This window comes from Egibacteraceae bacterium, assembly GCA_035540635.1.
Lineage (GTDB): Bacteria > Actinomycetota > Nitriliruptoria > Euzebyales > Egibacteraceae > DATLGH01.
This window is the reverse complement of record DATLGH010000037.1, coordinates 1-48,433: the sequence shown is the minus strand read 5'-3', so window position 1 is coordinate 48,433 and position 48,433 is coordinate 1. Positions and strand designations below refer to the sequence as shown.

Genomic DNA, 48,433 nt, shown 5'->3' with positions numbered 1-48,433 from the left:
GCTGCACGATCAAGCCCAAGCTCGGCCTGTCGGCCAAGAACTACGGGCGTGCCGTCTACGAGTGCCTCCGAGGCGGGCTCGACTTCACCAAGGACGACGAGAACATCAACAGCCAGCCGTTCATGCGCTGGAACCACCGCTTCGAATTCGTGATGGAAGCGGTACACAAGGCCACGGCCGAGACCGGCGAGCGCAAGGGCCACTACCTCAACGTCACCGCGTCCACCCCGGAGGAGATGTACAAGCGGGCCGAGTTCGCCAAGTCGCTGGGCGCCCCGATCATCATGCACGACTTCCTCACCGCCGGCTTCACCGCCAACACGGGTTTGGCGAACTGGTGTCGCGAGAACGGCATGCTGCTCCACATCCACCGTGCCATGCACGCGGTGATCGACCGCAACCCCATGCACGGCATCCACTTCCGGGTGATCGCCAAGTGCCTGCGCCTGTCCGGGGGCGACCATCTCCACGCCGGCACCGTGGTCGGCAAGCTCGAGGGCGATCGCCAGGCCACCATGGGCTGGATTGATCTCCTGCGGGAGTCCTTCGTGCCCGAGAACCGCAGGCGCGGCATCTTCTTCGACCAGGACTGGGGATCGATGCCCGGCGTGATTCCCGTTGCCTCCGGAGGCATCCATGTCTGGCACATGCCCGCACTGGTGGCGATCTTCGGCGATGACGCCTGCCTGCAGTTCGGCGGCGGGACGCTCGGCCACCCGTGGGGCAACGCAGCCGGCGCCCACGCCAACCGGGTGGCGCTCGAGGCCTGCGTGGAGGCACGGAACCAGGGCCGGGAAGTCGAACTCGAGGGTCGCGAGATCTTGACCGAGGCGGCCCGCCACAGCCCCGAGCTCGCGGTGGCGATGGAGACCTGGAAGGAGATCAAGTTCGAGTTCGAGACCGTGGACAAGCTCGAGGGAGCAGCCACCTCATGATCGCAAAGGACTGGTCGCGGGTTCCACCCCCTCGGCGCCTCACCCTCCCCTCAAGGAGAGATTGAATGCACGTTGAGCCCTACCCGCCCACCCCGCGCCATGTGGAGACCTTCTCCTACCTGCCACCGATGACGCCCGAGCGGCTCCGCTACCAGATCGCGTACATCATCGAGTCCGGCTGGATACCGGCCATCGAACACACGGAGCCCGAGAAGTCCTTCTCGAACTTCTGGTACCTGTGGAAGCTCCCGCTCTTCGGTGAGCGGTCGGTCGACAAGGTCCTGGCCGAGCTCGACGAGTGCCACCGCGCCAATCCCGGTCACCACGTGCGCCTCCTCGGCTACGACAACTACATGCAGAGTCAGGGCACGGCCTTCATCGTCCACCGGGCTGATGCCGGCCTGGGGCAGTGGGCGTCCAATGGAGCCCGCTCCAATGGAGCCCGCTCCAATGGAGCCCGCTGAGAATGCGAATGCGCGTGGTCCAGACCGCCGACAGCGGTTACGCCGCCGCGCTCCGAGGTGCTGCCCGTCAGGGCCGCGCTGCGGCGATGTCGCGGCGCCGAGCGCTCGCCGCCGGCCGGCCGGCTTTGGCGCCCGCGCACGAGCGGGTGCGCATCGGGTTCCGGGAGGCCGAGCTCCGTGCTCCCGCCAAGCAGGCGCTGAACGGCGGCGGTGACCGGACGGCCGCTGCAGCCGGCGCCGTCGCGCCGGCTCTCATCGTCCACCGCGGCGGAGGTGGCTGAGCATGGGAATGTACGCGGTCCAAGCCGACGACAGCGGTGAGCTGGCCGAGCTGCAACATGCTGCCCGTGACGGCCGCACCGCGGCGATGTCGCGCCGCCGCCAGCTGTCCCAGGGCAAGCAGGCGCTGAGCGGCAACGGCGCGCCTCCCGCCGCGGAGAACCTGCAGGTCAACGGCGCGGGGGCTCCGCCCGCCGCTGCCACCGGTCAAGGCGCGTCGAACGGCACGCAAGGGGCTCCGAGGGGGACGGCGGTCGCGACCGACGGCGTGGGCGACGTCCACCTCGGCCGCGCCCTCTCCATGCAACGCCGCCGCCAGATGTCCCAGGGCAAGCGGGCGCTGGACGGCGACGGCGCGTCGCCCGCCGCCGCCGACGGTCAAGGCGCGTCGAACGGCACGCAAGGGGCTCCGGGGGGGCCGGCGGTCGCGACCGCCGGCGTGGGCGACGCCCACCTCGGCCGCGTCCTCTCCATGCAACGCCGCCGTCAGCTGTCTCAGGGCAAGCAGGCGCTGGACGGCGAGGCCGGCGCGGGCGCCGGCGCGCCGCCCGCCGCCGCCGGCGGTCAGGGCGCTCCGAGCGGCGCGCACGGGGCTCCGGGGGGGCCGGCGGTCGCGACCGCCGGCGTGGCCGACGCCCACCTCGGCCGCGCGCTTTCCATGCAGCGCCGCCGTCAGCTGTCCCAGGGCAAGCAGGCGCTGGACGGCGGCGGTGACGGGGTGGCGGCTGCACCCCGTGCCGGCGCGCCGCCCGCCGCGGAGAAGCCGCAGGTGGACGGCGTTGGCTCGGGTCGTGAGCAGGCCCGGGCTCGGCGCGCCGAGGCGAGCCGCCTCGGCAGCGCAGGGATCAGCAGGCCCCAGCGGGAGGGCGGGGTCCGGTACCCGCCCAAGGTGATCGTGTCGCCCACCCACGGCGGCCAGGGCGTGACCGGGCTGCGGATCGGTCCGGGCGTGCGGGTCACGGGCGACGAGCCCGGCGCCGCGCTCCCGGTGTCGGGCACGCAGTACGTCGCGGCCGACGGGTCGGCCCCCGCGTTGGGCGCTGGGCCGAAGGTCGGGCTGGTACGCACGCCCCAGGGCCTCGTCGTCTCCGGCACCACGGTTCGCGGCAAGGTGCCCATCACCGGTGACGAGGCCGGCGAGCACCTCCGCATCACCGGCGAAGCCGAACAGAAGTTGGACGACGACCTGACCCCACGCAGCGACGGCGCCTACCGTTCCACGCAGTTCCCGCGCCGGGCCGACCCGCACGGAGCGACCGCGGTCATCCAGCCTGGAATAGCCGCCTCGCACGGGGACGGGCCCGGGCTGGCGACCACCGACGGCGGGCTGGCCGTCACCGGCACGGCCGTCGGCCGCAGCGCGCGCGTCACCGGGAACGAGGCCGGCGTCTGCCGCCCGATCACCGGCGACCAGTACCAGGACCTTTCCTCGTACTCCAGCGAGTGCGGCGGCACCGGTGGCGGTACCGCGCCGGCCGCGCACCTCAACCGGGCGCGTCTGGACCCGGTGACCGCCGGCAAGGTGACGGTGGCGCAGACTTGGGGGGGCCAGCGCGTCACCGGTCCCAGCGTGGAGCACCGCCCCAACGTCACCGGCGACGAGCCGGGTGCCTGCCGCCCGCTGACCGGCACGCCTTACCAGGGGCCATCCACCATCTTCGGCTGGTGCGAGCCCGACGAGGGCGAGTCCGCGGCCCAGCGTCTCGCGTCCAGGCCGGAAGGTGTGGCCGTGACCGGCGACCTTCCCGTGCCCGCCGAGGCGGTCACCGGCACCGAGCGCGGCCAGCGGCACACTGTCACCGGCACGTCCTACTACGGCGATCTGCGGGCCGCGGAGCCGGCGGCCGACGACTGGGCCCGCTGGCAGCCCTTCCCGGGGGCCCTGGCGCGGCGCCTGGCAGGCAGGGAGAGCGACGACGCCGAGACCGACAACGCGGCGCCGCCCGCTTCCACCGTGCCTGGCTCCATCACCGGGTCCTTCGCCGTCGGCGAAGGCAAGGTGACCGGCAACAACGAGTTCCTGTTCCGGCCCCGGCTGAACCGTAACGGCAAGCCACCGGCGGTCACGGGCGAGGGGCGCACCGACGGTCGTCCGATCACCGGTTCCCCCGCCGCCTGGACGGCCCACGACCGGGTCACCGGGACCGAGGGCTACATCGCAGCCGGGCGCAACCCCAGCGAGGGCGGCGGCGAGCCCAACGGCTGGGCGGGCGCGCTCAAGTTCCGGCACCTGGCCACGCCCGGAGCACCGCCCGAGGACCAGAAGGTCACCGGCCGCTCCGGCTGGAACCCGAAGGCGGCGGCAATGGTCACCGTCTCCGGGGGTGGCCAAGGATGAAGTCCCTGCTCCAGCCCGACGGGCGCTGCCGTGCTCCCTGGGACCAGGCTGCGGCCTGGCCACGCTCGAGCGCGGTGGCGACGGTGACGTCGTCGCCGGGCCAGCCAGTCCGGAACGGGGCGTACGGGCTCACCCTGCCAGCGGGTGAGCATCCGCTGGCCGAGCCGGCGCTCACCGCCGCCCTGAAGCAGCGGGCCGAGGAGATCGCGGCCGCGTTCGCGCTCATCGAGCCCGTCCTTCGCCGGCTGGCACCGCGCCAGTTTGACGACGGCTTCCCCGAACAGGCGCATCGCGAGCTGGCCGACTCGCTCAGGGTCGACATCCCGGCGGCTGAGCTCGAGTCGTCCTGGAGCACACCGCTGGACCTCGGTCGCATCCACGCCCGTTGCGTGCTCGGGACCTTCCGCAACCTGGTCGAGCGCGAGTTCGACCGGAACCTCGCACGGCTGCTCGACGAGGGCGAGAGCGCCGAGGTGTTGATCCGGCGTTTCGGCTTCCACGCGGTCGACATCACCGCCTGCGCTGACGGGCGCCTCGCCGGGGCGGTGGATTTCATCCTGCGGGTGCCGCCCGCGGTCGTCGTGTGGCGGGACGCGTATGTCGGCGCGATGTTCGACGTCGAGGACGCGCTGCACCGCTGGGAAGCGGTGGAGCTGCGACGCTGGCGCGAGGGCTGGCCGAACGACGCCAGCGAGCCCACGCGCTACCTGAAGATCGGGCTCTACCACTTCAGCAGCGTCGACCCACGCCACGAGGGCTGTGCCGCGTTCGACAGTGACGACGAGCGCGCCGCGACCGCACTGTTGGCGCGGCTCCAGGAGCTCGAGGGTGCGGTCGAGTCCACCCAGTGCTGCGCGGCGAGCGTGGCCACGCTGCTCGTCGGGGTGGACACGGACACCGACGCCATCCGCGTCCACGTTCCCGATGCCGCCGGTCGGACCGACGTGGACCGCTTCGTCTCCAGCGCCACGCTCTACGAGCAGACGGCGAGCCTCGAGCGCGAGGCCGCCAAGGAGTTCATCCGCCACGCGGTCGCCGACTGCGCCGGCGTGGACGCGGCCGACGCCGCGACCGAGGGCATGCGCTGGCTGTGCGGCTACCTGCTGAAGAACAACATCGGAGAGGTCGACGCGGTGCTCGGCTGGAGCGGCGGAAGGTACGCGGATTCCGGCCACGGCGAGAAGCTGATCGTTGCCGGCGACGCGATGGACGACGTTCAGCTGCGCAACCTCACTTTCCAGGCGCAGATGAGCACCCTCGAGGAAGGCGCCGCCGACCTCGACATCGGCATCCGGGTGCTCGCGAGTATGAACGCGCCGCACGGGGTTGGGGTGCCGGTGCTCGTGCACGTCGCCTACGACGAGCGCATCCCGGGCGCCAGCGCCAGGGCGCACGCACGTGCTCGCCGCCTTGCCGCGGCGATCGAGGCCCGGTATGCGGGTGCGGCCGGCCCCGCTGGCCTCGTCACCCAAGGGGTCGTGCGAACGCGAGACAGGTCGCGCCTGGAGGTGGTCGAGGCCGAGGGCGACGCCCCGCCGGGCTCGTGCCCACCCGGAGCGCGAACGAAGGAGGCACGGCGATGAAGATCTTCTGCGTCGAAGGCACGCTGGTCGCCACCGCCCGCATCAGCGGCCTCGAACTCCACCGGCTCCTGGTTGTCCAGGACCAGAAGGGAGGCAAGCAGGTGGCGGTCGACCCCGTCGGCTGCAAGCCCGGCGACTGGGTGATCGCCGTGGGCAGCTCGGCGGCACGCGAAGCCGCCGGCCACAAGGACTACCCGAGCGACCTCACCATCGTCGGCATCATCGACTACTGGGACGAGGAGAGTCCGGGAGACGAGGAGGCCGAGGAAACGCAGCTGCACGCCGTGGAGTCGGCTGCCTCGTCTGCGGCCGGTGGGCGGCGACGATGAACATCCACCGCGTCGTGCGCGACCTCGTCACCACCAGCCGAGTCCCCCCGCTCCAAAGCAAGTCGCTGCGGGTGGTCGAGGACGACGGCGGCGACCTGGAAGTGGCGCTCGACCCGGTCGGCGCAAAGCCGGGCGACTTCGTCATCACCATGCGCACCTCGGCGGCCCGCCATGCCACCGGCGATCCGACGATCACCACCGACCTGACCATCGGCGGAATCATCGACCACTGGAGCGAGGAGCGCTGGCGCGCCTGACTCGGTCCACCCCCACCCGGTACCACCCGAGCTAACTCACCTAAGGAGGAAGCAGATGGCCAGCAACAATGGAAGAAGCGAGACTATGGGCATTGCCCTTGGCATGATCGAGACCCGGGGACTCGTCCCGGCGATCGAGGCTGCCGACGCCATGACCAAGGCTTCAGAGGTGCGGCTGATCGGCCGCCAGTTCGTCGGCGGCGGCTACGTCACCGTATTGGTCCGTGGCGAGACGGGCGCGGTCAACGCCGCAGTCCGTGCCGGGGCTGATGCGTGCGAGCGCGTGGGCGACGGCATGGCCGCCGCGCACATCATCGCCCGGCCGCACGGCGAGGTGGAGCAGATCCTTCCCGAAGGCGCCCACGAAACCCAGGTGGCACCGGTGTAGGCGTCCTCCAGACGAGCTGTTCGCTCCCCCGCGGCACTCCGGGGCTGCGAGCTGAGCGCAGGCGCCCAGCTGGGCGGGGATCCGCAACGCCAGTCTGGCTGGCGTTGCGGGATCCCCCTTCACGGACGAGGAGAACCAGATTGACCACGGAATCCCGATGGCCGGAGGGCTGGACGGAGGTCGAGCGACCACCGTCGCTGTACCGCCGCTTCGAGTTCGCCGCCTACCCTGAGACACGAGCCTACCTCGACCGGCTCGCGGGCCTGTCGAAGGAGACCGGGCTCTATCCGGATCTGAGCTTCAACCGGACACACGTCAACGTCACGGTGTATGGCTCGGCTGGAGCGGGCATCGGCGCGGCAGCACGGGAGTTCGCCGCCCGCGCCGAGGCACTCGCCACCGTGAAGGCGGGTTGAGATGGCCCCCGCCAAAAAGGGGCGCCGCGCTGCCACCCCCGCGAGCGAGGAGTCGACGAAAGCGGCGACGGAGGACAGCACCGAACTCCTGGGCCCCGACGGCGAACCCGTCGCCGAAGAACCTCCGACGAGGGATGACGGTGGGGACTCGGCCCCTCCGACGGAGACCGGGCAAGTGGACCGTGATGACCGAGCGAAGAAGCAGTCGCCAGGGCGATCTCCTGGGCTGTACCCGCTACCCGTCTGGCCGGACTGATGCTGCCTTCCCGCCGTCTCCCCCTCGTGGGTCGTCCCGTGGTGGACGTGGCGGTCGGCGTGCTCCGCGCGTCCGACGGGCGCGTGTTGCTGGCAGAACGCAAGGCCGGCAAGGACGCGGCCGGCTTCTGGGAGCTCCCCGGGGGCCAGGTCGATCCGGGTGAGAGCGCGGCCCAAGCAGCGGCGCGCGAGCTGCTCGAGGAGGTCGGCGTACGCGCCCTCGAACTCGCGCCCTGGCGGGTCTACGAGCACGACTTCCCGGCCAAGCGGGTGCGGTTGCACTGGTTCCACGTGCGCCGGTGGTCGGGCGAGCCGAACGGCAGGGAAGGCCAGCAGCTGGCATGGGTGGACCCCGCCCGCCCGACGGTGGGGCCCTTGCTGCCGAGCAACGAGCTCGCCTTTGCGACGTTGGCGCTCCCCGAGCTGGTGGCGGTCGCTCGGGTGAACCGGGCGCCGGGCGCTCCTGACGAGCTGCTGGCGAGGATCCCGTCGTTGGTTGCCGCCGGCCTGCGGCTCCTGATCGTGCGAGCGTCGGAGCTCGCGCCGGCTCAGCGCGTCCAGCTCACCCGCCGGCTGCGCCAGCTCAGGCGGGGGACCGGGCTGCGCCTCCTCCTGTCCGGGACGGCGCTCGAGGCACGCCAGGCCGGTGCCTGCGGGCTGCACAGCAGCGCCGCCGCGCTGGCCGGCTTGATAGAGCGGCCGCCGACGCGCCTGTGGGCGGTGTCAGCTCACAACGCACGGGACCTCGAGCGGGCAAGAGCGGTGGGTGCCGACGTCGCCCTCGTGTCACCGGTTCTCCCCACGGCTTCGCACCCTGAAGACCAGCCGCTGGGTTGGGACGGCCTGCAGGAGCTGGTAGCGGCCAGCCCGTTGCCCGTCTACGCGCAAGGGGGGTTGGGGCCTGGTGACATTGGCGCAGCGCGCTCTGCAGGAGCGCTGGGTGTGGCGGTCGACATCTCCCGCCTCTCGACGTCGGGTGGCAACGGGGAGGTACCGCAGGGCCGGGCGAGGCAGCACCTGACGATCGAATGACAGTCCGGCGTTTGCTGCGAACGGTGCCGCGGTCGAGATGACGCCGCCTGCGATGCTCGTGCTCGTCGTCCCCGCGCTGCCCGCGATCGCCGCCGCGGCGATCGCCGTCGCGCGCCCCGTCGGAGAGCGGTCCGCCCGATGGGCGGTACGTGGGGCCTCTGCCGCGTTCGCCGCGACGGTCGTCGTGATGGTCGTCGTGGCTGTGGACGGACCGATCGCAGCCGTGGTCGAGGGGGGCGATGGCGGTGCGCTCGTGGGCCTGCATGCAACTCGCGTCACCGCAATGTTGGGCTTGCTCACCACCGGTGTCGGCTGGGTCGTGCAGTCCTTCGCCGGCCGCCAGCTGCAGATGGATCTGCGGGAGCGCCGCTTCTTCGCACTGGCCTCGCTGCTGACAGCGGCGACGACGTCAGTGGCCTTCGCCGCCACCCTCAGCCTGCTGACCGCCTCCTGGATCCTGGCCGGCCTCGCGTTGGCTGGGCTGGTCACCCACCGGGCCACCTGGACACCGGCGCGGCGCTCGGCCCAGCGGACCCTGCGCATGCTCTGGGTGGGGGACACCGCGCTCTTGGTGGCCACTCTGCTCGCCGTCGTCTCCGTCGGCGAGCTCGACCTCCGCTGGCCGGCCCGGGCCGCCGAGGAGCTCGCGAACGCGTCGATCCCGGTGCTCGGTAGGAACGTGTTGTGGGTGGTCGCCGTGCTCCTGACCATTGCCGGCATTTCCCGGTCCGCGCTCGTACCCCTGCACCAGTGGCTGCCGTCCACGATCGCAGCGCCCACGCCGGTGTCAGCGCTGCTCCACGCAGGCGTGGTCAACGGCGCCGGCATGCTGTTGGTGCGACTCGCTCCGGTGTTCGGGTCGTCGGCCGCGGCGACGCACATGGCCTACGCAGCGGGTGCCGTCACTGCCTGTTACGCGACGACCGTGATGCTGGTGCGCAGCGACGTGAAGGGGAACCTGGCGTGGTCCACGGCAGGGCAGATGGGGTTCATGACGGTGCAGGTGGCCATAGGAGCGTTCTCCGCGGCGTTGCTCCACATCGTCGGGCACGGGATGTACAAGGCAGCGCTGTTCCTCGGGGCCGGCAGCGCGGTAACGGACCATCTCCGCCACGAGCAACGGCCTGTCCCACATGGCGTCGCCCGGAGCGTTCGGCTGGGCGTCGCGCTGCTCGTGCCGGCCGCGGCACTTGTGGCCGCGCACCTGATCTTCCAGCCGCACCTGTCGACGGCGGCGTTTGTGCTCATGACGGTGTTCGCGTGGGCGACGGCAGCCCGGGCCGTCAGTGGGTGGCTGCACGCGGCGCCGTTCCGGCCCGTCCCGGCAGTCGCAAGCGCGGCACTCGGTGGCGCCGCCGGAGTGTTCGCCTACGTCGGTGGGCTGACCGCCGTGGAGACCTTCGTCGCTGGCGCGGCGCCCGCCGAGGTTCCCGAGCCGGTCAGCGCCACTCTCCTCGTTGCCACGCTCGCGGCGATCGCGCTCCTGGTCGCCGCCGTCTGGCTCACTCCAGGGGAGCGGATGCGCACGCTGCGCAGCCGGATGTACGCACTCGTGCTCACCTCGGCGCCCGTCTCCGCCCCGTTGACGACCCGAGGCAGTTCGACAGGGGTAGCGCCCGTGCCAGAATCCCGCCAGTTTCACCCGCGCACGGAGCCGGAGCCGGCCCGATCGACACGATCCACATGAGCAACCGAAGCAACGGCCGCCGCGGACGATCTGCCCGCCACACCGAACTCCTCGCCGATGTCTCCAAAGCGGCGCAGATCATCGCTCCGCTCTGGCCGCTGACCAGCTTCGTGGCGGTCAATCCCCTCCTCGGCCTGCAGCACCTGCCCTTCGACGACGCCACCGCCGTCGCCCGCCGGTGGTTGCGGGCACGCACCCACATGACGCTCGCCGCGTTCCGCGATGCCCACGAGCGCGGGGTCATCACCGATGCCGATCTCCGGCACGCCATCATCGAAGTCGCCCCGAAGCTCGCGCCGCAGGCCAACCTCGAGATCGGGGAGCGAACGGTCGATGCGGTGGAGATCGTCCTTTTGGACCTGCTCGTGGGACCGGACGACAAGCCCCGGGACACCGCCGGCGATCGGGTCGGCCGTACGAATGTAGAGACCGTCCGAGCGGTCAGCTGGCTCGTGGCCGCGTGGTGTGCAGTCTTCGTCGACGAGACCGGCGTCCCATGGCCCATGCCCCGCCGCGAGCACGGGTTCTTCCGTGCGTGGCGAGAGCTCGCGCGACACGACCGGCGGCTCCGGCGCCTCGCTGGCCCGACCGGCATGCAGTGGCTGGCCCAACTACCTGACGATCCGGTCGAGGCACTCGCCGCCTCCCTCGACGCGCTGGATGTCGACGACGGCGATCGCGTCGACGCCCTTCGCGAGCACCTCGGCCGGCTTCCGGGCTGGGCCGGGTACGCGCGCTGGTACGACGAGTGGGCTCCGCCCGACCACGATCGTCCCCCGTTGCGCCTCGTGGACCTGCTCGCCGCGCAGGTGGCCGCCACGGCAACGGCGGCCCATGGCGCAGCTGCGCTCCCCCGCCCGTCGCTGACCGGCGTCGACCCTCAGGGCGGCCCAGCGCTGGGCCCGGGCCGGCAGCCCCCGCAGCACGAGAACCAGATGGTCGAGAACCTCCTCGAGCACCGGGTGACGGCGGTGCTCGCCGCTCTCGGCACCACCTCCGACGATCCCTCCGCCACCTCCGCCGTGCGTGACGTCCTGCAGCAGGTGCCGCCGTCGATACGGAAGTCGCTGTGGCTCGAGGCGCAGGAGGGCAACTTCCGCGATCGTCTGCTGGGGCTGCTGAGCCGCCCGGACCCCGGCCCGGCGACCGAGCGGCCGGACGTGCAAGCGGCATTCTGCATCGACGTGCGCTCGGAGGGCCTGGAACGGCACCTGGAGACATGCGGCCCCTACGAGACCATGGGGTTCGCCGGGTTCTTCGGCGTTCCCGTGCGCTGGCGGCAGCTGGGGTCGACGGTGAGCCAGCCGCGCTGCCCTCCGCTGCTGACGGCTGACCACGAGGTCGCCGAGCAGCCGCTCGTCCCTGACAGCGCCCTCGGCTACCTCACCACCCGGCGAGCCGCCGGCGCAGCACGGGAGACCTTCCACGCCCCCAAAGAGAGCCTGGACGGTCCGTTCGTGCTCGCCGAGGCGGCGGGTTACCTCATGGGTCCCGTGGCCGCGGCCAGGACGCTGGCACCAGGCTTGGCGCGTCGCCTGACGCTGATGACGCGCCGACTAGCCTCCCCGCAGACACGCCCGGTTGTCGAGGCGGAACGCGACGGCAGCTCCGGCTTGGCGCTCGGGGAGCGGGTCTCCTTCGCCGACAGCATCGTCCGGACCATGGGCTTGACCCGCTTCGCCCGGCTCGTCGTGTTCTGCGGGCACGGCAGCCACAACGTCAACAACCCGCACGCATCCTCCTATGACTGCGGCGCGTGCGGCGGCGCCCCCGGTGGGCCCAGCGCCCGAGTGGCAGTGGCCATCCTCAACGACCCTGGGGTCCGTGCCGGGCTCAAAGAGCGAGGCATCACGGTGCCCGACGACACCCTCTTCGTTGCCGCCCAGCACGACACCGCCTCCGACGAAGTGACCGTTCTCGACCGCGAGGCCGTACCGGACAGCCACGAACGGCTGGTCGCAGCCTTCGAGCGGGACGTCGCGGTGGCCGGTGAACGGCTCGCACGCGAGCGCGCCAGGCGGCTCCCGGGAGATCCCCGGAAGGTCCGGGTCCGCGGGTACGACTGGGCGCAGGTGCGTCCTGAGTGGGGGCTCGCCGGCAATGCTGCGTTCGTCGTCGGACCCCGCTCGCTCACCGCCGGACTCGACCTGGCATGTCGCGTGTTCCTGCACTCCTACGATGCGGAGGGCGATGGCGACGGCAGCGCCCTGGAGACGATCCTCACCGCGCCGCTCGTCGTCGGCCAGTGGATCTCCGCTCAGTACTACTTCTCGTCGGTCGATCCCGACCAGTTCGGCGCGGGAGACAAGACGCTGCACAACCCGGTGGGCGGCATCGGCGTCGGCCTCGGCGAGGGGGGCGACCTCCAGGTCGGCCTCCCCGCGCAGGCGGTGGGCGTTGGAGAGCGTCGCATGCACGAACCGCTGCGCCTGCTCGCGATCATCCAGGCGCCCCTTGAGCGCACCGATGCGATCATCCAGCGCAACCAGGTGCTCCAGGAACTGATCGGCGGGAAGTGGATCACCGTGGCCGGCCGTTCGCACGGGCACGAGCCCTGGTCCATCCGCAGCCCGGGCGGCACGTGGACGACGTGGCGTCCCGCCGACGATGGCGTGGATCACACCAACGCATCGCTCGAGGTTCGATGAGCTGGGAATGCCTGCCTCCCACCGTGCCGGCCCGTCCATGCCCATCACCGTCGTGCCCGAAAACAGGGTCGCGCTCGTCACGGGCCTCCGGCGCCGGCTCGAGGACAGGCACGACGGCACGTTCCGCTCCATAGTGGCACGCGGGACAACTGTCTCCCCGGCCTGTCGTCGACGCGGCGATGTGGGCAAGCCGCTCGACCTCTCCCGGCAAGCCCCGCTGGCGGCCTCATCGAGCTGTTCATCGACGCCGTGGCGGGTGCGCCCTGAACGATTGACTTTTGAGCACCCATGGCTATGACGTTGAGGCAGCTCCGCACGTTCCTCGCGGTGGCGGACGCGGGGTCGGTCCAGATCGCAGCCGAATCCCTCTTCGTGTCGCAGCCAGCCGTCTCGGCCGCGGTGGCCAACCTCGAGCGGGAGCTGGGTGTGGCACTCGTCGCCCGCCACGGCCGCGGCCTCCGCCTCACCACGGCCGGAGCGGCCTTCGCCGACGACGTACGCACCAGCCTCGGCCTTCTTGAACAAGGCTCCCGTCGCGCCCGCAGCATCGAAGACCCGGCAAACGGCATCGTTCGCCTCGTCGCCGTGGCCACGGCGGCCGAGCGTGTGCTCCTGCCCGTCGTCGCCCGCTTTCGCGAGCAGCATCCCCAAACAGGTGTGACCATCAAGGTCGGGAACCGCACCACCGTGTGGGAGGCCTTGCGTCACCACCAAGCGGACCTCGTCGTCGCCGGGCGTCCGCCGGTAGCCGTCCCGGCGGATACCCTGGCCCGTGGCGAGAACCGACTCGTCGTCGTCGGCCCCGCCTTGGGGACGCCACGGGACGGCGATGCGGTGCACGACCTGGCGCGCGAGACCTGGTTGCTGCGCGAACCGGGATCTGGGACGCGCGCTGCGGTCGACTCCCTGCTCGACGAGCTGGGCATCGATCCGCCCAAGATGGTCCTCGGCTCCAACGCCGCCATCGAGCGAGGTGTGGCGATGGGGCTGGGGGTCGGGTTGATCGCACTCGACGCCGCTGCCGACCGCATCTCCCAGGGATCCATCTCTGTGTGGGACTGTCCCTTCACCCCCATCGAGCGGCCGTGGCACCTGGTTTCCTACTCGGGTAAACCGCTTGGCCCGACTGCCCTCGCACTGGCGAGATCGATGGTGGGGCCCGGCGGCAGCCTGAAGGCGACGGCCGAAGGGAGGCGGATCCTCCGGGGCTGAAGGTGGCACCCTCTGGCGATCGCCGCCGTGCTCTCGCCAGCGTCCCCGCCCGGTCGTCACCCCGCACCACCATGACCGGGCCGGACCCTCACCGGCTGACCTGATCCAGCCACCAGGACGCAACATGCGTCCGAAGCGTGGGCTACCGGCGGCCGGCATGTCGTTCACCGGCAGCCCCGGGACGGGCAAGACGACCGTGGCGATGCGCATGGCCGAACTGCTCCACGGCTTCGGTTACATCCGCAAGGGCCACCTTGTGAGGAGCTCATCCAGATCGGTGATCTCATGCTCGACCAGGAGAACTACGAGTTGACGCCCGAGGCGCGCGAGGTCTTCCTCGAGTACCTCGAGCGTCGCATGGAGCAGCCTGCGCTTCGCGAACGCGCGGAGCGTCCGCAACGCGCTCGAGCGGGCGCGGTTGCGTCAGGCCAGCCGGTTGCTCTCCGGGGGCGGGGAGAAGGTCGGCAAGCGCGACCTCATGCTCATCACGACGGAGGACATCACCCAAAGCCGCGTGTTCGACGACAACAGCTGAGTCGCGTCCCACGCGCGCTCGCGCTGCTGTCCGCCGCCGCACTGCTCGTCGCGTGCGGCACCGGCGAGCAGCCGCGGACACCCCAGCCCCGCGACGGACGGGCAGGACTGCAGCTGTCCGGCACGCTCGCGGGGGCCCAGGTGGCGGTCAGCGACGGCTCGCCGGATCTCGTCTTCGGCGACTGCGGTGGCCCTGTCGGCACGGGCCGCGACCTCTGCGTCGTGTCGCGTGACCTTCGGGGCGGTCCGGTCACCATCGCGATCCGCAACCCCGGAGCGCTCGTCGCGGGCCGCACGGTCCCCGTGGACGACCCGGGCTGCTCGGGGCGCGCGTGCGACGCCGTCCGTGATGTCGTTGTCGTGGAGGTGCTCGTCGGTGAAGACTTCCGCCAACGCGCGGTAGGCGGCGCCCTCGCGGTCACCGTCGTGGAGGAGGACCGTCGCTACGCCGGGCGCATGCGTCTCGAGCTCCCCGACGGCGCGCTGTCGGGGCACTTCGACCTCGTGCCGCGCCCGCGCTGATGGCAGGCAGCGGAGGACTCCGGCCGTGCCGGCAGGACGCCGCGCGGCCCTCAGCCCCCGAGCGTCCGGCGCACCCGGTCGAGCAGCGACGCCCTCGGCTCCCGCCCGCCTGCCCCCGGTGGCTCCGCCGGTCCTGCGGGGGGCGCCGGCACGTCGTCGGGCGGGCTGACGACGATCTGGAGGATGAGCGGGTCGGGGGCGTCGTTGCGCACCGCGTGCGGCACCCCCGCGGGGACCATGAGCGACTGCAGCGGCTCGAGCGTCACCTCCGCCTCGTCGGTGACCACCCAGGCCCGGCCGCCGAGCACCGTGTACACCGCGTCGGCGGTGCGAAACGCGCGGACCTCGGTCTCCTGCTTCGGCTCGAACCCGGTGAGGTCGACGGCGACGACGTCGGTGGCGAACACCCGTCGCGTCGCGGGGCCCGCCTCCTGGAAGTACACGTAGTCGCGGAGGTCCACGGCCGTAGGCGTGAACCCGCCTGCCGCATCGTTGGCCGGTCCCATGACGCGCGAGTGTAGTGCCCGGTCGGGGCTACCCGCGGTTGGCGGCTAGACTCGGCCCCCGCCGCCAGCCAGGTTCGACCGCCAGCCGAGAGGGCTCTTCGCATGCCGACGTTCGCGTTCTCGCCGCAGGCCCCCGGAGCCGTCGAGGCCGACGCCTTGGCGGTGTTCGCCACGCGCGGCGAGGACGGGCCGGTGCTCGGTGCCGACGCCATAGCGGTCGGGGAGACGCTCGAGATCGACCTCGCGGGCTGGCTCGCCGGCGTCGCGTTCGACGGCGAGCTCGGCGCCGTGGCACGGGTGCCCACGCGCAGCCGGGCGAGTGCGCCGGTCCTGCTCGTCGTCGGTCTTGGCGCCCCGGACGACGTCACGCTCGACACCCTGCGCAAGGCGGCGGGCGCGGCGGCGCGCAACGCGACGAAGAACTCGATCCTTGCGATCGTCGTCCCGGGCGACACCCCGGTCGGCGAGGACGCGGCCGCCGCCGCGCAGGCGGCCACCGAAGGCGCCGCCCTGGGCGCCTACGCCTACACCCGCTACCGGTCGAAGAAGGCCGACACGCCGTCGCTCGAGGCGATCCGCATCCTCACGGGGTCGGGGCTCGACGGCGGCGCGGTGGAGGCGGGGGTGACGGCTGGCGCGATCGTCGCGGGCGGGGTGATCCTCGCACGCGACCTCGTGAACACCCCGCCGTTCGCCAAGCGCCCGCCCGCGCTGGCCGACCGCATCGCCGAGATCGCCGCGGAGTGCGGCCTCGGGATCCGGGTGCTCGACGAGCGGGCTCTCGCGGAAGGAGGCTTCGGCGGCATCCTCGGGGTGGGGCAGGGGTCGAGCGAGCCGCCCCGCCTCGTCGAGCTGACCTACGAGCCGAGTGCGGCGAGCGGCCACGTCGCCCTCGTCGGCAAGGGCATCACGTTCGACTCCGGCGGGCTGTCGCTGAAGCCGACCTCGGGCATGACGACGATGAAGTCCGACATGAGCGGGGCCGCGGCGGTGGTTGGCGCCATGTCGGTGCTCGGCAGTCTGGGCGTGGCGACGAAGGTCACCGGACTCGTCGCGCTGGCGGAGAACATGCCGTCGGGGGCGGCCATCCGCGTCTCCGACGTCCTCACCCACTACAACGGGACGACCGTCGAGGTCATGAACACCGACGCCGAGGGCCGCCTCGTGCTCGCCGACGCGCTCGCCTACGCCGCGGAACGCGAGCCCGACGCGATCATCGACCTCGCGACGCTGACCGGCGCGCAGATCGTCGCCCTCGGGTCCAAGATCGCCGGGCTCATGGGCACCGACGACGACCTCCTGCGCGCGCTCCAGGAGGCCGCTGCCGCGACGGGGGAGAAGGTCTGGCACCTGCCGCTGCCCCAGGAGTACGCCGAGCACCTGAAGAGCGAGGTAGCCGACCTCAAGAACGTCGGGAAGGGGCGCGAGGCCGGGACGGTCGTCGCCGGGCTGTTCCTGAAGGAGTTCACCGGCGGGCGGCCGTGGGCACACCTCGACATCGCCGGGCCGGCGTTCAGCGAGGAGGGCGACGCGTTCACGACCGCGAAGGGAGCGACCGGCGCGGGCGTGCGCATGCTCGCGCGCTACCTGCAGCGTCGCGGCTGAACCGCCCGCCGCATCACCGCTGCCCCTTCAACGGCAGCTGGGGCGCGACCGAGCTGCGCTCCCCGACGGGCTGGGGCGCCTCGAAGCGGCTGCGGCTGACGAGCACCCGGCGGTGGCGGCAGTGGGCGACCTCCTCCTCCCCGGACCTCACCGAGATGGAGAACTCGAGGCGCCGACCGTGGACGCCGAGCAGGACCGCTTCGGCGGTGACCGTCTCCCCGACGTGGCTCGGCAGCAGGTGCTCGAGCTCCACCCACGCGCCGACGCTCGTCTTGCCCTCGGGCAGGCAGCTGCCGAGGGCCTGCACGGAGGCCTGCTCGGCCAGCGCGAGCACCCGTGGGGTCGCGAGCACCGGGACGTCCCCCGAGCCCATCGCCGCCGCGGTGTCGCCCTCGGTCACCTCGAGGCTGACCTTCGCGCGACGCCCCGGTCGGCACTCTGGGTAGTCGTTCATGTGCGCTCCTGCTCGGGGGTTCGCCGGTCCTGTCGGCCGCTGGCAGTATGGACCCCATCCGGTGTGGGCAACCGCCTGTGCCAACGGTCGTTGTGCGAGGAGTCCGATGTCCGGCCCGCTCGGGGTCATGTCCGTCATCCTGCTCGAAGCCGCCGTGGGCGGGGCGGTGGTGCTGTGGGCCAGCGGCGTGTGGGGTGCCGTGCGCAGGGGCTTCTTCGTGCTCACCGGGTCGACGCTCGCGCTGTGCGCCGCGGGGGCCTGGGCGATCACCCGCGGCCAGGTCGCCGGCCCGGAGGTCACCGCCCTCGGCGCCTTCGCGGCGCTGCTCGTCGTCTGGCAGGTCCTCCTGCTCGCCCGTCAGGAGGCGCTGTCGCGCGCCGTAGGTCTCGCCGGGGCCGCGGCCGGCGTCGCGTCGCTCGTGCTGTTCGGCGTCGTCCATGGCGCCCAGCCGGGCCTGGCCGTCGCCGAGCTCGCGCTCGGGTCGCTGTTCCTCGGCTCCACGGTCTTCGGGCTTCTGCTCGGCCACTGGTACCTCGTGGAGCGGCGCCTCAGCAACGCCTACATGATCCGCGGCGCCTGGTGGTACGTCGCCGGCGTCGTGGCGGCCGTCGGCGCCGCGGCCCTGTCGGCGCGCAACCCGGCGCCCGACATGGGCGGGGGCTTCTCGCCCGTGCTCGTCGTGCCCGGCTTCAGCGTCATGCTCGCCGTCGGGCTCGTCGCCATCTGCGCGCTCATCGCCGGCTTCGTCTGGAAGCTCGCGCAGGAGGGAGGGCGCTCCATCCAGGCCGCGACCGGCATGTTCTACCTCGCGGTCATCATGGCCTTCTCCGCCGAGCTCTCCACGAAGTTCCGCTTCTTCCCTGCCTGACCCCGCCGTGCCGGCCTCCCCGGACAGGAAACCCGGCGACCGACGACCACTGCGAGCCTCCCGCAGCCTCCGCCAGGGCTGCGCGCACGACCTCGTAGTCGGTCCTCGTAGCAGGCGCGGATGCGGCGGTCGCGGCGAGGTTGTCCGGCGACGTCGTGAGGCACCAGACGCTCATCGCCCGTCGCCGGGGTGGTAGGCGCCGGCGAGCACGCCGTCGCCGATCGCCACGATTGTGGCGGTGAACGCGGGGTCGTCGCGGACCGCGTCGTTGAAGGCCCGCATACCGGCGGTGTCGGGGTCGCTGACGGAGGGGTCGGGCACCGTGCCGTGCCACAGGACGTTGTCGGCGAGCAGGAGGCCGCCCGGGCGCAGGAGGCGGCGGGCGTGCTCGAGGTAGGCGGGGTACTCCGCCTTGACCGCGTCGAGGAAGACGATGTCGTAGTGGCTGTCGGCGAGCTTGGGCAGCACCTCGAGCGCCGCGCCCCGCATCGAGCGCACCCGGTCCGACACCCCCGCCTCCCCGAAGGCGCGCTGGGCGAGCGCCTGGTTGTCGGGGTCCACCTCGATGGTGGTGAGCGCCCCCCGCGGGTCCATGCCGCCGAGCAGCCAGATGCCGCTGTAGCCGCCGCCGGAGCCGACCTCCACGACGTGGCGGGCGCTAATGAGCCGGGCGAAGAAGCGCAGCAGCGCGCCGGTCTCGGGTGACACTGCGGGGATGTCGGCCTCCTCGCTGCGCGCCCTCGCGGCCCGCAGCGGCTCGTCCTCCGGCTCGTCGAAGCTGCGCACGTAGGCGGTGATGCGCTCGTCGGTGTGCACCGCTCGTCTCCTCTCGCCGCCTCCGGGGAACCTCGGGGGTCCCGCACGGCGTTCGACAGCCTAGCGGGCCGTCGGGCACCGACGCCGGTGACCGGGCGCCCGGCGGGGAAGGAGACGTGGTGCGCACTAGGATGGTCTTGCCGCTGCCGGTCAAGTGGCCGCCGGCAGCCCGAGGAGGTGCCGTGGCGCCCCCAGCCCACCACGACGACGTCCACCGCCCCGACCCGCGCCCGTCGTGGGACGAGGTGGCGGAGCGCTATGGCGACAAGATCTACAACGTCGCCTACCGCCTCACGGGCGATGTCGACGACGCGGCGGACCTCACCCAAGAGGTGTTCGTGCGCGTCTACGGCAACCTCGACCGCTACCAGCCGGGCACCTTCGACGGCTGGCTGTACCGCATCACGAAGAACCTCTTCCTCGACCAGGTCCGCCGCCGCAAGCGGGTGCGGCTCGAGACCCTCCCCGAGGAGGAGTGGCGTACCCCCGTCTCCGAGGAGCCCGGCCCGGCGGAGCTCGTGGACCGAAGGACCCTGGAGGCAAACCTCGAACGCGGCCTGGCCGAGCTGTCCCAGCCGTTCCGTCTCGCCGTGGTCCTCTGCGACGTTGAGGGGCTGTCCTACGACGAGATCACCGAGGCGACCGGCTGGCCGACAGGAACGGTGCGCTCGCGCATCCACCGCGGCCGCAGGCAGCTGCGTGACTTCCTCGAGCGCGAGGCCGCCGACCGTGCGCGCACGCGGGGGGCCAGCGGCGATGAGTGACGACTGTGCGGCGGCGGCGCCCCTGCACTCGGCGTGGCTCGACGGCATGCTCGACGACGACGGGCGTGCCTTCGTCGAGGCGCACCTCGCCGGCTGCGCGGCCTGCCGTGCCGAGGTCGAGAGCCTCGGGCGCACCCGGATGCTCGTCCGCAACCTGCCGGTTCGCCGCCTGCCCGACGGCGTCGACCTCCTGCCCGACCTGACCCGCTCGGGCGCCGGTCCCCGCCGGCAGGGCCCGGCACTCGCCGTCACCGGCGGCCGGGTGGTTGCGGCGGCGCTGGCCGTCGTCGCGGGCATGCTCGGGGGCGCGGCGTTCGCGCTGGGCGGCGGCTCCTCGCCCGAGGACCGCCTCGTCAACGTGCCGATGGACCTCTACGTCGCCGACCACATCGTCCACACGGTCGGAGGGCCGCTGTCCACGCCGGTGGTCGTCGACGGCCGCCGGTGATCGGCGGCGGGCGGCGTCGCGGCAGGTGGAGCCTCGCGCTCGCCGTGGGTGCCACGGGAGCGGCCCTGCTCCTCGCCTCGGCCGCCGGGGCGTCCGCACCGGGCCCCGCGCGCGCCCAACCGCGGCCGGCGCCTGACGCCGACGGGTGGCGCCCGGTGCTCCAGCGGGCCTGGGAGGCGTCGCAGGAACGCCGCTACACCGGGGAGGCGCTGTGGATCGTCTGGGCCGACGGTGACCCCCACGTGGCCCTGTCGCGCGTGCTGCGCGACCGCGACACCCTGACGGTGTCCTCCCCCGACGACTTCACCGTGCGTCTCGGCGAGGAGGGCGGCGACATGGTCGACCACCGTCAGGGGTGGCTCACCCCCCTGCCCCCCGTCGACTCCGGCCGCCCGGACGCGGCCCTGCGTGCCCTCGAGGAGAAGTACGAGGTCGCCCTCGCCGGCGAGGACCGCCTGCTCGACCGTCCCTGCACCCGCCTGGAGGTGCGCCGCCGCGGCAACGGCAGCCTGCGCGAGCGGCTCTGGGTGGACGACGACAGCGGCCTCGTGCTGCGCCGCGAGTCCTACGAGGGTTCCCGCCGGCTGCGCCTCGTCGCGTACCTCTCCCTCGACCTGCGGCCGGGAACCGCGGCGCGGGCGGGCATACGGGCGGCACGCGACGACGACGGCGACTCGCTGGAGCGGCGCAGCCGCGCCATCACCCCGGTCGACGACCGCGCGCTCACTGCGCTGCGCGAGGCCGGATGGACGGTGCCCCCCTCGCTGCCGGGAGGCTACGAGCCCGTCGGGGTGTACGCGGTGGACGGGTCGGACAGCCAGCCGCTGCATCTCGTCTACCGTGACGGGCTCTACACCGTGTCGCTGTTCCAGCAGCAGGGCCGACCCGACTGGGCGTCGCTGCCCGACGGCGCGCAACCCGCCGACGACCTGGGCTGGCCCGCCTACGAATGGGCGGGCGCGGTTCCCCAGCGGCTGGTCTGGGAAGCATCGGGCACGACGTTCTCCCTCGTGGGTGACGCCCCGCCTCGGGAGTTCGTCGCGATCGCGCGGTCACTGCCTCGCCCGCAGGCGCCCACCCTGCCCCACCGACTGCGCCGCGGCCTCGCGAGGCTGTGGGAGTGGGTGTCACCCTAGAGACCGCACCGGCCGGCACTGCGCGCACCGAGGACCCCCTGGACATGACCGACGACCTCGCCCGTCCCGACGCCCCGACCCTCCGGCTGCCCGCGCCCCCGCGGCCCGCGGAGCGGTCCGGGCCGGTGCCCTATCCGCGGATCCCGTCCGGACCGACCGGGTCCGGTGCCGCCGGGCGCCGCCGCCGGTCCCGGGGCGTGCGCGTCACGGTCGTCGCGCTCATGGCTGCGCTCGCCGGCGCGCTCATCGGCAGCGGCACGATGGTCGCCTACATGGACCGCCGCAGCCCGGACGTCCCTCCCGCGGTCCAGCCGGTGGGCGACGGCGGCGAGGTGTTCGCGCCCGCCCTGGAGACGACCGACGGGGTCGACCGGGTCGCCGCCATCGCCGCCGCCGTCGTGCCGACCGTCGTGCAGGTCGACGTCGAGGGCAACGGTCCGTTCGGCCCGGGAGCGGGCAACGGGTCGGGGGTCATCTACCGCTCCGACGGCCACATCATCACGAACAACCACGTCGTGGAAGGCGCCGAATCGGTCGAGGTGGTGCTCGCCGACGGCTCACGGCTCGACGCGGAGGTCGTCGGCACCGACCCGGCCAACGACCTCGCCGTCGTCCGCGTCGACCGCACGGGCCTGCCGGCGATCCAGGTCGGGGACTCCTCCGCCCTCGCCATCGGCGAGCTCGCGGTCGCCGTCGGCAGCCCGTTCGGCCTGGAGGGAACCGTCACCTCCGGGGTGGTGAGCGCGCTCAACCGCGACATCCCCGTGAGCGGCCCCGGCCGGGCCCCCATGACCATGTTCAACGTCATCCAGACCGACGCGCCGATCAACCCCGGCAACTCGGGAGGCCCGCTGGTCGGAGGCGACGCCCGACTCATCGGCATCAACTCGGCCATCCTCACGACCGGTGGCGCTCCCGCCAACGCCGGGGTGGGCTTCGCGATCCCCTCGAACACCGCGGTCGCGATCGCCGACGAGCTCATCGCGGAGGGCTTCGTCCGCCACCCGCTGCTCGGGGTGCAGGGGGGCGACCTGTCCGACCAGCTCGCGGAGCGACTCGGCGTCGAGGAAGGCGCCTACGTCGAGCTCGTCCAGCCCGACACGCCGGCGGCGGAGGGGGGCCTGCAGCCCGACGACGTCATCGTCCGCATCGACGACGTCGCCATTGACTCCATGAGTGACCTCGTCCTCGAGGTCCGCAACCGCTCGGTGGGCGACCAGATCACGGTGACGTACATTCGAGATGGTGAGGAGCACACCGCGGAGGTGGTGCTCGTCGAGCGGCCGCGCGACCAGTAGCCACCGCGACGGGAAGGACGGGAGGTGCAGCGACGGTGAGCGGCGTGCTGGCGTTCAGCACCCCGGGGTTCTGGGAGCTGCTCACCCTCGCCGTGCTCGCACTGCTCATCTTCGGGCCTGAGCGCCTGCCGGGCATGGCGCGCAACGCCGGCCGGATGATCGCCCGGTTCAAGCGTGAGGCGGCGGAAACGCTCGACGAGCTGAAGCGCGCCGCCGAGATCGACGAGCTCCGTGGGGTCGCCGACGAGCTGCGGGCCACCGGCACGGAGCTGCACCGCACCGCCGTGCTCGCCCCGCCTGCGGGGGTCACCGACGGCGACGGGCAGTGGGTGACGAGCGTGGAGGCGGCCGGACCGCCGCCGTTCGATCCTGACGCGACGTGAGGTCGCGCCACCGGTCGGCGGTGGCGGCGGGGATCGGCGCGGCAGTGCTCGCCGGGTCCGCGGCCGCCTTGCGGCAGCCGACGCTCCAGCGCGCCGACGTGCGCGCCGGTGACGCGGTGCGGCGGGCCGGCTCACCGGTCCTCGACCGGGTCGTGAGCGCCACGACCGACCTCGGGTCGATGTACGCGGTGGCGGGGATGGCCGCGGCGCTCGCCGTCGCCGGCCGGCGCGAGGCGGCCGCCGACGTGCTCGGGACCGGCACGCTCGCCTGGACCGTCGCGCAGTCGAGCAAGACCCGCGTCGGTCGGCTGCGCCCCTACGAGGCCGACGGTGTGCGAAGGCTCGTCCGGCCGCCGGCGGGCTCGTCGTTCCCCTCTGGCCACGCCGCGGTCGCCATGGCCGTCATGAGCGTGCTGGCCGGTCACCTCCGGCCCGCGGCGGTGGCGCTGCCACCCGCCGTCGGGGCCTACGTTGCCCTGTCACGGGTCTACGTCGGTGTCCACTACCCGACCGACGTCATCGGCGGGGCGGGGCTGGGCCTCGTCGTTGGTGGCCTGTGGAGCGGCCTGGTCGGCCGCCGCTGGCGGCGCGCCCGCCCCCGAGTCAGCCCATGAGGGGCAGCGACTTGCCGACGAGCGACGCCTTCTGGGCGGAGAGCCGCGACGCGATGTCGCGCAGCACCTTGCTCGCCGGGGAGTCGGGGTGGGACACCACCAGGGGGACGCCGGCGTCGGCGCCCTCCCGCAGGCGGGGGTCGATGGGCACGGAGCCGAGCAGGTCGGTGTCGAGCTCGGCGGCGAGGAGCTTGCCGCCGCCCTCGCCGAAGATGCGGTACTCCTTGCCGGTGTCGGGGGCGACGAACACCGCCATGTTCTCGATCACCCCGCCGATGCGCATCCCCGTCTGCGCGGTCGTCTGCCCCGCGCGCAGGGCCACCCGCTGGGCGGCCTGCTGCGGGGTCGTGACGATCAGCATGTCGGCGTTCGGCAGCATCTGGGCGAGGGAGATCGCGATGTCGCCGGTGCCCGGTGGCAGGTCGCAGACGAGGAAGTCGAGATCGCCCCAGAACACGTCGGCGAGGAACTGCTGCAGCGCGCGGTGCAGCATCGGCCCGCGCCAGATCACGGGGCGCTCGGCATCGACGAAGAACCCGATCGAGATGACCTTGCACCCGTGGGCGCGCAGCGGCAGCACCATGTTGTCGAATGCGACGGGCCGTCCGGTGACCCCGAGCATCCGCGGGATCGAGTACCCCCAGATGTCGGCGTCGAGGACGCCGACCTTCTTGCCCGACTGGGCTAGCGCAACCGCGAGGTTGGCCGTGATCGACGACTTGCCGACGCCGCCCTTGCCGCTGGCCACGGCCAGCACCCGCGTGGTCGAGTCCATCTGGGCGAACGGGATGACGGGATCCCCCCCCGCCCCGGACCGCTGCGGGCGGACCTTCGCGATGTAGGCGGCGCGCTGCTCGTCGGTCATCGCGCGCAGCTCGACCTTCACGCTCGCGACGTCGTCGAGGGCGGTGAGGGCCGCCCCGACCTCCCGGGTGAGCTCGTCCTTGGCGGGGTGACGCGGGACGGTGAGGAGGACGCCGACCCGCACGCTGTCCCCTTCGACGACGACGTCGTCGACCATGCCGAGCTCGGTGATGGGCTTGCCGACGTCCGGGTCGGGAACCCCGGCCAGGGCCTGCAGGACCCGCTCGGTGGTCGGCACGAAGGCACTCCTCGCGGTCGTCGGAAAGGCCGTCTTCGGCCCTCGGGGGCATCGTATCGGGCGGGGGTCGCCGTCGCAGACCACCCCGTGCCGGCGGGCACGCTCGCCGGTACGCCCTCCCGTGTCCGCTAGGTTGTCCGGCGATGTGGGCGCGGTGGGTTCTCGCGGGGCTCGTCCTCGTCTGCGCGGGGTGCGAGCTGCGCCTCGACGTCGAGGCGGCCCTCGACCGCGACGGCGGGGGACGGCTCGAGGTGGCGGTGACCGCCGACGACGACCTGCTCACGCGGGCGCGGACGGCCGGCGCCGAGCCCCTCGACGACCTCGCGGCGGCCGGCCGTGCGCTCGGCCGGGGGTGGGACGTCGCCGACACCACCGACGCGCGGGGGCGGCGCACCGTCGCGCTGGCTGCGCGCGCCCGCAACCCCGCCGGCTTTCAGCGTCTCGCCGCCGACCTTGCGGGAGCCCTCGCCGCTCCCGAGGTCGCGCTCCTGTCGCCGCTGCGCGTCACGGTCGACGGCGAGCGGCTCGTTGTCGAGGGCGCCGCCGGCCTCCAGCCCACCGAGGCCGTCGCCGAGCTCGGGCTCACCCCCGAGCAGGCCGTCACGCTCCTGCGCGACGAGGCCGCGTTCGGCTACGCCGTGCGCCTCGCCCTGCCCGGGCCCGTTCTCGGCTCGACCGCCGAGCGGCAGGACGACGGCGTGCTCACCTGGGTGGTCGAACCCGGTGAGCAGGTGACCGTCCACGCGGTGGGGGAGCGGCCTCCGCCACCGCTGTGGCCACTCGTCGTGGGCGCCGTTCTCGGGATGCTGTTCGCCGCGCTCGTCCTGCGGCGCCTGGTCGTCGTGCGCCGCCGGCGCTGACGCGCCCCCGCGGTTGCCACTCCGGCACACGTGGCCGAGGGGACCCCGAGCCCACCGGGCGACACCACCTGCCTGCACGTGCGCCTGGCGGCGAGGACCTCTCCCACGTGCATGATGTGTCCCGCGAGCGCCACAGACAGGGAGAGCCGTGCCAGGTGGATCGGGCGAGCCGATGGCTGAAGCCGGGGGCGCTGCCCTGGCCGTGGCGGTGGCGTGCTGCGGGCTCGTCCTCGCCGCGCTGCCCGTCTTCCTCGTCGGGGGACTCGCGGTGCAGATCCGCGCGGAGCTCGACTTCAGCGAGGCGGCGCTCGGCATGGCGGTGTCCGGGGCGCTGCTGACGGGCGCCGCCGCCGCGCCGATCGGCGGACGCGTGGCCGACCGCCTCGGCGCACGCACCGCCGTGCTCACCGGCAGCTGCCTGAGCGCCCTCGCGCTCGTGGGCATCTTCGCCGCAGCCAGCAGCTGGGCGCACGTGGCGGTCATGCTCGCCCTGTCGGGGCTTGCCTTGGCGCTCACCGACCCGGGGCTGGCAATCCTCATCGCGCGTGCGGTACCGGTCTCCCGGCAGGGTCTCGGCTTCGGGCTCAAGGAGGCGGCGATCCCGATCGCGACGCTCGCTGCGGGGCTGGCCGTGCCCGGCATCGCCCTGACGTTTGGCTGGCGCTGGGCGTCGGTGATCGGGCTCGCACCGCTCGTGGGTCTTGCGGTCATTCTGCCGCGGGTCGACCTCTCCACGCGTGCCGACGCGATCGCTCCGGCGCCCGCCCCCGCGACGACGGGCACGGGCGACGCCTCACCACCCACCGCGTTCGTGCTCGTGGCCGCCGCGGCGGGACTCGGAAGCGCGGCGGCGAGCGGTGTCGGCATATTTCTCACCGAGAGCGCCGTCGCCATGGGGCTGTCCCCGTCGAGCGCCGGACTGCTCCTCGCTGTCGGCAGCGTCGCGGGGATCATCGCCCGGATCGCCACAGGTGTGCTCGCCGACCGCCGTGGCGGTCCGCAGCTGGGCGTCGTCACATGGATGCTGATCGTGGGCGCCGGTGCCATGGCGCTCGGCGCCACCGGCACCGGGCCGCTGCTCGTCGCCGGCACCGTCGGCGCCTTCGCGGCGGGCTGGGGATGGTCGGGACTGCTGTTCCTCTCCCTGGTCCGGGCGCGTCCGGACGCGCCCGGGACCGCGGCCGGCATCGGCGTCGCGGGTCTCGCGGCCGGAAACGCGCTCGGACCGCTGCTGTTCGGGGTGACCGCCCAGGCAGTGTCGTTCGGTGCGGCGTGGGCAGGCGCGGCCGGGGTGGCGGGGATCGCCGCCCTGCTCATGCGCCTGGCGCGGGCCCGCTTGCCGGCCGCGGCGAGCGCCGCACCCGCGTAGTGCCCGCCCAGCCGGCCCCCCGGCAGCCGGCCGACCGCTTCCGCGAGCAACCGGCGCCCCGGTCGGGCCAATCGCGGTTACGAGCCCCCGAACGTCGCGTTCCGCCCCAGTACCCCCAGGCGGAAGGCGAGGGCTTCTCTAGTGTCCGGCGTGGACGGGAACGTTCGCGGGGGGCTCGCCGTGCAGGACGGGGCCAGTGCCGCCGGCGGGCAGGGAAGGTCGCTGGAGCGCGCGCAGCAGCTGTCCCAGCGCCTGCTGCTCGATCGTGCGGACAGTCTCGCGCGACACCCCGAGCTCCTTGCCGAGCTCGACGAGCGTCTTGGCCTCGTGGCCCTCCAGCTCGTAGCGCCGGCACAGCACGTACCAGCTGCGCTCGGGCAGCTCCCGCCTGCCGGTCGCGAGCACGTCCTCCACGAAGAGCCGGTCGACCACCTCCTCGTGAGGGGAGTCCGTCGCCCGCGCGAGCATCCCGCCCCACTCGCAGGAGTCGTCCTCGTCGCTCACTGGCTTGTCGAGGGACAGGACGGCCAGGTCGGCCGCCAGCGCGTCGCGGACCTCGTCCCCGGAGAGGTTGGTGGCCTCGGCGAGCTCGGCCATGCAGGGGGCTCGGCCGAGCTCGCCCCACAGGCGCGACTGGGCGGCACGGACCTTCAGGAGGCTCGCGTGCACGCCGGCGGGCAGCCGGATCGTGCGTTCGTGCTGGGCCGTGCCGCGCTGCAGCGCCTTCTGGATCCACCAGGTGGCGTAGGTGGAGAAGCGCAGCCCACGCCGCCAGTCGAACTTCTCGACCGCCCGGATGAGCCCGAGGTTGCCCTCCTGGATCAGCTCGTCCAGGTCGAGGTGCGACCGGCGGCCGAACTTCGTCGCCTCCGCCACCACGAGGCGCAGGTTGGCCGACACGAAGCTGTCGAACGCCTCCCGGCCCTGCGTTGCCTGTTCGCAGAGCTCAGCCCGGGTTGTCACATCGAGTTGGGCCCCCTCGTCGGCAAGGCGGGCCTCGGCCTCCCGGCCGGCTTCGATCTGGCGGGCCAGGCTGCTCTCCTCCTCCGACGTCAACAGCCGCACCTTGCGCAGCTCGGCGAAGTAGAGGCTCAGCAGGTCCTCGGGCAGCGCCTTGCTCTCCGGGGCACTTGGGGCACGACCGTGCGGCTCCGCCTCCGCGGGCTCACCGTGTCGGGGCCTCCGCCGGCTGTGAAGCACGCGCGCGCGGGCCGCCATCACCGGCACCTTTCGTCGGCGCGTGCCCCGAAGCCATGCGGCGGCTCAGGGGTCCTCGGGTCCAGTGGCATGCCAGGCTCCCGCACGATGCGGCGTTCGGGGCGGCGTTCGGCCACGCTCATGACTCCAAGGTAGAACCTTGAACCTCCTTCAAGGTCAAGGGTACGGTCTGCGGGGCGCGCCCTCGGCAGACCGGGGGTGGCGCCATGGTCTCAGATGATCCAGCGGTGCTCGGCGTACCACCCGGCGTTCGCCTGGATCGCGCCGGGGATGCCGGTCACCCGGGGCCGGAAGCCGGTGCCGGCCAGGGCCGCAAGGCTGAGCCGGTTGTTGCGGTTGGCCTTGTTGAGGTAGCGGATGCGCTGCTTGGACAGGATGATGTCGCCGCGCATGCCGGCCGCGAGCATCCGGTCGTGGGTCGCCTGCCGCTCCTCGTAGGAGAGCCCGGGGGTTGGGTCGTCGGTCAGCTCGAGCGCCATGCCGAGAGCCCGGGTGACGGCCGCGGCGACCTCGTGGCTCGACGGGTACACGCCGGAGTCGAGGTTGAACGCGCGTCCGGGGGCCGCGTCGACCTGCGCGAGGTGCAGGCAGGCCGCGACGACGTCGTCGACGTGGACGAGGCGCATCTCGACGGGTTCGCGTGGGACGGAGAACGCGCCGAGGCCGGCGTGGCGCTCGATCGCGGCGTCGAGGATCGTGCTCGCGACGAGCTTCACCGCCCCGGGCCCGAAGATGGTCGCCGGCCGCAGCACCGTCACCGGCAGGCCCTTGCGGGTGAACTCCCACGCCGCCTGCTCGGCCCGCCACTTGCTCTCCGCGTAGCCGGGCCCCGGGTGGCACTCGGCTTCCTCGACGACCGGCTGCGGCAGGGCGACCTCCTTGCCGTACACCGAGGAGGTGCTCACGTACACGACCCGTGGCACCCCTGCCTCGTACGCGGCCTCCAGCAGGTGCTGGGTGCCGGCGACGTTGACCGCCTCCATCTCCTGCGGCGTGGAGGTCGAGCTCGCGGCGCCCGCGGCGTGCACGATGGCGCCCGTGCCCTCGACGAGCGCGTCGAGCGGCCCCGCCGTGAGGTCGGCCTGCCGGTAGTCCACGTCGTCGGCCAGCCCCGGTGGGCGGGCACCGCGACCGCACGTGCGCACGGCCTTCCCGCGACGGCGCAGGGCCTCCACGAGGTGCGACCCGAGGAACCCCGTGCCGCCGGTGACGAGCGTGACGTGGCCGCTCACGACGGCGTGCTCCCGCCCGTGCCGATGCGCTGCTTCTCCTTGCGGACGAACGCGGCTTTGGCCTTCGCGCGGGCGACGCGCTCGGACTTGCCCTCGGCGATGAGCCGGTCGAAGACCTCCTTGTCGATCTCCGGCTCGATGTGGGCGTCCTTCTGCTCGGCCTGCCCACCGCCGGCCGGCGCTGCCTCCTTCGCGACGGGTGCGGCCGCTGGGGCCGCCGCCGCCGCGGCGGGCGCGCGCGCCGCCGGGGCGCGCTCCTCCTCGTCGCGGAAGCGGGGCGTCAGCTCGACGAGGGCGCAGTTGGCCTTCCACCGGTCGGCGGCCTCGTTCGGGTCGGTGAGGTTGAGGCGCTTGGGCAACGCCGTCTCGACGATCCGCATGTAGGTCGGGTCCTCGGGCGCGATCACGCGCACGGCGGCGGGCACGCGGCTGACCCGGCTGCGCACGTCCTTGCTGCGGGCGGTGATCTCGACCTCGTCGGCGTCGGCGAGGTGCGGGACGTTCTGCTCCGTCGGGCCGGAGACCACGTAGACCTTGCCGCCGTCGAACACGAACCACACGGGCTGCTCGTGGTGGGAGCCGTCGGGCTGGGGGACCGTGAGCCAGAGGATGGTGCCCTTCTTGACCGCCTTCTTGAAGGTCTCCTCCGCCGCCAGGCGCAGGTCGCCGCCCGAACTAGCCTCGATGAACACCGGGATCGACCCGACCTCGCGCCCGTCGACGGAGAAGGTGAGCGTGTGCTCGTCGGGGTTCTCGATGACGACGTCGCGCAGCGTCGACACGAAGCGGTCCTGGGCCATCTGACCCTCGAGCTCGATGCGCCGGGGAGGCGAGCTCGCCCGCTCGCGGCCCCTGCGGTCGCGGAGCACGAACTGCTCGATGTAGGTGCCCTGCGGACCCTGGTAGTCACGGAGGACCGCGATCGGGCGGGCCATGCCCGGAAGGCCGTCCTCGACGCGCACCACGGGGTCGAGCAGCGACGGGTCGATGCGGCTCGCCTCGTAGATCTCCCGATCGAGGGCCAGCGCATAGTGCAGCTCCGCCCGTGGCATCCCCACCAGTCCTTTCACGCAGCGCGGAATCGCGAGTATATCGGCGCCTCGGCGGGCTTCGGCAGCGCCTTTCCAAGGCGGCTACGCTCCTTTCGCGCGGCGACCGAGGATCGCGGAGGGGCGTGGACGGCGAGGAGCTGTGGGTGGCCAGCGACGCGACGTCGCTGCGTCTCGTCGCCTACGACGGTCCGGGGGCGGGCGGCCCCTCCGTGGTGGCCCTGCACGGCCTCGTCACCGCCGTCGACGTGCTTCGCGGGGCGGTGGTGGGTTTCGACCCCTACCGGCGGCTCGCCGCCGAGGGCTTGAACGTCCTCGCCCTCGACTGGCCGGGGCACGGGCGCAGCGGCGGGCGCCGCGGTCACCTCACGTACCGGGGGGCGATGGCCGCCGCGGCCGCGGCGACCGCCTGCGCCCGGCAGCGCTGGGGAGGGCCGGTGGGGCTGTTCGGCACCGCCCTCGGGGGCGTCCTCGCGTTCTACGCCGCGCTCGAGGGCAGCGGGGTGGGGGCCGTGGCCTGCCACAACGTGCTCGACCTGCGCGACATCCGTCCGATCCTGCAGCGCACCCGCCAGGGCGTCCTGCTGCCGGCGGCGGGCCTCCTGCGCCGCCGCCTTTCCCCCCGGCGTCAGGAGGCGATCACCATCCCCGCGTCGACGGTGGTGGCCACCGCCGACCTCGCGGAGGACCCCCGGCTCGCCCGGACCCTGAGCCGCCACCCGCTGTCGGTGCGCCGCTATACCCTCGCGGGGCTCGGTTCCATCCTGCTCACCCCGGAGGACAAGCCCGACGTGAGCGCCCAGGCCGTGCCGACGTTCGTCGCGGTGGGGTCGAACGACCGGGTCCTGCCGGAGACGACCACCCGGGCGTTCGCCTCCCGCCTGACGGTCGACTCCGAGCTGTGGGTGCTGCCCGGCGGCGGCCACCAGATGGCGCTCGAGCACCCCGACGCCCTGCTGCCCGTCGCGGCCGGCTTCCTGAAGCGCCACCTCGCCGGGGGGCGGTAGCCGGGGAAGCGAGGCGGTCGGCCCGACGGGTCAGCGCAGTCGGGCGAGGACGCCGTGGTCGGTGAGGAACTCCACGAGCAGCGGCACGGCGTCGAGGGAGGCGAGTGCGTCGCGCCCGGCCCATCGCACCGCCGCGGCGTCGTCTGCGGCGACGGGCTCGCCGGGGCCGACGGCGACCCAGTGGTTGAGGATCACCCAGTGGTGGCCGTCGACGCAGCGTTCGGCGACGCCGCAGAGGCCGGTGACCCTGCCGCGCAGGCCCGTCTCCTCGGCGAGCTCGCGGGTGACGGCCGCCGCCAGGGACTCGCCCGCCTCGACCCGGCCCCCGGGGACCGCCCACCTGCCCGCGTGGCTGCCCCGCGCGCGCTGCACGAGCAGGAGGCGTCCGTCGCGCACGCAGACGGCCCCAACCGCCACCTCCGGCGCTGCGTTTGCCCCCATGCGGACACAGGGTAGGTCATGAGCACGCCCGTAGAACGACGAGCGAGAAGGAGACCCGCATGGCTTCCCAACCACCCCCGGAGCGCGAAGTGGTGCGTGAGCCCGCCCGCGAGCGGGAGGTGGTACGCGAGAGCGGGCCTGCTCCCGGCGGCGGCGGGCCGTGGGGGGTCATCGCCGCGATCGTCGGCGTGATCCTCGTGGTCCTGCTCGTGTTCTTCCTCATCAACAACCTCGGCGGTGGCACCGACACCGACACGGGCACCGACATCGACATCGAGGCGCCGGAGGCCCCCGATCTCGAGGCGCCCGACGTCGAGGCCCCTGACGTCGAGGCCCCTGACCTCGAGGCCCCCGACGTCGATGCGCCCGGCGGTGGGGACACCGGCAGCCCGTAGCCCGTAGTCAGCCGAACGTCGTCGTGCCGGTGAAGGTGAACGCCGGCAGGCGCAGCGCTGGGAAGAGGCTCCCGGCTAAGAACAGCTCCGACGCATAGGCCGTCTCGGAGCTGACGGCGTCGACCTCGCGCAGCGCCCCGAGGACCGACTGGGTGAACCGCAGGTTGCGTACCCCCGCGGACAGGCGTCCGTTCTCGATGAGGAAGGTGCCGTCGCGGGTCATGCCGGTCAGCAGCGTCTCCATCGGCTCGATGACGTTGGCGTAGTGGAACCGCGTGACGAGCAGCCCGCGCTCGCACCCGGCGACGAGCTCGTCGATGCGCCCTCCTTCGCCCGGGGTCATCACGGGGTTCAGGGCCAGTGGGCCGTAGGGGTTCGGCGCGAGCAGCCCGTGGCCGGTGGAGGCCACGCCGGCCTGCGCCGCCGTGAACCGGTCGTGCACGACCCCCCACACGACACCGCCCCGCAGCAGCTCGACACGCTCCTTGGGGGTGCCCTCGAAGTCGAAGGGAAAGCCGACGGTGTCGGGGGAGAGCGCATCGTCGACGATCGAGACCTCGGGCGCGACGACGCGCGCGCCCATGCGCCCGCTCGTGAACGCGCGCCCCTCGAGATACGCCTTCGCGCCGAAGCCGAGGTAGGCGAGGAACTGCACGAGCGTGCCCGTTGCGGCGGGTTCGAGGACGACCGGCCAGTCTCCGGGGGCCACCGTGACGGGCTTGGCGCCCGCACGGGCCTTCCCCACGGCGTTGCGGGCGACGGCCTCGGCGTCGATGGCCTCCGTCGTGCGTCCGCCCTGCTCGGCGTAGCCCGACGACGAGGGCCCGTCGACGACGAGCGTCAGCTGTGCCACCGACAGCGGCGTGTAGGCGCGCTGGCCGGCGCTCGTGAACACCGCGAGCTCCGCGCCCCCCGTCGTGTAGGCCCCGGCCGCGCGCAGGCCCGCCGGCGTCGAGGCGAGCACCTTGCGCACGGCGGCTGCCCGTTGGGCGGGCGTCGCGTCGAGCGTGGCGGCGTCGGCCTGCACCCCGGCGGTGACGGCGGGTGGTGCGAGGCCGGGGAACGCGCCGTCCACCGTCGAAACCCGCGCGAGCTCGTGTGCCCGTTCGGTGGCTGCGGCGACCTCCCGGCGATCGTCGGTGTGCGCGCCCGCGACCCCGACGCGTCCGTCGGGCGTGACGACGCGCACGTTGACGAGCACGTCCTCCGCCCAGGTGTTCTGGTGCACCTCGGAGTTCGCGAAGCGTGTCACCCCCCCGACGGTGCGGTGCACGACCACCTCCACTGCGGCCGCTCCGTCACGCGCGAGAGCCGGCAAGGCGAGGCGCTCGCAGCCGTCGGCTCCGAGCAGGGGGAGGGTCACGACGTCCCGACCTGCACGTTGCGAAACCGCGCCGGTGCCGTGCCGTGCGCGACCCTCGCCGTCTGGGGCGGCTGGCCCTTCCCGCAGTTCGGCGTCCCGTGCACCGTCCACTCCCCGGGCCCGGCGATGGCGTCGCACGACCCCCAGAACTCCGTCGTGCGCCCGGTGTAGGTGGGATTGCGGTAAAGCCGCCCGAGCCGCCCGCCGCGGATCTCGTAGGCGGCCTCGCAGCCGAAGGTGAAGTTCACCCGCTTGTCGTCGATGGACCACGAGCGGTTGGTCGTGAGGAACACCCCCTCGCCGGTGTCCTCGAGGAGCTCGCCAAGGCTGCCCTCGCCCGGCTCGAGATGGATGTTCGTCATCCTGATGAGCGGCAGGGTGGCCCACGAGTCGGCGCGCATCGTGCCGTTGCTCCGCGCCGACTCCGACACTCGTGGCGCGGTCTCCCGACTGGTGAGGAAGTCGCGGAGCACCCCGTCGACGACGAGAGGGTGGCGCCCCGCGGGCACGCCCTCGTCGTCGTACCCGTACGTCCCGAGCGCCTTGGGGGTCGTCGTGTCGAGCGTGAGGTTGACGAGCGGGGAACCGTAGCGCAGGGAACCCGCGTCGGTCGGGGACAGGAACGAGGTGCCCGCGTACGCGGCCTCCCACCCGAGGATGCGGTCGAGCTCGATCGGGTGCCCGACCGACTCGTGGATCTGCAGGGCGAGCTGGTTCGCGTCGACGACGACCGTCGCGACGTCGGCGGGCAGGTCGGGGGCGGACAGCAGCGCGACGGCCTCCTCGGCGTAGCGGGGCGCCTGCTCGGCCAGGCGCAGGGCGGTGATGTCCTCCCACCCGCCCGTCCCCGCGTAGCCGCGGAAGGAGTTCGGGAAGGAGCGTGACTGCACCTGCCCGTCGCGCACGGCCACGCAGTCCACGCCCCCGCTCACCTGGAGGATGGTCTGGTCGATGGCGGACCCCTCGCTCGAGCGGAACCACTTCGTCGTGCGCCAGGCGTCGAAGCTCGCCCGCGCGAGGGTAAGGCCGGCAACCGTCCGGGCTGCGGCAGTGGCCGCCAGCAGCAGCGCGAGCTTGTCGCCGAGGTCCACGGCGAACGGGTCGGTGGCGTGCGGCGTCGCCCACGAGCCCCGCATGACCTCGGCCGGCGTGAGGCGCACCGGGGTCCGCTGCGTCGTCGCGCTCGCCCGGGCGAGCGCGACGGCGGTGCGGGCGGCCGCCTGCAGGCCCCTGCGCTCGAGGCGGGGAGTGCCCGCGAAGCCCCACGAACCGCCAACGAGCACCCGCACGCCGACACCTCGGCTCGTCTGGCGCTCGACGCCCTCCACCCGGGTGTCCTGGACGGAGACCGACTCCGTCTCGTCGAGGACCGCCCGGACGTCGGCGTACTCCGCGCCGGCCGCCACGGCCTCGTCGAGGGCGGTCTCGGCCTCCTCCCGCATCGCGTCAGCATAGGGTGACGGCGAACGAGGAGTACGGCGGCAGGGGCTCGACTACCCGGCGAGAGCGCCTTCACGTAGCGGCGAGCGCCGTCCGCCGCCCCTCCCGGTAGTGCCGGCCGGCCGTTGGGGTTAGATTCAGGGCGTGATCGACCTGCACACCCATACGGTTTTCTCCGACGGTACGACAACGCCCGAGCAGAACGCCGCTCTGGCCGCCGCCGAGGGGCTGAGCGGGCTGGCCCTCACCGATCACGACACGCTCGCCGGCTGGGCGCAGGCCGCCGAGGCGTGCGCCCGCCACCGCCTGACCTTCGTGCCCGGCATCGAGCTGTCGACCGAGGTCGCCGGGTCCAGCGTGCACATCCTGGGCTACTGGTGCGATCCCGCGCACCCCGGCCTCGTCGCCGAGTGCCACCGGCTGCGCAACGAGCGCAGCCGCCGGGCCGAGCGCATCCTCGCGCGCCTTGCCGAGCTCGGCGTCGACTGCAGCCCCGAGCAGGTTCGCGCGCACGCCGGCGGCGCGCCCGTGGGCCGACCGCACATCGCCGCGGCCATGGTCGACGCCGGCGTCGTGCCCGACCTGCGGACCGCGTTCGACGACTACCTGCGTGACGGCGGGCCGGCGTACGTGCCGAAGCACGCGCTCGCACCGGCCGACGGCGTCCGCCTCATCCGCGCCGCCGGCGGCGCGGCCGTGATCGCCCATCCGGGCCTGGAGACCCGCGCCACGGCCACCGGCACGACGCTCGTCGAGGAGCTCTGCGCGGTCGGCCTCGCAGGCGTCGAAGCCGACCATCCGGGCCACGACGCGGAGACCGCCGCGTTCTGGCGGGCGTTCGCCCGCGAGCGGGAGCTGCTCGCCACCGGCTGCAGCGACTTTCATGGCGACCGCAAACCCGTCAAGATCGGGGAGCGCACTACCGCTCCCGGCACGGTGGAGGCCCTGCGCGAACGGTGCGCACCCGCACATGCGGCCGTGGAACGGAAGGAGGGGCCGTGGTAGGGCCCGCAAGACGACTCACCCCCCTGCCGATGTTCGTCGTCACCGGCGAGGGGCCGCTGCGGGGTGAGCAGCTGGTGATCCAGGGCGACGAGCTCGTGCTCGGCCGCAGAGCCAACAGCGACCTGTGCCTCGCCGACCCCCACGTCAGCCGTGCCCATGCGCTCGTCCGCCGCCAGAGCGGCGCCATCTGGCTCGAGGACCTCGGCTCCACCGGTGGCACGTTCGTCAACGGGGAGCCCATCACCGGCTCCCGCGCCCTCCGCCACGGCGACGTCGTGCGGTTCGGCAGCGTCGAGACCCGTTTCGAGGACCGCAGCGCCCTGATGGAGCGCGAGGACGCCACCGAGATGCTCGAGCCACTCGCGCCGGCCGAGGACAAGCCCGTGCTCTCGCCCCGCCAGCACGAGGTGCTGCGCTACCTGCAGGAAGGCCTCACGAACCCCGAGATCGCCAAGCGCCTCGGCGTCACCGAGCGCACCGTCAAAGCGCACTGCCAGGAGGTCTTCGACCGCCTTGGTGCCCGCAACCGCACCGCTGCGGTCGCCGCGGCCATGCGCCTCGGCCTCGTCGGGGACGACTGACCACCCGCCCGGCCGCTGCAGGTGGCGAGCGGATCGCTACGCTGTCTCCCGTCGGGCCGCCCAGGCCCGCCCTCCACGCAACCGCTCGGAGGCTTCACATCACAACCAGTGGGTCGACGCAGGCGCCCCTCGCCGCCGACGGCGGCGACAGGTGCCGGGGACCCCATACTGGACGCCCCTGAACCGCGCGCACGCCGCCCGAGGGCGGCCGGTGCGGTTCACGCTCCGGAGTGGATGACACCGCTCTGAGACGGGCTTGTAGCGGAGGGTGGGACCTGGGCGGCCCGTCGCGTGCGCGCGGCCGCAGGGCGGCGGCCAATCTTTCTCCTTCAGTCGGGCGGCGGGCGACCGACAGGAGGGGGGACCCGGCCACGGAAGCGCCGGGACGACCGAGAGAACACGGAGGTTCTTTCCATGCGCATCAACCAGAACATCGCGGCGTTCAACGCCTACCGCAATCTCAACGTCACCAACGACCAGATGAACAAGTCGTTGGAGAAGCTGTCGAGCGGGTTCCGCATCAACCGCGCTGCCGACGACGCGTCGGGTCTCGTGCGCTCCGAGGGCCTGCGGGCCGAGATCGGCGGCACGAAGCAGGCGATCCGAAACGCCCAGGACGGCATCAGCTTCGTGCAGACCGCCGAGGGTGCGCTGAACGAGGTGCACACCATCCTCCAGCGCATCCGTGACCTGGCGGTTTCAGCGGCGAACTCGACATCCGACGGTGCGGCCGAGCAGGCCGAGGTCGACGAGCTCGTCGCGGAGCTGTCCGCCATCGGTGGGCGCACGACGTTCGCCGGCGGCTCGGTCTTCGGCAACTACTCCGTCGCCGCGGACCCCGGTGACCCCGGCGACCCGGCGGCGACCCCGCCGGTGCCGGCCACCCCGCCCACCGCGAGCACCGCGAAGGTGTTCCACGTCGGCGCGGGCAACGGCACCGCGAACCAGCTGTCCATCACCGCCGACCTGCGGATCGACACGGGCAGCGCGACGAACGGCTTCCTCGGCGTCGACCTCGGCGCCATCGACCTCACCACCGGCGCCGACGCGGCGATCGCCACGCTCGACACCGCCATCGCCAACACCTCCACCGTGCGCTCGGAGCTCGGTGCGACCCAGAACCGGCTGGAGTCGGCGGTGCGCAACCTCTCCGTGGCCGCGGAGAACCTGTCGGCGGCCGAGTCGCGCATCCGCGACACCGACATGGCCGAGGAGATGGTGAGCTTCACGCGCAGCCAGATCCTCCAGCAGGCCGGCACGGCGATGCTCGCGCAGGCCAACCAGGTCCCGCAGACGGTCCTGTCCCTGCTGCGCTAGCTCCCACTCGCACGCGGTGGCCGCCGCCTCCGGGATGTTTGCGGGGGCGGCGCGCCCGTCGCGCAGGAGGACGCCATGAGCACCCCGATGTTCTCGATCGGTGGCATCTCCTCCGGCCTCGACACCGACGGGATCATCCGCCAGCTCATGGCGCTCGAGCGGGTCCCGGTCGTGCGCTTCGAGCAGCGTCAGGCGGCCCTGCGCCAGGTCGACGACGCGTGGGGGCGCATCACCACGCGGCTGTCCGCGGTGCGCACCGCCGTCGACGCCCTGCGCCGGCCGGAGACCTTCGCCCAACACGTCACCGCGACCTCCAGCAACCCGGAGGCGGTGAGCGTCACCGCGAGCGGCACGCCGGCGCCGGGGTCCACGGAGCTCGCCGTCGTCCGTCTCGCGTCGGCTCACCAGCTCGCCGCGGGGGGGACGTACACCGCCCGCGATGCGCGTGTCGGCGAGGGCGCGCTGACCCTGACCCGCGGCGACGGCACGGTGCTGGCCACGCTGCCCACCGACGAGCACACCACCCTCGACCAGCTCGCCCAGCGCATCACCGAGGCGAAGGTCGGCGTCGCCGCCCAGGTGGTCAAGACCGGCGAGAACGCCCACCGCCTCGTCGTCACCGCGACGGGCAGCGGCGCCGGGGCCCGCTTCGGCCTGCAGAGCGCGGTCGCGGGGCTCGACACGGTCGAGGAGCTGCGCCGCGGCGAGGACGCGCACCTGCGGGTCGGCACGCTCGACGTGCACCGGCCCACCAACACCGTGAACGACCTCGTCGAGGGCGTCACCCTCCAGCTGCGCCAGGTCACCGGCGCGCAGTGCGTAACGGTGTCGACCCGGCGCGACGCCGACGCCGCGGTGAAGACCGTGCGCGGCCTCGTCGACGCCCTCAACGGCGCTCTTGCGAGCATGAAAGAGCTCTCCTCGTACAACGCCGAGTCAAACCGCGCCGGCCCGCTGCAGGGCAACGCGACGCTGCGCCGACTCGTCAGCGACCTGCGCGCTGCGGTATCGGGCGCCGTCGCCGGCCTCGGCGGGGTGGACCGCCACGCGAGCGAGGTCGGCATCGGCCTGGACCGCCACGGCGCCGTAACCCTCGACGAGGCGAGGCTGCGGGCGGCGCTCGCCGACGGCTACGAGCGGGTCACGGCGCTGTTCGCCCGTGCCGGGGCCGCCACCGACGCCCGTGTCGTCTACGCCTCCGCGACGGGCACGACCGCCGCCGGCACCTACGCGGTGCGCATCGACAGGGCGGCGACCGTCGCGTCGGTCACCGGGGCGACCTACCTCCCGCCGACCGGCGAGCCGAAGGTCTTCACGATCACCACCGGCAACGGGGCGGGCGTGAGCGTGTCCATCGAGGAGGGCGCCGACCTGGCGACCGCCGTGCGGCGGATCAGCGACGCGCTCGCCGCGCACGGCGTGTCGACCCTGGCCGCGACCGTGAAGGACGGCGGCCTGCACCTGGCCGAGACCCGGCACGGGTCGGCGCACGCCTTCACCGTCGCCGGCAGCGGCGACGCCGGCCTCGACGGCGTGCACGCCGGCAGCGACGTGGAAGGCACGATCGGCGGCCTGGCGGCCACCGGCCGGGGGCGCACCCTGACCGGCACCGACGGGGCCGTGATCGGCCTGTCCGTGCGCGTCAGCGCGTCCCAGGACACCGTCGACGCCGCGGGGGGCGCGTTCGGCGAGGTGACCTTCACCACCGGTCTCGGCGGCGCGCTCGACCGGACTGTGCGGGTGTTCGAGGGCGCGGGGGGCGAGATCGCCCGCGCGCGGCAGTCCATCACCAACGAGATCCGTCGCTTCGGCGACCGCATCGCCGAGTTCGACGTCCGCCTCGCGAGCCGGGAGACGACGCTGCGCCGCCAGTTCAACGCGCTCGAGAGCGCGATGGGCCGCCTGAAGTCCCAGAGCGCGTGGATGGCCTCCCACATCCAGTCGCTGAACGCCCAGCGCGGCTAAACCGCCCGCCGGCGCGGCCGACAGGCATCCCATGTACGCGGACAGCCGTCGCCACTACCAGTCACAGGCGGTCGAGACCGCCGGGCCCGCCCAGCTCGTGCTCATGCTCTACGACGGGGCGCTCGCGGCGCTGACCCGGGCAACGCAGGCGCTCGACCCCGGCGCGACGGAGGCGGACCCGGAGTCCGCCAACCGCGAGCTCCAACGAGCTCAGGACATCCTCACCGAGCTACGGGTCACGCTCGACGTCGCCCGCGGCGGTCAGATCGCCGCGAACCTCGCGGCGCTCTACGACTTCTGCCTCGAGCAGCTGCTCGACGCGAACATCCGCAAGGATGCGAGCGAGCTCCCCGCCGTGCGCAGCGTCGTGGCCGGCCTGCGCGACGCGTGGGCCACCGCCTGCTGTGCGGCGCCCGTCGGGGGATGACACCTGGGGCGCACCAGGCGCCGCTCGACGCGTTCGCCACGTACCTCGACCGGCTCGAGACCGCCCTCGCCGCCGAGGACTGGGACGCCGTGGAAGGCGCCGGATGCGACGTGGCGGCGCTCGACCCCCAGCGCTGCACCGGCGCCTGCGGGTGCGCCGCGGCGGCCGAGGCGCTGCTCGCCCGCGCCATCGCCTGCGAGCGTCGCATCCGCGCGGCCATGGACGGTCGGGCGGCGGAGCTCGGCGGCATCGCCGCGCGCCGCAGGGCCGCGGCGGTCTACGCGCCGGGGGAAAGCAGCGACAGCCCTTAACACCCCGCGGCTCACGGCCGACGGGGACCGCGCACCACACAACCAGCCGCTCGAGCAGCGGCTCGCAGAGACGGATCGCAGCGGGCGTCAGGGAAGAGCCGCCAGGCTCCTTCTGACGTCCGCTCTTGTCGTACGAGGAGGTGGAGATGTCCGGCGACGTGCTGGCCGCGATCGAGTACGCCGTCCGTGGGCTTTCCCGACGGGCAGATGTCCGCGCCCACAACGTCGCGAACGTCAACACCCCCGGGTTCCGGGCGGGCCGCGTGGACTTCGAGAGCAACCTGCGGGCCGCGCTCGCAAGCGGGTCACCCGAACGGGCGGCGGCGCCGGCGGTGCGCCCCGACCCGTCGCTGCCCAACCCCAGCGGCAGCACCGTGGACCTGGAGAACGAGATCGTCGGGATGATGAAGGACAACCTCCTGCGCGACGCGATGGTCAACTCCTACAACGCGAAGGTCGGCATGCTGCGCGCCGCGATCGGAGGGCGGTAGGGGTGGGCGCCTTCTCCGCCATCGACGTCGGCCGCACCGGGGTGGGCTTCGCCCGCTACTGGATGGACACGATCGCCCACAACATCGCGAACCAGCACACCGTGCGCGCGGCGGGCGAACAGCCTTTCCGCGCCCGCCTCGTCGTCGCGCAGTCGCTCGGGGGCGAGATCACCCCGAGCGGGTCGGGCGTCGCCGTGCGCGCCCTCGTCGCCGACGGCAGGGAGCCCGCACGCGTCCACGACCCCGCGAACCCGCTCGCCGACGCGGAGGGCTTCGTCACCATGCCCGTGGTCGACCTCGCCGGGCAGATGAGCGACCTCATCATCGCCAACCGCACCTACCAGGCGAACCTCCGCACGATCGACACCGGGCGGGAGGCCTACCAGGCCGCGCTCCGCCTCGGTCAGCGCTAGCGAACCGGAGCGACTTCCCGTGGCCATCCCTCCCATCCCCCCGATCGGCTCCGTCGCCGCCACAGCGCCCGCGTCTCCGGCGGCCGCCCCCGGCTTCGGCGCCGCCATGCAGCGCGGCCTCAGCGAGGTCTCCGCCCTCGAGCACGCCGCCGACCACGTCACGAAGAACGTCGCCACCGGCGGGGGAGCGCAGATCGCCGACCTCATGGCCGCCACGACGAAGGCGTCGGTGGGCGTCGACCTGCTCGTCGCCGTCCGCAACCGGGCGGTGGAGGCCTACCAGGAGATCATGCGGCTGCAGGTCTAGGCCCAGTCGCTCGAGAGGACCTCTTCATTGGACATCCGCGACCGCATCACCGGCTTCGTGCGCGCCCTGCCCGTCGCGCACCGCGTCGGCATTGCCGTGGCCCTGGCGGCGCTCGCCATGCTCGGCGTGCTGTTCGTGCGCTGGATCACCACCCCCAGCTACACGGTCCTCTACACCGGTCTCGACGACGCGGCGCTCGCCGCGGTCATCGACGGGCTCGAGACCCAGGGGGTCCCCTACCGCCTGGAAGCCGCCGGCTCGCGGGTCCTCGTCCCCCGGGAGCGCCTCTACGCCACGCGGGCGGCGCTCGCGAGCGAGGGCGTCGCGGGCCCGACCCAGCCACCCGGCTACGAGCTCCTCGACGACCAGGGCCTGTCGGTGTCGGACTTCCGCCAGCGCGTGGGCTACCAGCGTGCGCTCGAGGGCGAGCTGGCGAAGACCCTGTCGGCGATGGACGGGATCCGCCAGGCGACCGTCCACCTCGTTCTGCCCGAGGAGGAGCTGTTCGCCGAACGCCAGCAGCCAGTGACGGCGTCCGTCCTGCTCGCCACGACCCGCACGCTCACCCCCGGGGAGGTCGAGGCGGTGACGTTCCTCGTCGCCTCCTCCGTCGAGGGGTTGGAGGTCGCCCAGATCACCGTGGCCGACGCGTCGGGCGCCGTCCTCCACGCGCCGGGTGACGCCGGCGGCGCGAGCACGGCGACGAACCGCAACCTGCGCCAGACCCGCGAGTTCGAGAAGGGACTCGCGGAGGACATCACCGCCCTGCTGGAGCGCGTCACCGAGGGCAGCCCCGTGTCGGTGGTCGTGCGCTCCACCCTCGACTTCGACGAGCAGCACACCGAGACCGAGAGCTACAACCCCGACAACCAGGTCACGTTGAAGGAGCAGACGAGCGGCGAGCGCTTCGCGGGCACCGGGGCGGTGCCGGGCGGGGCGGTCGGCCTCGACGGCGGCCCGCTCGCGGGTGAGGGGCAGGAGAGCAGCTACGAGCGCGACGAGGCGCTCCGCGAGTTCGGGGTGGACAAGACCACCACCCGGACGGTCGCCGCTCCCGGCCGCGTCCAGCGGCTGTCGGTGGCCATCGTGATGGACGACGGCAGCCTCACCGGCGCGCAGGTCCCTCCCGACGACCAGATCGAGGGCCTCGTGTCGGCCGCTTTGGGCCTCGACCCGGAGCGCGGCGACGTCATCGCGGTGTCCACGCAGCCGTTCCCCGCCCAGGTCGAGGAGGCCGCGCCCGAGGAGGCAAGCCGCCTCGGCGACCTCGTCCCCCAGCTCGTCGGCGGCCTCGTCCTGCTGCTCGTCGTGCTCGCGCTGTTGCTCATGACCCGCCGGCGCACCACCAGGGTCCAGGAGGTGGACCGCCAGCGGACCGCGATCCTGCCGGCCCAGGAGGAGACCCGGGTCCTCGAGCGGCCCGAGCCCGAGCCGGCCGGGGTCACCGCCGGTGGCCTGCAGGCCGACGTCGCCGAGCTCCTCCAGCGCCAGCCCGAGGAGATCGCCATGCTGCTGCGCGGCTGGCTCGCGGACCGGCGGGGGCAGGCGTGACCGGTCTCGTGACCCAGGCGCTGGGGGGGGTATCGCAGCGCACGCGGGCGCAGAAGGCGGCTGCGGTGCTGCTCGCCGTGGGGCCCGACGCGGCCGCGGGCGTGCTCGGGCACCTGAGCGAGGCGGAGGTCGAGCAGGTGGCCCTGGAGGTCGCCACACTCGGCGACGTCGCCGGTGACGAGGTCCAGGCCATCCTCGAGGAGTTCTACGCTGAGGCGATCGCCCACCAGCACCTCGTGTCGGGAGGGGAGCGCCACGCGCGGGAGATGCTCCGGCGGCTGCGGGGCGCGGAGGGCGACGACATCGTCGACCGCCTGCTCGCCACGGTCCAGACGACGCCGTTCCAGTTCCTGCGCGTCCACGAGCCCGTCGAGGTGCTCCGCCACCTGCGTGACGAGCACCCGCAGACGCTGGCGCTCATCCTCGCGCACCTGCCGGCGAGGTTCGCAGCGCAGATACTCGGCGGCCTCGAGCCGGAGGTGCAGGCAGAGGTGGCCATGCGCGTGGCCAACCTCGACGCGACGTCACCCGAGGTCGTAGCCCGGGTGGAGGCGGCGCTGCGGGAGCGCCTCGGCTCGCTCGAGCGCAGCCGCCTCGACGAGCGCGGCGGGGTCCGCGAGCTCGCCGCGCTGCTCAACCACTCGGACCGCGGCACCGAACGGGCGATCCTCGGCAACCTCGAGTCGGCCGACCCCGAGCTCGCCGAGGAGGTCCGGGCGCTGATGTTCGTCTTCGAGGACATCGTGACCCTCGACGACCGCGCCGTGCAGCAGGTCCTCCGCCAGGTCGACGTGAAGCGGCTGGCGCTCGCCCTCAAGGGCGTGTCGAGCGACGTCCGCGAGACCGTCCTGCGCAACCTGTCCGAGCGCGCCCGCGAGTCGCTCGTCGAGGAGTCGGAGCTGCTCGGCCCCACCCGGGTCCGCGAGGTCGAGGAGGCCCAGAGCGAGGTCGTGCGGATCATCCGCCGCCTTGACGAGGCGGGCGCGATCGTCATCAACCGCGGCAACGACGGTGAGCTCATTGAGTGACATCAAGCAGCGAAGCGGTATGTCCCAGATCCGTGACATCAAGCAGCGAAGCGGTATGTCCCAGATCCGTGACATCAAGCAGCGAAGCGGTATGTCCCAGATCCGTGACATCAAGCAGCGAAGCGGTATGTCGCAATCCGTGACATCAAGCAGCGAAGCGGTATGTCGCAATCCGTGACATCAAGCAGCGAAGCGGTATGTCGACATCATGAGTGAGCTGCTGACCCGCCCGACGGTGCTCGCCGAGCCGCGGCCGATCGCGGGGCCGGCGCCGGCGCTCGACGCGTTCACCCGCGCCCGCGTCGACGAGGCCGCCGCGGCGGCGTACGCGCAGGGCCTGCGCGACGGTGCCGAGGCCGCCCGGGCCGAGGCCGTCGCGGCGGCGCGGCGCCTCGTCGGGGTGCTCGAGGCCGCCTGCGCCGGCGTGGTCGCCGAGGTCCGGGCCCTGCGCCTCGCGCAGGTCGACGCCGACGTCGAGCTCGCGGAAGCGATCGCGGAGGCGGTCCTCGGTCACGAGCCGTCCGACGGCGCGGCCGTCCTAATCCAGCGGGTGCGGGCCGCACTCGGCCGGCTCGACGACCCCGAGCTCACCGTGCACGCGAACCCGGGCGACGTGCCGGCGCTGGCCCCGGCACTGCGCGCCGAGGCCGGCGTCGCCGTCGTCGCCGATCCGGGCCTGCCCGCGGGCGAGGCGCGGATCACCGGGCGCTGGGCCCGCGCCGAGCTCACCCGCGCAGCGGCCCGGGACACGGTCCGGGCGGCGCTGGGGCCCCCGCGGTGAGCGTCGCACGGGTGCGTGGCCTGGACGCCTGCTCTCCGACGGGTGCGATCGCCCGCGTGGCCGGGCACGACGTCGAGGTGCGGGGGCTGCGCCTGGCGGTCGGCGACGCGCTTACCGTCCACACGGGGACGGGAGACCGGCCGGCGGAGGTCGTCGGCCTCGGCCCCGAGGGCGTGCGGGCGCTGCTGCTGGCCGACACCGCAGGCCTGGCGCGAGGCGACCGGGTGTCCGTGGGGGGCGCGGCGTCCGGCGTCGTCGTCGGGGAGGGGCTGCTCGGGCGGACCCTCGACGCGCTCGGCCGCCCGGTGGACGGTCGGGGTCCCCTGTCGGGCGAGCGGGTCGGGCTCGACCTCGACGTGCCGCCGGCGCTGGCCCGCCGGCGGATCACCGAGCCGCTGCCGGTGGGGGTGCGGCTCGTCGACACCCTCGCCACGGTCGGCCGGGGTCAGCGCATGGGCATCTTCGCCGGCAGCGGGGTCGGCAAGTCGACGCTGCTCGGCATGATGGTGCGTGGCACGACCGCCGACGTGAACGTCGTGGCGCTCATCGGCGAGCGCGGGCGCGAGGTGCGCGAGTTCCTCGAGGACGACCTCGGCAGCGAGGGCATGGCGCGCACCGTCGTCGTCGTCGCAACCTCCGACGAGCCGCCGCTCGTCCGCCTGCGCGCCGGGTTCCTCGCGACCCGCATCGCCGAGTGGTTCGCCGACCGGGGGGCGGACGTGCTGCTGACCATGGACTCCCTCACGCGCCTGGCAATGGCGCAGCGCGATGTCGGCCTCGCGGCCGGGGAGCCCCCAACGGCCCGGGGCTACACACCGTCGGTGTTCACGCTCCTGCCCCGGCTGCTCGAGCGCGCCGGGCCGCGGACCGCCGGTTCGATCACCGGCTTCTACACGGTGCTCGTCGAGGGCGACGACATGAACGACCCCGTGGCCGACGCGGCGCGCTCGATCCTCGACGGCCACCTGGTGCTCGACCGGCGCCTGGCGACCGCCGGGCGCTACCCGCCCATCGACCCGCTCGCGAGCCTGAGCCGGCTCGCCGGCAAGGTCGTCACGCCCGAGCGGCGTCGAGCCGCCACCGCGGCGCGAGCGGCGCTGGCCGCGGCGGCGGAGGTCCGCGACCTCGTCGAGGTCGGCGCGTACGCGCCCGGGACGAACCCCGAAGCCGACCGGGGGCTGGCCCTGCAGCCGGCGATCGTCGACTTCCTCCGCCAGGACTCCGGTGAGCCGGCCGGTTTCGAGGACGCCTGGGCACGCCTCGCTGCGCTCGTCGGCGACGATCAGGAGGCACCGTGAGGAACCGCATCGCCACGGTCCTGCGGGTCCGGGCCCTTGCCGAGCGCCACGCTGCCCGCGTGCTCGCGGGGGCCGAGCGCGACGTCCGCGCCGCCGAGCGTCTCGTGGCGCACCGGCGCGCCACCGCCCACCCCCCGCCCGCGGCGGTGTCGCTGCGGCCGGTGGAGCTGCGGGCGCTCGAGCTGCAGCGGCTGGCCGGCCACGAGCTCGTGACCGAGGCGCTCGGCGAGGAGGCCGCCGCCCACGAGCGCCGCGCCGCGCTGGCCCGCGCCTGGTCGCTCGCGTCGATGCGGCGGCGCAGCGCCGAGCAGCTCGCCGAGCGTCGCGCGGACGCGGTGGCCGCCGCCGCCCGCGCCGCCGCGGACAGCGCGCTCGACGAGGCGGCGCTGCTGCGCTGGGAGGCGCCGTGACCGTCGCCGGCCTTCCCGCGGTGCTCTCCCGCATCGCCGAGATCCAGCAGCGCTTCGTCCCCCCGGCGCGCTTCGCCGCGGCGCTCGCCGAGGCCACCGCCGCCACGGCGGCTCCGGCTCGCCCCGGGCCCGCACCCGCGCCGGTGTGGCAGCCGCCGGCGCCGTCGTCCGCCGCCGGCGTCGGTGCGGCCGGAGGCGGCCCGGTGGTGAGCGCGCCCTCGGCCGGCGCCCCGGAGTGGGCGGCACGGCTGCCCGAGGCTGGGCGCCAGTGGGCACCGGCCATCGCCGACGCCGCCGACCGCGCCGGGGTCGACCCCCGGCTGCTCGCCGCGCTCGTCTGGGCGGAGTCGGGCTTCCGCGCGGACGCGCGCTCGCACGCCGGCGCGACCGGGCTCACCCAGCTCATGCCCGGCACTGCCCGCGGCCTGGGCGTCGACCCGCACGACCCGGCGAGCAACCTGCTCGGCGGGGCCCGGTACCTGCGCGCCCAGCTCGACCGGTTCGGCTCACCGGCGCTCGCCCTGGCCGCCTACAACGCGGGCCCCGGCCGTGTCGCGCAGGCCGGCGGCATCCCCCGCATCGCGGAGACCCAGGCGTACGTCCCGCGCGTGCTCGACTACTACGCGAGGTTGCGATGAGCACTGCCATGCCCCTGCCCGCGGTGTCCCCGGCGGCCCGGGGACCGCGCCCGGCCGACGCCGGTCCGGTGTCCCCGCACTTCTCGGCGCTGCTGCTCGACGCGTGCGCGAACCCCGCCGTCGCGGGGTCGCCCGCCGCGGGGGACCGGCGCGGTGAGCCGGCGCACGGCGACGGAGGCGGTGAGCCTGCGCCCGCCCCGCACGGCCTCGACGGCGACCCGGGCTCGCTGGCGGGGGCCGCCGTGGCGGTGGCGCTCGCCGGTCCGCCGGGAGGCTGGCCGGACGCCGGCCCGCCGTCCGTGGCCGGCCGCCGCGCCGATGGGGCGGCGGGGGGCGTGGCGACCGCCGCGCCGGTCATCGGCGTTGACGCCGGCGCGCCGAGCGCCCCGTCCCCGGCCGCGAGCGCCCGCCTTGCCGGCGAGCTCGTCGACCGGAGCGGGGGCGCCGGCGAGGACCCCCGCACGGGCGACGGGGTGCCGGCACCTGGCGAGCTTCCCGCCATCGGGGGTCCTTTCGTGGGACCGGCCGGAGCCGCCCGCGCCGCCCCCCCGGCATCCGCACCGGCTGCCGTGCCCCCGGACCCGGCGGGCCTCGCCGAAGGGCCAACCGCGCCCGCGCCCTCCCCCGCACCGCCGCCCGCGCCCGCGCCCGCGGACCTTCCCC

Annotated in this window: 53 protein-coding genes; 43 read left to right on the top strand and 10 right to left on the bottom strand. The window is 73.7% G+C overall.

The annotated features are described in order from the left end of the window. The 15 genes from VM324_06915 to VM324_06845 all read left to right on the top strand — a co-directional run. The coding region (locus tag VM324_06915; GenBank protein HVL99004.1) for a form I ribulose bisphosphate carboxylase large subunit at window positions 1-935 on the top strand (935 nt) is incomplete at its 5' end. A gap of 65 nt (window positions 936-1,000) precedes the next feature. Continuing rightward, a complete protein-coding gene (locus VM324_06910; protein ID HVL99003.1) occupies window positions 1,001-1,399 on the top strand; it encodes a ribulose bisphosphate carboxylase small subunit in 399 nt (132 codons plus the stop codon). A gap of 14 nt (window positions 1,400-1,413) precedes the next feature. Next, window positions 1,414-1,680 (top strand): hypothetical protein, encoded by a 267-nt coding sequence (locus VM324_06905; GenBank protein HVL99002.1) that lies wholly within the window; start codon window positions 1,414-1,416, stop codon window positions 1,678-1,680. Between the two features lie 2 nt (window positions 1,681-1,682). Then, window positions 1,683-4,016 carry a CsoS2 family carboxysome shell protein gene (locus tag VM324_06900; protein ID HVL99001.1) on the top strand — a complete coding sequence of 778 codons (2,334 nt, stop codon included), beginning with the start codon at window positions 1,683-1,685 and terminating at the stop codon, window positions 4,014-4,016. Continuing rightward, window positions 4,013-5,599, top strand: a complete 1,587-nt coding sequence (locus tag VM324_06895) for a carboxysome shell carbonic anhydrase (GenBank protein ID HVL99000.1) — start codon at window positions 4,013-4,015, stop codon at window positions 5,597-5,599. The genes VM324_06900 and VM324_06895 overlap by 4 nt, the downstream gene beginning before the upstream one ends. Then, entirely contained in the window at window positions 5,596-5,928 is a 333-nt protein-coding gene (locus VM324_06890; protein HVL98999.1) for a carboxysome peptide B, read from the top strand. Before VM324_06895 ends, VM324_06890 begins: the two co-directional genes overlap by 4 nt. After that, window positions 5,925-6,185 (top strand): carboxysome peptide B, encoded by a 261-nt coding sequence (locus VM324_06885; GenBank protein HVL98998.1) that lies wholly within the window; start codon window positions 5,925-5,927, stop codon window positions 6,183-6,185. Before VM324_06890 ends, VM324_06885 begins: the two co-directional genes overlap by 4 nt. 55 nt (window positions 6,186-6,240) lie before the next feature. Beyond that, complete coding sequence (locus tag VM324_06880; protein ID HVL98997.1) at window positions 6,241-6,573, top strand: BMC domain-containing protein; 333 nt, start codon at window positions 6,241-6,243, stop codon at window positions 6,571-6,573. Window positions 6,574-6,713: 140 nt separating this feature from the next. Next, complete coding sequence (locus VM324_06875; protein ID HVL98996.1) at window positions 6,714-6,989, top strand: 4a-hydroxytetrahydrobiopterin dehydratase; 276 nt, start codon at window positions 6,714-6,716, stop codon at window positions 6,987-6,989. A gap of 294 nt (window positions 6,990-7,283) precedes the next feature. Next, on the top strand, window positions 7,284-8,276 hold the full coding sequence (locus VM324_06870) for a Nudix family hydrolase (protein ID HVL98995.1): 993 nt from the start codon (window positions 7,284-7,286) through the stop codon (window positions 8,274-8,276). A gap of 37 nt (window positions 8,277-8,313) precedes the next feature. Continuing rightward, window positions 8,314-9,963 (top strand): proton-conducting transporter membrane subunit, encoded by a 1,650-nt coding sequence (locus VM324_06865; protein ID HVL98994.1) that lies wholly within the window; start codon window positions 8,314-8,316, stop codon window positions 9,961-9,963. Beyond that, complete coding sequence (locus tag VM324_06860; protein ID HVL98993.1) at window positions 9,960-12,611, top strand: DUF2309 domain-containing protein; 2,652 nt, start codon at window positions 9,960-9,962, stop codon at window positions 12,609-12,611. The genes VM324_06865 and VM324_06860 overlap by 4 nt, the downstream gene beginning before the upstream one ends. Window positions 12,612-12,899: 288 nt before the next feature. Then, window positions 12,900-13,823 (top strand): LysR family transcriptional regulator, encoded by a 924-nt coding sequence (locus tag VM324_06855; GenBank protein HVL98992.1) that lies wholly within the window; start codon window positions 12,900-12,902, stop codon window positions 13,821-13,823. A 367-nt stretch (window positions 13,824-14,190) separates the two neighbouring features. Continuing rightward, window positions 14,191-14,358: a hypothetical protein gene (locus tag VM324_06850; GenBank protein HVL98991.1), complete on the top strand. Its 168-nt coding sequence runs from the start codon at window positions 14,191-14,193 to the stop codon at window positions 14,356-14,358. A 140-nt stretch (window positions 14,359-14,498) separates the two neighbouring features. Then, on the top strand, window positions 14,499-14,879 hold the full coding sequence (locus tag VM324_06845; protein HVL98990.1) for a hypothetical protein: 381 nt from the start codon (window positions 14,499-14,501) through the stop codon (window positions 14,877-14,879). A 50-nt stretch (window positions 14,880-14,929) separates the two neighbouring features. On the opposite strand, the gene VM324_06840 is transcribed toward VM324_06845, so the two are convergent. After that, window positions 14,930-15,385 carry a cupin domain-containing protein gene (locus VM324_06840; protein ID HVL98989.1) on the bottom strand — a complete coding sequence of 152 codons (456 nt, stop codon included), beginning with the start codon at window positions 15,383-15,385 and terminating at the stop codon, window positions 14,930-14,932. A 102-nt stretch (window positions 15,386-15,487) separates the two neighbouring features. Between VM324_06840 and VM324_06835 the strand changes: the two genes are divergently transcribed. Then, window positions 15,488-16,990: a leucyl aminopeptidase gene (locus tag VM324_06835; GenBank protein HVL98988.1), complete on the top strand. Its 1,503-nt coding sequence runs from the start codon at window positions 15,488-15,490 to the stop codon at window positions 16,988-16,990. A gap of 13 nt (window positions 16,991-17,003) precedes the next feature. On the opposite strand, the gene VM324_06830 is transcribed toward VM324_06835, so the two are convergent. Next, window positions 17,004-17,444 carry a hotdog domain-containing protein gene (locus VM324_06830; protein ID HVL98987.1) on the bottom strand — a complete coding sequence of 147 codons (441 nt, stop codon included), beginning with the start codon at window positions 17,442-17,444 and terminating at the stop codon, window positions 17,004-17,006. Between the two features lie 106 nt (window positions 17,445-17,550). On the opposite strand from VM324_06830, the gene VM324_06825 reads away from it, so the two are divergent. Then, a complete protein-coding gene (locus VM324_06825; protein ID HVL98986.1) occupies window positions 17,551-18,312 on the top strand; it encodes a hypothetical protein in 762 nt (253 codons plus the stop codon). 171 nt (window positions 18,313-18,483) lie between these two features. Here the strand turns inward: VM324_06825 and VM324_06820 are convergent, their stop codons facing one another. Next, window positions 18,484-19,128, bottom strand: coding sequence for an O-methyltransferase (locus VM324_06820; protein ID HVL98985.1), 645 nt, complete (start codon window positions 19,126-19,128; stop codon window positions 18,484-18,486). Between the two features lie 182 nt (window positions 19,129-19,310). Here VM324_06820 and VM324_06815 point away from each other — a divergent pair, with 182 nt between their 5' ends. From VM324_06815 to VM324_06790, 6 genes are read left to right on the top strand one after another with little or no spacing between them, the layout of a single operon-like run. Continuing rightward, complete coding sequence (locus VM324_06815; protein ID HVL98984.1) at window positions 19,311-19,892, top strand: sigma-70 family RNA polymerase sigma factor; 582 nt, start codon at window positions 19,311-19,313, stop codon at window positions 19,890-19,892. Continuing rightward, entirely contained in the window at window positions 19,885-20,340 is a 456-nt protein-coding gene (locus VM324_06810; GenBank protein ID HVL98983.1) for a zf-HC2 domain-containing protein, read from the top strand. Before VM324_06815 ends, VM324_06810 begins: the two co-directional genes overlap by 8 nt. Window positions 20,341-20,384: 44 nt before the next feature. Further along, window positions 20,385-21,476: a sigma-E factor regulatory protein RseB domain-containing protein gene (locus tag VM324_06805; GenBank protein HVL98982.1), complete on the top strand. Its 1,092-nt coding sequence runs from the start codon at window positions 20,385-20,387 to the stop codon at window positions 21,474-21,476. After that, entirely contained in the window at window positions 21,461-22,774 is a 1,314-nt protein-coding gene (locus tag VM324_06800) for a trypsin-like peptidase domain-containing protein (protein HVL98981.1), read from the top strand. Before VM324_06805 ends, VM324_06800 begins: the two co-directional genes overlap by 16 nt. Before the next feature lie 35 nt (window positions 22,775-22,809). Further along, window positions 22,810-23,157 carry a Sec-independent protein translocase protein TatB gene (tatB, locus tag VM324_06795; GenBank protein HVL98980.1) on the top strand — a complete coding sequence of 116 codons (348 nt, stop codon included), beginning with the start codon at window positions 22,810-22,812 and terminating at the stop codon, window positions 23,155-23,157. Next, window positions 23,154-23,771, top strand: coding sequence for a phosphatase PAP2 family protein (locus VM324_06790; protein ID HVL98979.1), 618 nt, complete (start codon window positions 23,154-23,156; stop codon window positions 23,769-23,771). Before tatB ends, VM324_06790 begins: the two co-directional genes overlap by 4 nt. Here VM324_06790 and VM324_06785 read toward each other — a convergent pair. After that, window positions 23,761-24,873 carry an Mrp/NBP35 family ATP-binding protein gene (locus VM324_06785; GenBank protein HVL98978.1) on the bottom strand — a complete coding sequence of 371 codons (1,113 nt, stop codon included), beginning with the start codon at window positions 24,871-24,873 and terminating at the stop codon, window positions 23,761-23,763. The genes VM324_06790 and VM324_06785 overlap by 11 nt on opposite strands. A 143-nt stretch (window positions 24,874-25,016) precedes the next feature. Here VM324_06785 and VM324_06780 point away from each other — a divergent pair, with 143 nt between their 5' ends. Beyond that, the gene (locus VM324_06780; GenBank protein HVL98977.1) at window positions 25,017-25,733 is read left to right on the top strand and encodes a hypothetical protein; all 717 of its coding nucleotides are present in this window, start codon (window positions 25,017-25,019) and stop codon (window positions 25,731-25,733) included. A gap of 172 nt (window positions 25,734-25,905) precedes the next feature. Further along, window positions 25,906-27,102: an MFS transporter gene (locus tag VM324_06775; protein ID HVL98976.1), complete on the top strand. Its 1,197-nt coding sequence runs from the start codon at window positions 25,906-25,908 to the stop codon at window positions 27,100-27,102. A gap of 138 nt (window positions 27,103-27,240) precedes the next feature. Here VM324_06775 and VM324_06770 read toward each other — a convergent pair whose 3' ends face one another. The 3 genes from VM324_06770 to VM324_06760 form a co-directional block, all read right to left on the bottom strand. Then, window positions 27,241-28,320, bottom strand: coding sequence for a sigma-70 family RNA polymerase sigma factor (locus VM324_06770; GenBank protein ID HVL98975.1), 1,080 nt, complete (start codon window positions 28,318-28,320; stop codon window positions 27,241-27,243). A 212-nt stretch (window positions 28,321-28,532) separates the two neighbouring features. Further along, window positions 28,533-29,552 carry an NAD(P)-dependent oxidoreductase gene (locus VM324_06765; GenBank protein HVL98974.1) on the bottom strand — a complete coding sequence of 340 codons (1,020 nt, stop codon included), beginning with the start codon at window positions 29,550-29,552 and terminating at the stop codon, window positions 28,533-28,535. Continuing rightward, the gene (locus tag VM324_06760) at window positions 29,549-30,604 is read right to left on the bottom strand and encodes a hypothetical protein (GenBank protein HVL98973.1); all 1,056 of its coding nucleotides are present in this window, start codon (window positions 30,602-30,604) and stop codon (window positions 29,549-29,551) included. The genes VM324_06765 and VM324_06760 overlap by 4 nt, the downstream gene beginning before the upstream one ends. Before the next feature lie 122 nt (window positions 30,605-30,726). Here VM324_06760 and VM324_06755 point away from each other — a divergent pair, with 122 nt between their 5' ends. Next, window positions 30,727-31,608 (top strand): alpha/beta hydrolase, encoded by an 882-nt coding sequence (locus VM324_06755; GenBank protein ID HVL98972.1) that lies wholly within the window; start codon window positions 30,727-30,729, stop codon window positions 31,606-31,608. A gap of 30 nt (window positions 31,609-31,638) precedes the next feature. Here VM324_06755 and VM324_06750 read toward each other — a convergent pair whose 3' ends face one another. Next, on the bottom strand, window positions 31,639-32,049 hold the full coding sequence (locus VM324_06750) for an NUDIX domain-containing protein (GenBank protein ID HVL98971.1): 411 nt from the start codon (window positions 32,047-32,049) through the stop codon (window positions 31,639-31,641). Between the two features lie 59 nt (window positions 32,050-32,108). Between VM324_06750 and VM324_06745 the strand changes: the two genes are divergently transcribed. Continuing rightward, entirely contained in the window at window positions 32,109-32,444 is a 336-nt protein-coding gene (locus VM324_06745) for a hypothetical protein (protein ID HVL98970.1), read from the top strand. A 7-nt stretch (window positions 32,445-32,451) separates the two neighbouring features. Here the strand turns inward: VM324_06745 and VM324_06740 are convergent, their stop codons facing one another. Both VM324_06740 and VM324_06735 read right to left on the bottom strand, forming a co-directional pair. Then, window positions 32,452-33,807, bottom strand: a complete 1,356-nt coding sequence (locus tag VM324_06740) for a TldD/PmbA family protein (GenBank protein HVL98969.1) — start codon at window positions 33,805-33,807, stop codon at window positions 32,452-32,454. Next, window positions 33,804-35,249, bottom strand: a complete 1,446-nt coding sequence (locus VM324_06735; protein HVL98968.1) for a TldD/PmbA family protein — start codon at window positions 35,247-35,249, stop codon at window positions 33,804-33,806. Before VM324_06735 ends, VM324_06740 begins: the two co-directional genes overlap by 4 nt. A gap of 142 nt (window positions 35,250-35,391) precedes the next feature. Between VM324_06735 and VM324_06730 the strand changes: the two genes are divergently transcribed. The 16 genes from VM324_06730 to VM324_06655 form a co-directional block, all read left to right on the top strand. Further along, window positions 35,392-36,252: a PHP domain-containing protein gene (locus VM324_06730; protein ID HVL98967.1), complete on the top strand. Its 861-nt coding sequence runs from the start codon at window positions 35,392-35,394 to the stop codon at window positions 36,250-36,252. Then, window positions 36,246-36,833 (top strand): FHA domain-containing protein, encoded by a 588-nt coding sequence (locus tag VM324_06725; protein ID HVL98966.1) that lies wholly within the window; start codon window positions 36,246-36,248, stop codon window positions 36,831-36,833. Before VM324_06730 ends, VM324_06725 begins: the two co-directional genes overlap by 7 nt. Before the next feature lie 414 nt (window positions 36,834-37,247). Then, on the top strand, window positions 37,248-38,150 hold the full coding sequence (locus VM324_06720; GenBank protein ID HVL98965.1) for a flagellin: 903 nt from the start codon (window positions 37,248-37,250) through the stop codon (window positions 38,148-38,150). Window positions 38,151-38,225: 75 nt separating this feature from the next. Then, window positions 38,226-40,115: a flagellar filament capping protein FliD gene (fliD, locus tag VM324_06715; protein HVL98964.1), complete on the top strand. Its 1,890-nt coding sequence runs from the start codon at window positions 38,226-38,228 to the stop codon at window positions 40,113-40,115. Window positions 40,116-40,146: 31 nt separating this feature from the next. Continuing rightward, window positions 40,147-40,542, top strand: coding sequence for a flagellar export chaperone FliS (gene fliS, locus VM324_06710; protein ID HVL98963.1), 396 nt, complete (start codon window positions 40,147-40,149; stop codon window positions 40,540-40,542). After that, window positions 40,539-40,853, top strand: coding sequence for a hypothetical protein (locus VM324_06705; GenBank protein HVL98962.1), 315 nt, complete (start codon window positions 40,539-40,541; stop codon window positions 40,851-40,853). Before fliS ends, VM324_06705 begins: the two co-directional genes overlap by 4 nt. A 146-nt stretch (window positions 40,854-40,999) precedes the next feature. After that, window positions 41,000-41,344 carry a hypothetical protein gene (locus VM324_06700; protein HVL98961.1) on the top strand — a complete coding sequence of 115 codons (345 nt, stop codon included), beginning with the start codon at window positions 41,000-41,002 and terminating at the stop codon, window positions 41,342-41,344. A gap of 2 nt (window positions 41,345-41,346) precedes the next feature. Then, window positions 41,347-41,757, top strand: coding sequence for a flagellar basal body rod C-terminal domain-containing protein (locus VM324_06695; GenBank protein ID HVL98960.1), 411 nt, complete (start codon window positions 41,347-41,349; stop codon window positions 41,755-41,757). Between the two features lie 19 nt (window positions 41,758-41,776). Next, window positions 41,777-42,064 (top strand): flagellar hook-basal body complex protein FliE, encoded by a 288-nt coding sequence (fliE, locus tag VM324_06690; protein ID HVL98959.1) that lies wholly within the window; start codon window positions 41,777-41,779, stop codon window positions 42,062-42,064. Window positions 42,065-42,091: 27 nt separating this feature from the next. Then, window positions 42,092-43,615 (top strand): flagellar basal-body MS-ring/collar protein FliF, encoded by a 1,524-nt coding sequence (gene fliF, locus VM324_06685; protein HVL98958.1) that lies wholly within the window; start codon window positions 42,092-42,094, stop codon window positions 43,613-43,615. Further along, window positions 43,612-44,643 carry a flagellar motor switch protein FliG gene (gene fliG, locus VM324_06680; protein ID HVL98957.1) on the top strand — a complete coding sequence of 344 codons (1,032 nt, stop codon included), beginning with the start codon at window positions 43,612-43,614 and terminating at the stop codon, window positions 44,641-44,643. The genes fliF and fliG overlap by 4 nt, the downstream gene beginning before the upstream one ends. 208 nt (window positions 44,644-44,851) lie before the next feature. Then, window positions 44,852-45,424 carry a FliH/SctL family protein gene (locus tag VM324_06675; GenBank protein HVL98956.1) on the top strand — a complete coding sequence of 191 codons (573 nt, stop codon included), beginning with the start codon at window positions 44,852-44,854 and terminating at the stop codon, window positions 45,422-45,424. Next, window positions 45,421-46,722 (top strand): FliI/YscN family ATPase, encoded by a 1,302-nt coding sequence (locus tag VM324_06670; GenBank protein ID HVL98955.1) that lies wholly within the window; start codon window positions 45,421-45,423, stop codon window positions 46,720-46,722. The genes VM324_06675 and VM324_06670 overlap by 4 nt, the downstream gene beginning before the upstream one ends. Then, window positions 46,719-47,132: a hypothetical protein gene (locus VM324_06665; GenBank protein HVL98954.1), complete on the top strand. Its 414-nt coding sequence runs from the start codon at window positions 46,719-46,721 to the stop codon at window positions 47,130-47,132. The genes VM324_06670 and VM324_06665 overlap by 4 nt, the downstream gene beginning before the upstream one ends. Further along, window positions 47,129-47,770, top strand: coding sequence for a lytic transglycosylase domain-containing protein (locus VM324_06660; GenBank protein ID HVL98953.1), 642 nt, complete (start codon window positions 47,129-47,131; stop codon window positions 47,768-47,770). The genes VM324_06665 and VM324_06660 overlap by 4 nt, the downstream gene beginning before the upstream one ends. Further along, on the top strand, window positions 47,767-48,433 hold a 667-nt coding region (locus tag VM324_06655), incomplete at its 3' end, for a hypothetical protein (GenBank protein HVL98952.1). The genes VM324_06660 and VM324_06655, both read left to right, overlap by 4 nt.

Bases quoted from the DNA above. Each gene is read 5' to 3' on its own strand.
- VM324_06855 (HVL98992.1), top strand. From the start codon at position 12,900: ATGGCTATGACGTTGAGGCAGCTCCGCACGTTCCTCGCGGTGGCGGAC.
- VM324_06750 (HVL98971.1), bottom strand. From the start codon at position 32,049: ATGGGGGCAAACGCAGCGCCGGAGGTGGCGGTTGGGGCCGTCTGCGTG.
- VM324_06810 (HVL98983.1), top strand. From the start codon at position 19,885: ATGAGTGACGACTGTGCGGCGGCGGCGCCCCTGCACTCGGCGTGGCTC.
- VM324_06840 (HVL98989.1), bottom strand. From the start codon at position 15,385: ATGGGACCGGCCAACGATGCGGCAGGCGGGTTCACGCCTACGGCCGTG.
- VM324_06675 (HVL98956.1), top strand. From the start codon at position 44,852: ATGAGTGAGCTGCTGACCCGCCCGACGGTGCTCGCCGAGCCGCGGCCG.
- VM324_06835 (HVL98988.1), top strand. From the start codon at position 15,488: ATGCCGACGTTCGCGTTCTCGCCGCAGGCCCCCGGAGCCGTCGAGGCC.
- VM324_06770 (HVL98975.1), bottom strand. From the start codon at position 28,320: ATGGCGGCCCGCGCGCGCGTGCTTCACAGCCGGCGGAGGCCCCGACAC.
- VM324_06780 (HVL98977.1), top strand. From the start codon at position 25,017: ATGTGGGCGCGGTGGGTTCTCGCGGGGCTCGTCCTCGTCTGCGCGGGG.
- VM324_06885 (HVL98998.1), top strand. From the start codon at position 5,925: ATGAACATCCACCGCGTCGTGCGCGACCTCGTCACCACCAGCCGAGTC.
- VM324_06910 (HVL99003.1), top strand. From the start codon at position 1,001: ATGCACGTTGAGCCCTACCCGCCCACCCCGCGCCATGTGGAGACCTTC.
- VM324_06720 (HVL98965.1), top strand. From the start codon at position 37,248: ATGCGCATCAACCAGAACATCGCGGCGTTCAACGCCTACCGCAATCTC.
- VM324_06735 (HVL98968.1), bottom strand. From the start codon at position 35,249: ATGCGGGAGGAGGCCGAGACCGCCCTCGACGAGGCCGTGGCGGCCGGC.
- VM324_06775 (HVL98976.1), top strand. From the start codon at position 25,906: ATGGCTGAAGCCGGGGGCGCTGCCCTGGCCGTGGCGGTGGCGTGCTGC.
- VM324_06830 (HVL98987.1), bottom strand. From the start codon at position 17,444: ATGAACGACTACCCAGAGTGCCGACCGGGGCGTCGCGCGAAGGTCAGC.
- fliD (HVL98964.1), top strand. From the start codon at position 38,226: ATGAGCACCCCGATGTTCTCGATCGGTGGCATCTCCTCCGGCCTCGAC.
- VM324_06895 (HVL99000.1), top strand. From the start codon at position 4,013: ATGAAGTCCCTGCTCCAGCCCGACGGGCGCTGCCGTGCTCCCTGGGAC.
- VM324_06880 (HVL98997.1), top strand. From the start codon at position 6,241: ATGGCCAGCAACAATGGAAGAAGCGAGACTATGGGCATTGCCCTTGGC.
- fliS (HVL98963.1), top strand. From the start codon at position 40,147: ATGTACGCGGACAGCCGTCGCCACTACCAGTCACAGGCGGTCGAGACC.
- VM324_06825 (HVL98986.1), top strand. From the start codon at position 17,551: ATGTCCGGCCCGCTCGGGGTCATGTCCGTCATCCTGCTCGAAGCCGCC.
- VM324_06865 (HVL98994.1), top strand. From the start codon at position 8,314: ATGACGCCGCCTGCGATGCTCGTGCTCGTCGTCCCCGCGCTGCCCGCG.
- VM324_06745 (HVL98970.1), top strand. From the start codon at position 32,109: ATGGCTTCCCAACCACCCCCGGAGCGCGAAGTGGTGCGTGAGCCCGCC.
- VM324_06760 (HVL98973.1), bottom strand. From the start codon at position 30,604: ATGCCACGGGCGGAGCTGCACTATGCGCTGGCCCTCGATCGGGAGATC.
- VM324_06890 (HVL98999.1), top strand. From the start codon at position 5,596: ATGAAGATCTTCTGCGTCGAAGGCACGCTGGTCGCCACCGCCCGCATC.
- VM324_06705 (HVL98962.1), top strand. From the start codon at position 40,539: ATGACACCTGGGGCGCACCAGGCGCCGCTCGACGCGTTCGCCACGTAC.
- VM324_06860 (HVL98993.1), top strand. From the start codon at position 9,960: ATGAGCAACCGAAGCAACGGCCGCCGCGGACGATCTGCCCGCCACACC.
- VM324_06700 (HVL98961.1), top strand. From the start codon at position 41,000: ATGTCCGGCGACGTGCTGGCCGCGATCGAGTACGCCGTCCGTGGGCTT.
- VM324_06900 (HVL99001.1), top strand. From the start codon at position 1,683: ATGGGAATGTACGCGGTCCAAGCCGACGACAGCGGTGAGCTGGCCGAG.